Below are 56,038 nucleotides of genomic sequence, written 5' to 3'. Positions count from 1 at the left end.
CACCGCCGAACAGGCTGCGGCCGCCCGCGGACGCTACAAGCTGACGACGGAACTCTCCGCCGTCTCCCAGGCGGACCTCGTCGTCGAGGCCGTGTACGAGGACGTCACCCTCAAGAAGCGGCTGCTGGCCGAGATCGACGGCATGGTCGGCTCCCGCACGATGATCGCCTCCAACACCTCGACCATCCCGCTGGTCGTGCTGGCCGCCGCGACGGGCCGCCAGGAGCAGGTCGTGGGCCTGCACTTCTTCAACCCGGTGCCGGCCATGCGTCTGGTCGAGGTGATCCGGACGCCGGTCACCCAACAGGCCTCCATCGACGCCGTCAGCGCACTCGCGACCGCCCTCGGCAAGTCACCGGTGGTCGTCAACGACGTCCCCGGATTCGTCGGCAACCTCCTCATCGTGCCGTACCTGCTGGATGCGATCAGGGCGCTGGAGCGAGGCGTGGCGGACCTGGAGTCCATCGACGCCGTCATCGAACTCGGGTTCAACCACAAGATGGGTCCCTTCCAGCTCAGCGACCTGATCGGCCTGGACATCGTCCACGACATGGCGGCCTCAATGTACGAGGAGTACAAGGACCCGCGGTATGTCCCGCCCGTCATGCTCAAGCAGTACGTCCGCCTCGGTCGGCTGGGGCGGAAGACCGGACGAGGCTTCTACACCTATGACGACTGAGCCCCTCGACGGTGTCACCGGCCGCCCCGTCCGCGTCGTCGAGTCGTGGGACGAGGGCCTCCGTTCCACCGATCCGATCGGCTTCCCCAACTACCGGGCCCCGGAGCCCGGTGAGGAGTCCGTGCGCACCTCGCTGATCGAGCTCGGGGGGCGGGCCGTGGTGTGGATCGACTGCGACTTCCACCGGTGCGGCGGCACCATGGGCGTCGTCGCCGGGGAGCGGGTCGTACGCGCCTTCGACCGGGCACTGCGGCTCGGCGCACCGGTCGTCCAGACCGTCTCCACCGGCGGCGTGCGACTGCAGGAGGGCATGGCGGCGCTGCTGCAGATGCCGCGCACCACGGCGGCCGCCGTGCGCCACGCCGCGGCGGGGCTCCGGTCTGCGGCCTACCTCTCGTCACCGACGACCGGGGGCGTGTTCGCCTCCTTCGTCTCCCTCACCGACCTGCGCGCGGCCGAGCCCTCGGCGACGATCGGCTTCGGCGGCCCCAGGGTCGTCGCGGAGGTCACCGGTGAGTATCCGCCTCCCACCTCCCACACGGCGGAGTCGGCCCTGCGGCACGGGCTGATCGACGCGGTGGTGTCGCGCGCCGACTCCTGGGCTTGGCTGGCCGCGGCCGTGGGGGCGGGGCAGGCGCCGCCCCTGGCCCTCCCACCGGGACGGCCGGACCGGGTGGAGCCTTCCCACCCGGCCGGATCCCCTCACGAGCTCTTGCGGGCGGCGCGCCGGTCCTCCCGCCCGTCAGGGCTGGAGTGGGCCGCCTGGCTCACCGACTCCTGGACGGAGCTCGCCGGATGCGACCCCGCGCTGCGGGCGGGGCTGGCGACGGTCGGGGAGCGGCCGGTCCTCGTCCTGGCCATGGACCGTTTCGCCGGAGCCCATCGGCACGGTGCTCCGGGACCCGGGGCGTACCGGCTGGCACAGCGCGCCCTCGAATTGGCCGGCCGGCTGAAGCTGCCCGTCCTCTCGCTCGTCGACACACCGGGGGCGTTCCCCGGCCCGGCGTCCGAGGCCGGTGGGCTTGCCGGCGAAATCGCCCGGACGCTCGCCCGGTTCGAGACGCTTCCCACCGTCAGCATCACCCTGGTGGTCGGTGAGGGCGGCAGCGGCGGCGCGATGGCGCTGGCGCACACGGACCGGCTGCTGATGCTGGAGGGCGCCGCCTTCTGCGTCATAGGCCCCGAGCTCGGGGCGGCCATCCTGCACCGTGACGCCACCCGGGCTCCCGGCCTCGCGACGGCTTTCCGCATCACGCCGGCCGATCTGGTCGGGCTCGGCGTGGCCGATGCCGTGCTGCCCGAGAGCGTCACCGGGGTGCGGACCGCCGTGCTGCACGCGCTGAGGCGGGCAAGGGTGGGAGAGCGCCGGACACGGCCCGCCCTGGTGACGGCCGAGGCCCTGAGCGGCTGAGTCCCGGGCCGCGCACCCGTGGACGAGGGTGCGCCGCCTCCCCGCATGTCCTGAACCTACGAGCGGTGGGAGCCGCGATGAAGAAGCGAGTGCAGCAGACCGGAGACCACGGCATCGGCCAGATGGTGCACGTGGTCCACATGTCCGACGACGTCCAGCAGTTGCGCCGGTTCTACGAGGATGTCCTGGGCGGCTACGTCTACATGGGGGTGGACGAGCCCAACTATTTCGACCGCGAGGACCGTTACGCGACCCTGCTCATGGTCGGTGACCTGTGCGTGGAGACGATGGCACCCAGGATGCCGGCCGATCCCAAGCTGCCGGTCGGCAAGTTCTACAGGAAGTTCGGGCGCCATCTGCACTCGGTCGGCTACAAGGTGGAGGACCTCGCGGGACTCGCCGACCGGCTGCTGGCGCGCGGCGTCCGCATCGCCAAGCCCGGGGGCGGCAGTATCGAGGAACTCGCTCCCGACACGCACTACTTCTTCCCCAGCCCGCGGGACACTGCCGGGCTGATGGTGGAACTGTGCCGCACCGACATGCCCGGCGACCCCCGGGTCCAGGAGACCTGGTCCTCGCTGGAGGGCATGTGGCGCAACCACCCGCTGACCCTGGACCGGTTCTCTTACGTCACCCTGGGCGTACGCGACCTGGAGTCCGCGGTCAGCGTCTACGTTGACGTGATGCAGGCCGTGCCGGTCCAGACCGGCGTGGACGAGGACCTGGCAGCGCGGTACGCCACGCTCCAGCTCGGCGACTGCCTCCTCCAGCTCGCGGAGCCGTCGGGCGCCGACTCCTCCCTCGGACGGCATGTCGAGCGCTGGGGAAACATGATCTACAGCCTTCGGTTCCGGGTGCGCGACCTCGACTCGGCGGAGAGCTGGCTCAACAAGAACGCCGTGCGCACCACCCGGGTCCGCCCCGAGCTGTTCGTCACCGAGGTGGAGGACACGTTCGGGGCTCCGATGTTCTTCAGCACCGAGGACATCGAGGGAGATCCGTTCGCCTGACGTGTTTCGGGGTCCGCCCGGCTCGCTTGCGGCGTCCGCCGCGGAGCCGGGCGTCTTCGGTGCGGCCACCGGTCACACGCGGCGGCACGCCGGGGGGAAGGCGGCCCGCCGTCCAGTGTGGAGGCCGTTCCGCCGGGAGCCGGCCAGGGCCGACGGTGGTGTCACCCGCGGGGGCCGTTGAGGACGACGTCCGCCGTCCCCGTGACGAGCCGCTCCCCCGTCTGCCTGTCCGCCCAGATCTCCAGCCGCAGCGTCTCCGCACCGTCCTCAGCCCTCTCGCGGGCGAGGACGGTGCCCGCGCAGCTGATCTCGTCGCCCTTGAGCGCGGGAGCATGGAAGCGGCAGGACAGGCCGGCGAGGCGGCCCCGGCCGTCCAGCCAGGCCTCGAGCATCGCGTGGAACCAGGCGTGGATCAGGTTTCCCATCCCGATGGCCCCCGGATAGCCTGCGGCCCGCCCGGCCTCGTCGTCCATGTGGATGGCCACGAACTCGTCGTTCACCGCCGCGTACCGGTTCCAGGCCTCCAGTCCGGCCTCGCGGACGAAGGGCGGGACGGGGGAACCGGTCGTGAACTCGTCTTCCCGAGTGGGCTGTACTGCGTTGACCATGCGAGTGGGCCTCTCCGGCGTTCGGTGGCCGCGGGTGCGGGTGTGTGCCCGGCCCGCGGTGGCGATCGGGTCAGTAACGGATGAGCGTCATGCGGAGCGTCTTGACCAGCCGACCTTCCTGGTTGGTCCACGTGGTGGCCACCTCGGTCAGCAGCATGGTGCCGAGCCGGCCCTGCTTCTCCTCGTAGCCGGCGACGGCGGACTGCGCGGTGATGACGTGCCCGGGACGCATCCGAGCCGTGCCGTAGTCGACGCGAAGGCCGCCGTTCAGCGCCCGCCGCAGATTCGGCGGCGTGACCCCGAGCCGGTGCTCCATGGCGCCGGAGTTCTTGTACGCCTCATCGAGTTCCAGGGCCCCGGGATCCGGGATCTGCTCCGCGCAACCCCAGGCGAACGGGTTGAAGTCGTACGGGGCCAACAGGTCGCCGTCTTCCGCGGCGGGATCGGTGTACCGAACCGGGGCGGGCCGGGGGTGGTGCACCGCCCGGGCCCACTTTCGGATGTCCGAGGCGCTCACGGGGTACGAGATGCGGCGGGCGTAGGGACTGCCGATCAGGTCCCGCATGTCGTGGCGGATCAGGGTGTTCTCACTCATGCCGGCTCGCCTTCCCTATCCAGCGGACGGAATTGGTCCGGGCCGCCGAGACACTTCGATATATCGACATCCTTCACATCATCGCTTGACGCGGCGCGGCGGACAAGACCTCCGGGCCCGCAGACGGCCCACTGGCCCCTTGCTCGAACCCTCGGCGGCGAGGCGGGCCGTCGGAACGGCTGCACAGGCCTTGACAGCCCGGCGGACGCACCACAGCATCAGGACGTCGACCGAGTGTCGGCCAGGACAGGCGCTCCGGGTCATGCCGGGTGTGGGCGCCGACGTCCCCTCCTCTCCTTGCCTTTTCTGCCGTGTCCGTGCCCGTGTTCCGCCGGACGCCACAGCCGGAGAGTTCATCCCTCATGCCATGTGCAAAGTCGCGGAGGCCGTGAATGGCGGATCCCATCAGCTACAGTCAGCGAGTTTCCCAACTGGCGCGTGAGCGCCCGGACGAAGTGGCTGCTGTCTTCTGGCAGTTGGACGACTCGGATGCGACGTTCACGTGGAGCCGACTGCACCAGCGCTCCAGCCAGGTGGCCGGCGCACTGCGCGACCGCGGCCTGGGCTTGGGGGACCGGCTCGCCGTCGCGCTGCGCAACTCACCGGAGTTCGTGCTCAGCGTATTGGCAGCCTGGAAGCTGGGCGCCGTCCCCGTCCCGATGCGGTGGGACCTGCCGGAGTGGGAACTGGAGCGGGTGCGTGAGGTCATCGACCCCACGATGCACTTGGAAGAGTCCGACCTCCCCTGGCTGCGGGACACGGCTGACGACCCGGTGCCCGAACTCCCCGATGCCGTCTCCCCTCAGCGGTCAGGGATCTGCAGCAGTGGTTCCACCGGCACGCCGAAGGTCATCATGACCGAGCGGCCCGCCCTCTTCACGGGTGTCACCCCGCCCTTCGCGACGCTGTGGGGGCCCGTACCGACCCCGGAGACGATCCTCGTCCCCGCGCCGATGTACCACACCAACGGATTCGCTCCCCTCACCCAACTACTGGGCGGTGACAGGCTCATCGTCATGCAGAAGTTCTCGGCAGCGGCCGTCGTGGACCTCATCGAACGCCACCGCGTCTCGCACGTCACCGCCACGCCGACCATGCTGCAGCGCATCGCGGATCTGCCCGGCGTCGACCAGCGCGACCTGTCGAGCATCCAGTGGGTCCGGCAGGGCGCGGCGTCCATGCCGCCGAGCCTGGTGCGGCGCTGGATCGACCTCATCGGCGCGGAACGGCTCGTCATGGCGTACGGCATGACCGAGGGCTTCGGCCTCTGCGCCCTGCGCGGCGACGAGTGGCTGGAGCACGAGGGAAGCGTGGGACGGGGCGCCCGCGGCACCGAGGTGCGCATCCTCGACGAGAGCGGCGCCGAGCTGCCGCCCGGAGAGATCGGCACGGTGTACCTGCGGACTCCGGGGGGCGCAAGCTACAGCTACCGGGGCAAGGCGAAGCCCGCGAGCGCCACCGAGGACGGCTTCCACACCGGCGGAGACATCGGCTACCTCGACCGGGACGGCTACCTCTTCCTGAAGGACCGCGCCGTCGACATGATCGTTTCCGGCGGGGCCAACGTGTTCCCGGCCGAGGTGGAGGCCGCGCTGATCGACCACGCCCAGGTCGCCGACGTGGTCGTCATCGGCCTGCGGGATCCCGAGTGGGGGCGCCGCGTCCACGCCGTGGTCGAGCCGGTCGACCAGGCGGATCCGCCCACCGCGCAGGAGCTCATCGCCTACGCCAAGAGCCGTCTGGCCGCCTACAAGGTGCCCAAGACCGTGGAGTTGGTGGAGTCCATGCCGCGCAGCGCGGCGACGAAGGTCAACCGGGGCGCCATGGTGGCGTCCCGCGGCGGCTGAGTCGGCCGGTGGACACGTCAGAGGCCCGGCGGACATCCGAACGTCCGCCGGGCCTCCGGGCTGACCGCGCCATGACACAGCCCCCAGAACTTCCATCATGTTAAAACCATTGACGCATCGAGGGTGTCACTCGAAGGTGATTGCTGCAGGTTCGCCCATCACCTCGAGAGGCGGCTCCATGCCCCCGTACTCCGAAACACCCGTGAGTTCCGACGGGGTGCACGTCCGGACGAACGCCGTGGTCGCCGTCCTGGCCCTAGCCGGGATCGTGGTCTCGCTGATGCAGACTCTGATCATCCCCATCGTTTCGAAGCTTCCCGAACTGTTGGACGCTCCGGCGTCCGACACAGCCTGGGCCATCACCGCGACACTGCTCGCCGCCGCCGTCGCCACGCCCGTCGTCGGCCGGCTCGGCGACATGTTCGGCAAGCGGCGGACGCTGGTCGGCAGTCTCGGCATGCTGGTCATCGGCTCCTTGATCTGCGCGCTGAGCGACAGCCTGACGCCCGTGATCATCGGACGGGTCCTGCAGGGCCTCGCCAACGCCGTCATTCCGCTGGGACTCAGCCTCATGCGTGACGAGTTGTCCGCCGAGTGCCTGCCGGGCGCCATGGCCGTGCTGGTCTCCTCCCTGGGCATCGGCGGCGCGCTGGGGATGCCCGCCGCCGCGTGGATCGCCGACACGTTCGACTGGCACATGCTGTTCTGGGTCTCGGCCGTGCTGGGTGCCATGGTGCTGGTCCTGGTCCCCCTGTGCGTCCCCGAGTCGCCCCTGCGCGGCGACGGCCGGTTCGACATGCCCGGCGCGCTCGGCATGGCGGTCGGTCTGGTCTGCCTGCTGCTGGCGATCTCCAAGGGTGGCGACTGGGGCTGGGCGAGCGGCACCACGCTGGGCCTGCTCGCAGCGGGCGTGATCGTGCTGTTGCTGTGGGGCGTGTGGGAGCTGCGGACCCCGCAACCGCTGCTGGACCTGCGCACCTCGGCCCGTCGTCAGGTGCTGCTCACCAACCTCGCCTCGACCGCGGTCGGCTTCGCCATGCTGGCGTCCTCTCTGATCCTCCCCCAGCTCATCACCATGCCGAAGGCGACCGGTTACGGCCTCGGCGGCACGTTGTTCCTCGCCGGCCTTGTCATCGCGCCCTCCGGCGTGGTGATGATCGCCATCGCCCCGGTGTCCGCGGCCATCACCAAGTCGAAGGGGCCGAAGGTCACTCTGATGATGGGCGCGGCGATCATCGCCTGCGCCTACCTGCTCAACCTGATGCTGATGTCGGAAATCTGGCACCTGGTGCTCGTCTCCGCACTCACCGGCGCGGGCACCGGATTCGCCTACGGCTCCATGCCCGCCCTGATCATGGGGGCGGTCCCCGCGGGCGAGACCGGTGCGGCGAACGGCCTCAACACCCTGATGCGGTCCATCGGCACCTCCTGCGCCAGCGCGGTCTCCGGCGTGATCATCGCTCAGATGACCGTCGCACGCGGGGGTCGCGCCGTCCCTACCGAGGACGCCTTCCGCGTGGTCATGGTCAGCGCCGCCGTCGCTGCGTTGGCAGCCGTTTTCCTGGCCTTCTTCCTGCCCAGCCCGCGGCTCTCGGCCGCCCCGGCCACAGCGGCGGCGCCCGCCGTCGGCGACACCGCAGCGGCGGGTTGAGTCAGGTCGCCATGGACCTGCTCCCGGCCCCGTTCGCCCTGGCTACGTCGTCCTCGCTCGCGGCGGGGCGCCCGGTCCGGGGCGGTTTCCGGGTGCCCGGCCCGCCTGGTCGGATGTCCTCGTCAGACGTCGATGTCCGCACCGCTGTCCCTCTGGGCCTCCTCCTCCCAGCTCCGGCCCTCGCGCCGGGCGCCGGACATCGGCGGACGGATGCGGCCCTTACGGGGCCTTGCCGCAAGGGCGAGGCAGAGGGCGAGCACGACGAGGGCACAGGGCGCGGCACACAAGAAGATGTCAGCGATCCCCTGTCCGTAGGCCTCCTGTACGAGGGTCCGCAGGGAGGCGGGCAGCTCCGCGAGCGAGGGGATGGAGCCGGGCCCGTCCCCGCCCGCCTCGGTACCGCGCAGACGTCCCGCGACGCTGTGGGCCAGCACCGCTCCCAGGACGGCTGTGCCGAACGTACCGCCCAACGAGCGGAAGAAGTTCACCGACGAACTGGCGACTCCCAGGTCGGCGGGAGAGGCGTGGTTCTGCACCGTGAGCACGAGGTTCTGGGTCAGCATCCCGTTGCCCAGCCCAAGCAGGACCATGGAGCCGGCGACCAGTGCGTACGGCGTGTCGTACCCGATGTCGCCGAGCGCGACGAGGCCGGCGCTGGACAGCGACCCGCCGGACACCAGCCACATCTTCCAGCGCCCCGTCCTGCTGATGATCCGGCCGGAGGTGATGGATGCGCACGCCTGGGCCGCGATCATGGGAATGGTCATGACTCCGGCCATGATCGGGGACTGAGCGCGCGCGAGCTGGAAGTACTGGCTGAAGTAGATGGTCGCGGAGTAGAGGGGAACGCCCGCGAGCAGGGCGGCGCAGGAGGCGAGCACGATGGTGCGCTCACGGAACAGGCGGAGCGGGATGATGGGTTGTTCCGCCCTACTCTCCACGACGAGGAACATGATGAGGAGCACGGCCCCGCCGCCGACCATGAGCGCGGTCTGCACGGAGCCCCACGGGAAGACGTCGCCCGCGAACGTCACCCACACCAGCAGCAGGCAGGAGGCCGCCGTGATCAGGAAGGCGCCTCCCCAGTCCGGCTTCACCGGGCCGCCGCTGCCGGGCAGATGCAGGGTGCGCTGAAGAACCGCCAGGGAGAGCAGTGCGAAGGGGACGCCGATATAGAAGACCGCCCGCCAGCCCAGCCAGCCGGTGACAATGCCGCCGATCAGCGGCCCGGACACCATGGCCGTGGCGAAAGTCGCGCCGATGTAGCCGGTGTAGCGGCCCCGCCGCTCCTTCGGCACCATCGCCGCGACGACGATCTGCGCCAGCGACGTCATGCCTCCCATACCGATGCCCTGCACCGCACGGCAGGCGATCAGCATCGTGGAGTCGACCGACAGTCCCGCCACCACGGAGCCGGTGAGGAAGATGCTCAAAGCCGCCTGGACCAGCACCTTCTGCGAGAACAGGTCGGCGAGTTTTCCCCACAGCGGTACGGACGCCGTCATCGTCAGCAGAGAGGCCGTCACGACCCAGGTGTACGCCCCCTGGCCGCCGCCCAGGCTGCCGATGATGCGCGGCAGGGCGTTGGAGACGACGGTGGAGGACAGGGCGGCGACGTACAGCCCGAGCAGCAAGCCCACCAGCGCGCGCACGATCTGTGGGTGTGTCATCTCCGTCCCCTGGACGGCCGACGGGTTCTCGTGCTGCTCGGATGGTGGCATAACAATCCTCTCCTCGTGCCCAAGGACGCGGAAACCTCGCGCCGGACCTCGTCGCCCGGTGTGAGCCGGCCGTCGACCGCCGCCCAGTTGCCGCCCTCCCGAGGAGCCGGCGATGACGACGGACACGGCAACGGCTGCGGTGACGGGCCCGTCGATCTCCCATCGTCACCGTCCGGAGCAAGGAGCGGGGCCGGACTTACCGCTCGATGCGGAGTCAGTGAACCACGGAACAAATATTTGGTCTATGGTCTCAGGTGGCGATGGAGCTCCCCGCGGCCGGTGGACCTCCGACCCACGCCTCTCCCCCTCTGCCCTTCCCTTCTTCTTCCTCCCTCCGGGACGCGTTCCCGGCTCCACTCAAAACACGGAGCACCTACCGGTGACCGTGACCCGGCATATCGAAAGGATCACCTCGTGTCCCCCACCTTCACCACCGGGCTCCAGGACCGTTCCGTCATCGTCACGGGCGCCGGATCCGGCATCGGCCGCGCCGCAGCGCTGCTCTTCGCCTCCGAGGGCGCCAGGGTGCTGGCCGCGGACATCGACGCCGCCGGTGCGAAAGGCGTCACCCAGGAGATCAAGGAGCAGGGCGGCGACGCCACCGCCGTCATCGGAGACCTGAGCGACCCCCTGGTCATAGCGGACGTGGTGACCACCGCGGAACGGGAGTTCGGCAGAATCGACGTCCTGGTCAACAACGCCGGGATCATGGACCGCATGTCCGCCGCGGGAGAGACGGAGGACGCGGAGTGGGAACGCGTTCTGCGGATCAACCTGACCGCGCCGTTCCTTCTCACCCGGGCCGTCCTGCCCCACATGCTCGGTGCGGGCCGCGGGGTCATCGTCAACACGGCGTCCGAGGCGTCGCTGCGTGGCAGCGCGGCGGGCGCGGCCTACACCGCGTCGAAGCACGGGATGGCCGGCCTGACGAAGTCGGTCGCCGTGATGTACCGCGACAGAGGCATCCGGTGCAACGCCATCGCGCCCGGTGGCACCGCCACCGGCATCCGGCTCGACCTCGCCCCCGACGCGTCCGGCCCGAAGGTGCTCCGCTCCTACGCGCACAACATCGGCCGCAGTTCCCAGGCCAGCGAGCAGGCCTCGGCCATCGTGTTTCTTGCCTCCGACGCGGCGAGCAACATCAGCGGCGTCATCCTCCCTGTGGACAACGGTTGGGCGGCCGTCTGACGCGGGTCGGCCGCTGGCACCACCAGCAGGCAGGCCACGGCCGACGGGCCCGCGGAGAGGTTCTGCGGGCCCGTCGGACAGGTGAAGTTCTCTCAGGAGCCCTTGTGCTCCGGAACATGTGCGGCGGTCAACCGGAGCAGCCGCAGCTCCGGGGCCGGTTCCAGCTGGAGGGCCCCGCTCATGCGCAGGCCGCCCGAGCGGGCGGCCTCCTTCATGCGCTCGACCGCCTTCTCGAGGTCGGGCGCCTCCATGAAGTACAGGGCGACATAGGGTCCGTCCTCTCCCACCGGCGCGTAACGCCGCCCCTCGGTGAAGCCGGGCAGCGCGCAGACCTCCGGCAGGTGGACCTCGTCGTACCAGGCGTTGTACTCGTCCTCCACGTCGGCGGACGCGGGTCGGCTGGCGACGTAGAGAATGCCGCGGGGCATGCTGACTCCTTTGCGGAGAGTGTTGTTCGGTGCGGAGCCGTGGCTGTCAAGGGACGCCACGGATGCGATCGGGCTTCAGCCCGCCGCCTCGTCGCGTTCCCGGGCCGCCGTCGCCTGTGCGTACAGCCGCCCGGCTCGGTAGGAGGAGCGGACCAGGGGACCGGACAGGACGCCGGAGAACCCCAGTTCCTCCGCCTCCTCGCCCAGTTCGGTGAACTCCTCGGGCCTGAGCCACCGTTCCACGGGGTGATGGCGCGGAGTGGGCCGGAGGTACTGGGTGACGGTGAGCAGCTCGCAGCCCGCCTCCCGGAGGTCGCGCAGGGTCTGGCTGACCTCCTCGCGCCTCTCGCCGAGACCGAGGATCAGGTTCGACTTGGTCAGCAGGCCTGCCTCGGCGGCCCGGGTGAGGACCTTCAGGGAGCGGTCGTAGCGGAATGCCGGCCGCAGGCGCCGGAACAACCGGGGCACCGTCTCCAGGTTGTGGGCCAGGACCTCGGGGGCGGCGGCGAAGACCTCGTCGAGCTGCTCGGGACGGCCGCCGAAGTCCGGTACGAGGTTCTCCACAGTCGTGCCGGGGTTGAGTTCGTGAATGGCACGGACCGTCTCCGCGTACAGCCAAGCGCCGCCGTCGGGGAGGTCGTCGCGGGCGACGCCGGTGATCGTGGCGTGGCGCAGGGCCATCGCGCGCACCGACTCCGCGACGCGCCGGGGCTCACCGCGGTCCAGGGGCTGGGGCCGGCCTGTGTCGATCAGGCAGAAGTCGCAGCGCCGCGTGCACTGTTCTCCGCCGATGAGGAAGGTGGCCTCGCGGTCCTCCCAGCATTCGTAGATGTTGGGGCACCCCGCCTCCTGGCAGACCGTGTGCAGCTCCTTCTCCCCCACCAGCGTGTGCAGTTCACGATAGGCGGGGCCCTGGTGCGCCCGGTTGCGCATCCACGGTGGGACGGGACCGGAGGGCGCGGCGGCGTTCCGCACCTCGAGCCTCAGCAACCTGCGGTCACCGGGGGCGACGGACGGCGCAGGTGAGGGGGGCAAGGGCTCCGAGGACATGTGCTCCCCATCCGTTGAGGGCTCGTGGGGCCCCCGAACCGGAGCGGCGGATGACCGGGCCTGCTCTCCCGCGGGGCGAGGCCAGTGAAGCATGAAACAAAAGTTAGATCTAGATCTGGAACCACACTTCTCCCCGGGCAGCGCCGCCCGCGATCAAGGTCCATGCAAACGACCATAAACCTCTCGGAAGCACCGTCTTTGTCGAGCACGAACTGCCCGCCGGATGCGTTGACACCCGCCAGCCCCTTGACTACGTTTCCGGACCTAACAGATGCTCCGATCCGTCAGAGTCGACACTTAGGGAGTGGACGTGGCCACGAGCACAGGACAGAAGGGCCCGGCGACTCAGGAGCCGCTCCTCTTCACCACAGAGATGACGCCTGATCCGGCGACACAGTCGGTTCCGCACCGGATGACCGACGACGTGCACATCCCCGCGGAGCGCTACTACTCCGAGGACTTCGCGGCGCTGGAGGCCAACAAGCTGTGGCTGAGGACCTGGCAATGGGCCGCGCGCGTCGAGGACGTCCCACACGTCGGTGACTACATCGTCTACGACGTCGCCGACGAGACGGCCATGGTCGTGCGCACCGACGCGGACACCATCAAGGTGTTCCACAACGTCTGCCCGCACCGGGCCACCAAGCTGGCCGACGGCTGCGGCACCTTCCGCGGCGGCCAGATCGTCTGCCCGTTCCACGGCTGGCGCTGGAAGCTCAACGGCGAGATGAGCTACCTCTACGGCAGGCACGCCTTCGACCAGGAAGCCGTGGCGGACAGCGTGGTCGGTCTCAAGGAGATCCGCTCCGAGATCCGGTACGGGTTCGTCTGGATCACCTTCGACGACGACGCGGTGCCGTTCGACGAGTTCATCGCCCCCATCGACAAGAACATCGCGCCGCTCGCCATCGAGCGGATGCGGATGCGCTGGTGGAAGTACCAGATCGTGCCCGCCAACTGGAAGGTGGCGCTGGAGGCTTTCATGGAGGGCTACCACGTCATGCAGGCTCACCCCGAGATCGCCATGTTCCGCACCGGCGACGACTACAACCCGGACTCGTACAAGTTCCGTTACCTCGGCAACGGACACACCATGACCGCGAGCCATACGCCGCCCCCCGGCGAGAAGCGCAAGCCGGCGATGACCGGCATGGACTTCGGCGAGTGGTTCCTGGAGCACAACCGCGTCATGTTCGAGGGCACCGACTCCTACACCACGATCCGCGAGGAGATGGTCGCCGACCGGATCCGCCACCGGGACCTGGAGGACGACCAGATCGTTCCCAGCTTCGTCCAGGAGTTCCGCGCCTACTGCAAGGACGCGGGCATCGAACTGCCCCCACCCGACCCCGACGCCGCCGGCTTCGCCTACGTCTTCCCGAACATGGTCTTCCTCGGCACCAGCGGCAACCTCCTCTTCTACCGGGTGCGACCGCACGAGGGCGACCCGAACCAGTGCCGGTACGAGGTCTTCGCCCTGCAGATCCCGACCCCCGACAACGCCGACCTCCCGCCGGTGAGGCCGCAGGGCCCGCTGAAGACCTCGGACTGGCCCTTCGTCCTCCGCCAGGACATCGAGAACGTGGAGCGCCAGCAGGCCGGCTACCGCAGCCCGCGCTTCCAGCGGGCCACCATGTCCGTCAAGTACGAGACGATGATCTTCGGGATGCACAACGAGATCGACCGTTACCTGGCCGATGAACAGCCCTGAGCACCGGTGGCGGCGAGCCGCGCCGGGCACGGAACACCGGATGACGGTGGAACCCTCCGGTACCTGGGTCACCGTTCGCTCCGGCGAGACGCTGATCGACGCCGCGTGGCGCGAAGGGTACGAATGGCCCACGCTCTGCTACGGCCTCGGTCAGTGTGTCGCCTGCCGGTGCGAGGTCGTCGACGGCCTGGAGCACCTCTCGCCGCACACCGAGGCCGAGACGGCGATGCTCGGTGATCTCGGCCGACGGGTCCGGCGCGCCGACCCCCTGCGGGTCCGGTTGGCTTGTCAGGCCGAGATCTCGGGCGACGTCGTCATCCGCAAGCCCGGTGTCAGACCCGTAGCCAACGACACCGCCGACACCTCGTGACGGAGCCGGCCCCTTCCGTCGCCCATGAACAGAGAACGGACACCACCGTGACCACAGCACCCCCGGCTGCCACCGCCAAGGTGGCGCCCGAGATCCTCCGCGAGATCTACGCCGTCGCGGCCAAGGCCGCCAGGTACGACGACAGGTTCCGCTCCCTCAAGCAGAGCGGCAAGGCGGGCGGTATGTACTACTCCCCCCGAGGCCAGGAGATCATCCCGGCCTCCTTCGCCCCTCTGCTGCGGTCGGACGACCAGGTACTGACCATCTACCGCGGCGTCCACGACCAGATCGCCAAGGGCGTGCCACTGCGTGAACTCACCGCCGAGTTCCTCGGGCGCGCGACCGGCACCTGCAAGGGCAAGGGCGGCCCCATGCACGTGACGCACCCGGACTCCGGGCTCCTCGTGACGACCGGCGTGGTCGGCTCCGGGCTGCCCATCGGCGTCGGGGTCGCCCTGTCCGCCAAGATGCGCGGCACCGACCAGGTCACGGTGGTGAACTTCGGCGACGGCGCCTCCAATATCGGCGCGTTCCACGAGGCGCTCAACCTCGCCTCGGTGTGGAACCTTCCGGTCGTCTTCGTCTGCCAGAACAACCGATGGGCGGAGTACACCAGTTACGCCACAGGCACCTCCGTGGAGCGCATCGCCGACCGGGGCGCCGCCTACTCCATGCGCTCCCTCCACGTCGACGGCAACGATCCGGAGGCGATGTATCCGGCGGCCGAGGCCGCCGTGAACGCCGCCCGCGCCGGCGAGGGCCCCACGCTCATCGAGGCCACCACCTACCGCTTCTTCGGCCACTACTTCGGCGACTCCATGAAGTACATGCCGAAGGAGGAGCTCAAGCAGGCCAAGGACCGCGACCCGGTGGCCCTGCTGCGCAAGCGCCTCATCGACGAGGGGCACGCCGTCCCGGCCGAGGTGGAGGCCATCGAGAGGGAGATCGACGCGGAGATCGAGGACGCCTTCGCGTTCGCCCTCGACTCACCCCAGCCGGACCTCGCGGAACTGCACACGGACGTCTACCGAAATGAGGCTCACCGATGACCACGCAGAGCGCGCCCGCCGCCCGGGCGGCCGCGGCCGAGAATCAGCGAGTCCTCGGCATGTCCCAGGCCCTCGGCGAAGCCCTGGACATCGCGATGGCCCAGGACGAGACGGTCTTCGAACTCGGTGAGGACATCCATGACCCGACCGGCGGCGGGTTCGGCCTGCACCGGGGACTGTCGACGAAGTACGGACTGGAGCGGGTGCGCCCCACTCCGATCTCCGAACAGGCCATCATGGGCGCGGCCATCGGCGCCGCCATGACCGGGATGCGGCCGGTCGCCGAGATCATGCTGATGAACTTTTTGTCGGTCTGCGCCGACCAGCTGGTCAACCACGCCGCCAAGCTGCGCTACATGTCCGGCGGCCAGACCCACGTCCCTCTCGTGGTGCGCACCACCACCGGCGCCGGCGGCGGCTTCGGCGCCCAGCACTCCGACATGCTGGAGGGCCCCCTGGCCCATACTCCGGGCCTGAAGGTCGTCGTCCCGTCCACGGCCGCCGACGCCAAGGGCCTGCTGCTGTCGTCCATCTTCGACGACGACCCGGTGGTCTTCGTGGAGATGAGCCGGCTGTACTACACGGCCAAGGACCACGTCCCCGAGGGTGATCACCGGGTCCCCCTGGGCAAGGCCCGAACGGTGCGCGCCGGCCGCGACGTCACACTGGTCAGCTGGGGCCGGCAGGTCCATGACTGCGCCAAGGTCGCCGACCGGCTGGCGGGCCAGGGCATCGACGCCGAGGTTCTGGACCTGCGCACGCTCACGCCGCTGGACCGCGACGCGATCATGGAGTCCGTGGGCCGCACGAAGCGGGTGGTCATCGTCCACGAGGCGGTCCGGCGGGGCGGGTTCGGCGCGGAACTGGCCGCGGACATCGGCGAGGAGCTCTACGGCGAGCTCTCCGGACCGATCCGCCGGGTGGGTGCCCCGGAGACCCCCGTGCCCTACGCGAGCAACCTCGAAGCGGAGTACATGCCGCATGAGGGCCGGATCGAGGCGGCCGTCACGTCCCTCTTCTGACGCCCTGGCGGGACGACGCGACACGCAGAAGGACGAGTGCGGATGAGCGACGAGATGAGCACGACCGGGGCGGTACCCCCCGACGACACGGCCATGCTTGCGGCCTACGTGGCCTCGGCGGAACGGATCGTGGGGCTGGCCGGCACCCTGGGCGACCGGCTCAAGGAGGTACGCGTCGCTGCGTGCCCGGCCTGGAGCGGACACGATCTGCTGGCCCACGTCACCAGCGTGTGCCGGAGGGTCGCGAGCCCCCGCCCCATCGACGGTGGCGATCACCAGCAGTGGATCGACCGGGAGATCGCCCAGCGCGTGAGGCACTCGACGGCCGAGGTCGCCGAGGAGTTCGCCGACCTGGTGCCTGAACTCGAAGCGGTGATGAGCGGCCGGCCGGCGGGAGCGCTGGTGGTGGACCTGGTCACCCACGAGCACGACCTCCGGGCGGCGCTCGGCGGGACGTTCGTCGACCACTCCCTCGGCCTGCATCAGGCGCTGAGCGCGACCGTCGCCTGGGTCGGCGGCCTCAAGCTCGTGCAGAGCGGTTGTCTGACCTTGTCGGCGCCGTCGGCCAGGGCGGAGTTCGGCGATGCCGGGGCGCCCACCCGGGTGACCTTCCCCGACGACTGGGAGATGTGGCGCACGCTGGCCGTCCGCCGCTCCCGTGAGCAGTTGGAGGGCTATCCGCGCAGCGGAGACCTTCAGCCCTTGCTCGACGTGACCAGCCGCTATCCGCTGCCCGAGCAGCCCCTCTCCGACTGACGGACGAGGACACCCGTACCACCGGCTCGCCGCCCGACGCCTCGGGCGGCGAGCCATCACATCACAGAGACGAGGCAAGCAGGTCATGGCAGTTGAGGTCAGCGTTCCGCAGCTCGGAGTGACCATGGAGAGCGGCGTGCTGGTGGAGTGGCTCGTCGCCGACGGGGCGCAGGTCTCCGAGGGCGAGGTCATCTACCTCCTGGGCACCGACAAGACCGAGACGGAGATCGAGTCGCCGGCGGGCGGCACTATCACCCTGAAGGGCGCCGAGGGCGAGACCTACCCCGTCGGTACCGTCGTCGCCGAGATCGCCTAGAACGGGGGTGCGTTGACGATGAGCACGAGCACCCCCCGCGGCGGGATACGTCAGGCGCGTCCCCCGCAGCCCGGCTCCACCGTGCGTCTGTCCCGGGTGCGGAAGATCATCGCGGCGCGGATGACCGAGTCGCTGCAGGTCTCCGCCCAGTTGACCGCCGTACAGGAGGCCGACGTCACCGCGATCGCGACGCTTCGGAAGCGGGCCAAGGAGAGTTTCCGCGCCAAGGAGGGGGCGTCGCTGACATTCCTGCCCTTCTTCGCGCGGGCCCTGGTGGCGGCGGCCAGGGAGTTCCCCTCCTTCAACGCCTCCATCGACCCGTCGGGCGAGTCGGTGACCTACCACGAGAAGGTCCACCTCGGCGTGGCCGTGGACGGCCCCGGGGGGCTCATGGTGCCCGTGATACGGGACGCCGATGAGCTCACCGTGCCCGAACTCGCCGTCCGCATCGCCGATCTGGCCGCCCGTGTCCGGGACGGGTCCATCAGCATGGACGAATTGAGCGGATCCACCCTCACCCTGACCAACATCGGGAGCGCGGGATCGCTGACCGACACACCGATCCTCAACCAGCCGGAAGTGGCCATCCTGGGCACCGGAGCCGTGACCAGGCGTCCCCGTGTGGTCACCGACGAGGACGGTACGGAGAACCTGGCGATCCGCTCGGTGTGCTCGCTCCCCCTGACCTACGACCACCGGCTGATCGACGGAGCGGACGCGGGCCGTTTCCTCTCCGCGATCGTCCACCAGTTGCGGTCGGCACCCTTCGAGACCGAACTCGCCGGCCATCTCGGCACCGTGTGACAGGAAGCAGGACCCCCATGAGTGCAGTGGAACAGTTCGACGTCGTCGTGGTCGGCGCCGGCATAGCGGGAACGTGCGCCGCGATCGAGGCCGCCGACCACGGGGCGAAAGTACTCCTCCTCGACCTGGGCTGGGGCGGTGGCGCCTCCAGCCTCTCCGGCGGCGTCGTCTACGGCGGAGGGGGCACGGCCCAGCAGCGCGAGGCCGGAGTCGAGGACTCACCGGAGGAGATGTACAAGTACATCAGGCAGGAGGTGGACGGCCTGGTGTCGGACGACACCGTCCGCCGCTTCGCCGAGCAGAGCGCCGGCAACATCCGCTGGCTGGAGTCCAACGGCGCGCGGTTCAGAGGCACACTGTGCACCTACAAGACGTCGTACCCGACCGACGCCCACTACCTGTACTACTCGGGCAACGAGAAGGCGTGGCCGTACAACCAGCACGCCAAGCCCGCGCCCCGCGGACACCGGGTGGTGGCCACCGCGCTCAGCTCCGGCAAGGTCCTGATGGACACCCTGCTGAAGTCGGCCGCGAGCAAGCACGTCGACTTCAGGCCGCAGAGCAAGGTGGACGACCTCATCATCACGAACGGGGCGGTGACCGGTCTGCGCTACCGCACCGCCACCCGGGGCGCGCTCTCCCGCAAGCTGACCGTCTCGCTGTGGCGGCTGGGAGGCAAGCTCGGCAACTGGGCCCCGGCGATCGGCAAGCGGCTCAACGCCTACCTCACCGGACGGTGGGAGCGGAAGGCCCGTCCGGCCGAGGTCCACGCCGGCTCGGTCATCCTGGCGGCGGGCGGCTTCGTCTACAACAAGGAGATGAAGGACCGGTACGCCGTCGGCGCCTACGCCGACACCACTCCGCTCGGCACCATCGGTGACGACGGCACGGGCATCCGGCTCGGAGTGGACGCGGGTGGGACGACGGCGCACATGGAGAAGATGTCGGCCTGGCGCTTCATCTCCCCGCCCAGCGGCTTCATCGAGGGCATCGTGGTGGGCCCACGCGGCACCCGCGTCGCCAACGAGGACCTCTACGGCGCCACCCTGGCCCACCACATGATCACCGACCATGAGGGCAAGGGCTTCCTCATCCTCGACTCACGGCAGTTCGAGAAGGCCAAGTCGCAGGTGAGCACCCAGACCCAGCTCTTCCAGCGGGGGCAGATGACCTACTTCTTCCACAAGGGTGCGAAGAAGGCGTCGTCGGTGCGGGACCTCGCGAAGATGTTCGGTCTGCCCGAGTCCGCCGTGGCCGAGACTGTGGAGGCGTACAACAAGGGCCTCGCCGGTGACGGCGACCCGGCCCACAAGATGCCGGACGTCTCCTCCCCCATCGAGAAGGGGCCGTTCTACGGCATCGACGTGTCGGTGCAGGCGACGAACCCGCTGTACTCCACGCCGTGCCTGACCCTGGGCGGGTTGCGGGTGGACGAGCGCACCGGGCAGGTGCTGACCGAGACGGACTCCGGTGTGCCCGGGCTCTACGCCGCCGGCCGGACGGCCGTGGGCATCTGCACCAACAACTACGTCAGCGGTCTGTCCCTGGCAGACGGTGTCTTCTCCGGACGGCGTGCCGGAGCGGCTTGCGTCGGACGGGATGTAAGGGCCTGAGGTTCCCTCCCCTGCCGTACCGGCGCACGGGCGGGCGCAAAGGAGGCGGCCCCTGCACCGCACGTACCGACGCCCCGCCGTCGAAGGAGGCGTCGGTACGTGCGTCCGCGGAGCGGGTCCGGCGGCGGGAAGGGTGCGCCGCCGGGCCGCCGCGCCGGTCCGGGCACGCTCCTTCGCCTCAGACGGTGCCGTCCCGGGGGGCGCCGAACGCGTCAGGCGGTCCGAGCCACGGTGGCGCCTCGGACCGGGCGCGAGGGGGATGCGCACCCGGCGCCGGCCACGGGGAAGCTCAGCCCCACCGCGGCACGGAACCCCTCGTCCATCAGTCCGGCGAAGGCCTCCATCCCGTCTTCCGGTTCCCAGGCGAGGAACGCCTCCCGCACTACGGCGAGGGCGACGGAGCTGATGATGCGCGCTCGGTAGGGTTCCACGGCCTGTTCGGCCAGCCACTGCCTGATCGCGGTGCCGAAGTGGGTGTTGGCCATGTGGTGAGAGCGCTCCAGTGCGGGGTCTCTGCGGATGAGAAGGCGCCGGGCCCTGACCACCGGGCCCTGGGACAGCACGTAGTCCCGGACCGAGGTGGTCAGCACCGTCCACCCGTCGTCCGTCCGCGGAGCGGATCCGAGCAGCCGCGTCAGGCCCCGTCTCTCCTCGGGATCGGGGTCGAAGACCGCTGCCGCCTTGGAGTCGAAGTAGTTGAAGAAGGTACGCCGGGAGACTCCGGCCGCCTCGGCTATCTCGTCGACGGAGACCCCGGCGAACCCGTGGTCCTCGAACAGATCGAGTGCGGCCCGCCGGATCTCCCTCCAGCGGGCTGTCTTCACGGCGCCTGGTTCCGTCACGCCTTCAGCCTACGGGGAGTGTGCGGGCGGCGAGAACCGTCCCCGCCCCGTCCCCGATCGGGGGGCAAGGCGGGAACGGGGCGGGCGGTGCTCAGCGCTTGGGCATTCCGATGGCCTTCAGCTCCATGTACTCGCGGAAGCCCTCTTCCCCGTTGCGCCGCCCGTTGCCGCTCTGCCCGTAGCCGCCCAGCGGGGTGGAGACGCCGAAGTAGCCGCCGCCGTTGACGCCGACGTTGCCCGCCCGCAGGCGCCGTGCCACCGCGAGTGCCCGCTCGTCGGAGCCGGAGCTGACCTCGCCGGCGAGGCCGTACGGGGTGCCGTTGGCGATGGCGACGGCCTCGTCCTCGCTGTCGTAGGGCAGCACGCACAGGACGGGGCCGAAGACCTCCTCCTGGCCGATGCGCGAGCCGGGGTCGACGTCGGCCAGCACGGTCGGCTCGACGTAGTAGCCCGTACGGTCGATGCGCTTGCCGCCCGTCACGAGCCGGGCGCCGCTCGCGACACCCTCCTCGACCATGGTCAGCACCTTGGTCATCTGGGCCTCGTTGATCTGCGGGCCGTGCAGGGTCGCCGGGTCCCAGGCGTCGCCGACAGGGATCCGCTGGAAGACCTGCTCCAGAATGGCCAGCGACGCGTCGTAGCGGTTGCGCGGCACCAGCAGACGGGTGGAGAGGGTGCAGCCCTGGCCCGAGTGCGAGCACACCGCCGAGGTCCGGGGCAGCACCTTGGTGAGGTCGGCGTCGTCGAGGACGATGTGCGCCGACTTGCCGCCGAGCTCCATGAAGCACCGCTTCACGGTGGCCGCACTGGCGGCGAGCACCCTCTTGCCCGTGGCGGTGGAGCCGGTGAACGTGATCATGTCGACCCGCGGGTCAGTGGTGAGGAGCTCCGAAACGGCCACGGAACCCGTCGTGACGACGTTGAAGACGCCGGGCGGGATGTCCGTCCGCTCGGCGATGATCCGGCCGAGCTCCAGGCCGCTCCAGGGGGTGTCCGGAGCCGGCTTCAGCACCACCGAGTTGCCGGCGGCCAGGGCCGGGACGGACTCCGCCACGTCCAGGTAGAGCGGGTAGTTCCACGGGGTGATGGCACCCACCACGCCCACCGGCTCGTAGTGGACTCGGCGGCCGCTGGGCCTGCCGTTGGAGACGTGGTCGGACCACTCCTGCTCGTACGGGAAGTCCCGGGCCATCTCCGCCCAGTACCGGGCCTCGTCGATCGGCTGCTGGAGCTGTACACCGTCGGTGAGCCTGATCGGACTGCCGGCCTCGGTCACGACCACGCGTCGCAGCCGTTCCCGCTCGGCGGCAAGGGCCTCGTGCAGCTGCATCAGGCAGCGGTGGCGCAGCTGCGGGTCCCTGGCCCACACCCCCTCGTCGAAGGAGCGCCGCGCGGCGGCGACCGCCCGGTCCATGTCCTCGGCGGTGGCATCCGCCGCCTCGCCCGCGGGCCGTTCGGTACTCGGGTCGATCACCTCCATGAGGCCCTTGTCGGCGGCGTCGACCAGCTGACCGTCGATGTACAGCCGGCGGTCCCCGGCGAGCGGTCCGGTATGCGACGGTTCGATGGTGCTCATTCGTCCTCGTCCTTCCGGGTCGATTTCGTGGCGTCCGCGGAGGCCGGGCCCGGCGTGGGGCCGTCGTCCGCGAAGTCGGTGAGCGCACCCTGGACGGCCGCGCTCACCAGGGTCGCCTTGCCCCAGCCGACGTAGTAGGCCAACTGGAGCACCATCTCCTGGAGTTGGTCAGCGTCGAATTCACCGCGGCGCAGCCCTCCCAGGAGCTGTACGCGCAGCAGCTCCGGCCGGCCCAGCGCGGCCGTCGCGCCGACCACGAGCAACCTGCGGTCGCGTACCGACAGGCCGGGCCGTGACCAGACCTCGGCGAACAGGCGCTCCACGGTGGCTTCCAGGAACGGCGGTGCCGATGCGGCGTCCCCGTGGTGGGCGGAGAAGCCGTCGCCGTACACGACGTCCATCCACCGCAGCCCCTCCTGCCAGCGCTCCTCGTGCATGTTCCTCACCCCTGACCGGTCAGCTGTTGTCCTCGCGGATGTACTCAGCGGCACGCCAGGCCGCGGCCATGGCAGGCGCGTTGAGGTTCCCGGAGACCATGGCGGGGAAGACCGAGACGTCCACCACGCGCAGCCCCTCCACTCCGCGCACACGCAGCCGGGGGTCGACGGGGTACTCGTCCGTGGGCCCCATCCCCACGGAGCCGCTGGCGTGGTAGCCGGTACCGCCGTGGAAGAAGCCCGCCCTGAGAATCTCTTCGTCGTCCTCGACCATCCGGCCGGGGATGATCTCGGTGGAGACCAGGTCGGCGATGGGTGACTGCTCCACCAGGGCGCGCATCCTGCGGAACAGGGCGACGGAGGTGTCCCTGTCGTACGCGGTGCTGAAGTAATTGGGCACGATCCGGGGCGGCTTGCGCACGTCGGCGGAGCGGATGTGGACAGAGCCCTCGCTCGTCGGGCGCAGGGTAAAGCCGAGCAGGGAGAAGCCGGGCCGGTTCTCCACCCCATAGCCACCCGCGGCGACCCCCATGGTGTAGGGCGTCAACAGAAACTGCGCGTCGGGACGGTCCAGTTCAGGGCGGGTCTTGGTGAAGGCGAGCATGTCATAGGCGGGAGTGCCGACCGGGCCGCGGCCGGTAAGCATCCAGCGGGCACCACTCAGCCCCTGTCCGGCGCGTGAGGAGAGCAGCCGGTTGTAGCCGATGTTCTTGGCGAGCCGCACCTGGAGCGGGACGCAGCGGTGTTCCCGTACGCCCTCCCCCACGCGGGGGCTGGCGACCCGTACGTCCACCCCGGCGTCCTTGAGTACGTCGGGGGCCCCGATACCGGAAAGCTCCAGCAGCTGGGGGGTGGCGATGGAGCCGCTGCTGAGAATCACCTCTCGGCGTGCGGACACCGTGACGCGTGAGCCGTCGACCAGTGCCTCGACACCACAGGCGCGGTCCCCCTCGAACAGCACACGCGTGACCTGCACGCCGGTGCGCAGGGTGAGCTGCGGGCGCTTGCGGACCGGCCGCAGGAACGCGCGGGCGGCGCTCATCCGTCTACGGCGGTGGATGGTGGCCGGGGCATAACCGATGCGTTCCTCGTCCGAGGAGTTCAGGTCCAGGGTCCGCTCCATCCCGAGCCGGGCGGCCGACTCGATCAACAGTTCGTCGACCGCCTCGGTGTCGGTGCGCACACTCACCGACAGGGGACCGCCGGACCCCCGCAGGCCGGAGGAGCCCAGGGAGTGGTTCTCCATCGCGCGGTAGACACGCAGCATCTGGTCCCATCCCCAGCCCGGGTTGCCCTGGGCCTCCACGCCGTCGAAGTCGGCCCGTGAACCGCGGTTGTACACCATGCCGTTGACGGAGCTGGACCCGCCGACGACCTTGCCACGCAACCAGGTCTCGCTCTGGCCGTACGGTCCGAACGGCTCGGTCCGGTAGTACCAGGCGTAGTCGGGCTTGCCGAGGATGAAGGCCACCCCCTTCGGGATGGCTATGCAGGGGTGCGCATCGGTTCCGCCCGCTTCGAGGAGCAGCACCGAGGTGCCTGGGTCGGCGCTCAGCCGATTGGCCAGCACGCACCCGGACGAGCCCGCCCCTACGACGACGTAGTCGAACTGACGTGTAGCCATGGTCACTCACCGCTTCACGACGAGGGAGGATTGATTTGCACTGAGTGCAATTCCGGGCTGACCATACACGGAGGCGTCGACGCTGTCTGTCCCCTGCGCGCGGCCCGTTGATGACATCTCAGCGATCCGGGCGGGTGTGGGCGGAATAGGCGCACGTGAGGGCCACCCTCCGGCTCCTTTGAGTGGCCGGGGTGCTTGGTGAGGTTCTGCCCGAGGTGCCGATCACCAGGGCCCGATCTCGCCGATCTGTACCGGTGCCGACCCCTCACCGACGCGGGCGTGCCCCTGGGCGCTGCCCTCCGACGCCTCCTACGGGCCGCTCGACCCGTAGGCCGTCGGCGCGGCCGCCGTGCGCCGCACGACACCGCGCGGGCGCGTCCTCGGGCCGGAAGAGCGGATCAGCCCCGCCGCCGCCCTGGGCGCCCTTCTGGCGTCGCTCGACGATCCCGGCGGAGCGCCCCGACGGGCCCGGGTCGGCGCCGTCGCCGATCTGGTGCTGCCGCACACCGGTCGGGCCGACGTCCTCTCCGACCCGACGGCCGAGGCGGTCCGGGCGACGCTCCTGGGCGTCGCGGCGGCTGCGGCCGGCTGACGGGACGCTCAGGGCAGCTCGCGCCGGATCGCGTCGACGACGGCTTCGTCGACGAGCACGGCGGTGGCGGCGGGCCCTCGGCGCGGTGCGTCGGGGGCATCGAGGTGTCGGCTACGCGCAGGCCACGGACTCCGTGGACGCGGCCGAACTGGTCCCCAGCGGCGTGCCGGGGGTCGTACGCAGGCTCCCTCGGGACGGTTCGGCAGGTTGGTGGGCCGTGCCGAGGTTCGACCTGTCGTCGAGTGACGCGTCGGCACCGAAGACGTCGGGGCCCGGGTCCGCCGGTCCCGAAGTCGGTGCGGTGAGCGGCGGGTGGCGGCGGTGCGCGTCGCCCGGAAGCCGGACGGCGTCGAGCACGCCGGCCGTCGGTACTCCCGCCTCACCGCCGATGGTGCCGTCGCCGCGCTGATCCAGACCGGGGCGCTGCTGGCCCGGCACTGGTGGCCGGTCACGGCCGTCGGCTGCCTCGTCCCGCGCCAAGTACGCCGGGCGGCCGCCGTCGCGGCGGTCGCGGACGTGGCTCTGGAGTACCGCGGCGCGAACGCCGGGATGGACCCGGTCCGCTACGGTCCGGCCGCCTGCACGATCTTGCCTACGGCGCCGGGATGTGGTTCTCCGCGGCCAAGGAGCGTTCGGTGACGGCGTTGAGCCCTCGGCTGCCGACAAGGAACGCGAACGGCTCCCCCAGGGCCCGGTCAGAGTGACGGTGCGGGCGGGCCAGGTCGGCGTCGTAGGCGAAGACCACCGCCTGCACCAGGTCGCGTGCGCCGAGGAACCTGCCCGTGAAGCCGGGGTAGGTCACCGCTTCGCCGACGGCGAGGACCCGTACCGCGTGGTGTTGACGCCGAACTGGGGCGACGGGCCAGGCAGCCGCCACGCCTCGTCGAGGAGGTCGGTGGCGGCGCCGAGCCCGACGGCGGCCTCGATCGCGTCGCCGGTGTCGCCGGGGTTGGCGAAGGACCACTCCCCCGTGACCCTGCTCCCCGCCGTACCGTTCCCGCAGGGCCTCGCTGTGGGCGAAGCCGCCGGCCGCCACGACCACGCCCCTGCGGGCCGCGACGAGCAGCCGCTTCCCGTCCTTCACCACCTCGCCCCCGGTGACCCACCCGTCCTCGACGACGAACCCGGCGAAGGCCGCGCCGGTCCACATCGGCACACCCCGGTCGACGCCGGCCTTGACCAACTGGGCGACCAGAGCGGTGCCGTTGGTGAGCAGCTTGCGTCCGGTGACCTTCGCGAGGATGGTGCGCGCCTGCACCCGGGCGGCGATGAGGAACGAGCGCACCGAGCGGTTGAAGATCCGCACGACCAGGCCGATCCCCGCCGCCATGCCGGGCTGCACCTTGGCCGTCCACGGCCACAGCGCGCGGCCGTCGTACGGCGGCGGCTCCATCGAGCGGCCGGCCTCGTTGCCGCCGGGGCGGTCCGAGTAGTAGTCGGCGTGCCCCGGGCAGCGCACCAGCCGTACGCCGAGCCGGAGCAGGAGGCGGGTCATCGCGGAGTCCTCGGAGATGAACGCCCTGCGCCGCTCCACGGTCGAGGCCGGGCCGACGTCACCGACCGTGGACTCGAAGTAGCGCAGGCCCTCCTCCTCGGCGTCCGCCAGTCGTCCCGCTGCATGAGGGGGTGTTCGGGATCCAGACGGCTCCGCCGGACATCGCGGTCGAACCGCCGGGCAGTTCGCGCTTCTCCAGGACCAGGGCGTCGCCGCCGGCGTCCCGCGCGGCGAGCGCCGCCCCCAGGCGGCCATCGCCGCTGCCGACGGAGACGACATCGTAGGAACGATCCCAGCGTGTGCTCATGTCTCTATGCAGCCGATCTCGGTTCCCACCGGGTAGGTCTCGTTCGGCTCGACGTCACCGTGCCTGAGCACGCCCGAGGCGACGGCTTCGACGTCGACGTCCGTCTTGTCGATCCCCACCGTGTAGATCGTCTCGCCCTCCTGCACGCCGGCGCCGTCGGCGGCCAGCCACTCGATGAAGACGGCTTCCTCGGCGCTCATCGCGACCTTGGGGATCGTCACCGGCACTCGATCAGACACGCACTGCTCCCATGGTTTTGCGGGCCGCTGCGACAATGTCTTCGGTGCTGAGCGTCACGGCGGCCTCGGACGCTCGGGAGGGGATGGGGGTGAATTTGCCACCGACCCGCTGGACGGGTTCGGCCAGTTCTCGGAAGAGCTTCTGCGAGATCTGCGCGGCGACCTCGGCGCCCGGCCCCGCCACCGTGACAGCGGTGTGGGCGACGACGGCGCGCCGGGTCCTGGCGACCGAGGCGAGGACCGTCTCCATGTCGAGCGGCAACAGCGTCCGCAGGTCCACGACCTCGGCGTCGACGCCCTCCTTCGCGAGGATGTCCGCCGCGGCCAGCGTCTGTCCGGTCGCCAGCCCGTAGGTGACGATTGTGACGTCCTTGCCCGGCCGTTTGACGTCGGCCTTGCCGATCGGGACGCGGAACCCGTCGCCCGCCGGCACCGGGCCCTTGGTTCCGTACAGGCGTGACGCCTCCATGAACAGGACGGGGTCCGGGTCGAAGATCGACGACAGCAGCAGGCCCTTGGCGTCGGCCGGGGTGCTCGGGTAGACGACCTTCAGTCCCGGCACGTGCATGAACCACGCCTCCAGGGACTGGGAGTGCGTGCCGCCCGACCCGGTGCCGGCGAAGACCGAGGTGCGGACGGTGATCGGGCAGGTGGTGCGGCCGCCGGACATGTAGCGCAGCTTGGCGGCGTGGTTCACGATCTGGTCCATCGCGATGCCGATGAAGTCCATGATCATGATCTCGGCCACCGGCAGGTGGCCCTCCATGGCGGCGCCGACCGCCGCGCCGATGATCGCGGCCTCGGAGATCGGGGTGTTCATGACCCGGTCGGTGCCGTGGGCGGTGGCGAGTCCGCGGGTGACCGCGTTGACGCCGGCCGCCGGGTCGGCGAGGTCCTCGCCGAGCAGGAACACCCCGGGGTCGGTGCGCAGGGCCTCGTCGAGCGCCTGGTTGACGGCCTCGCGGATGCTCAGGTTCTGATCAGTCATGGGTGACCACCAATCCGTCGGCATAGACGTCCAGTTGGATCTCGTCGCGGTCCGGCGGCGGTGCGGCCACGACCGTGCGTACGGCCTCGTCGACCGCCCGCTCGGCCGCCGCCTTGATCTCGTCGAGCTCGGCCTGGTCGAAGCCGTGCTCCAGCAGGGTGCGCGGGAAGGTGACCATCGGGTCGTGCGCGCGCATCCGCGCCATCTGTTCCTTGGGGATGTACTTGCTCGCGTCGCCCGCGTAGTGGCCTTCGAACCGGAAGGTGACGGCCTCGACGAGGGTCGGTCCGCCGCCGGCGCGGGCCCGGTCGACCGCTTCCGCGATCGCCCGGTAGGTCGCGACGGGGTCGTTGCCGTCCACTGTCACGCCGGGCATGCCGACGCCCTTCGCACGGTCGGCGACGTGCGGGACGGCCATGGTCTCCTCGACCGGCGTCATCTCCGCGTACAGGTTGTTCTGGCAGAGGAAGACCACGGGCAGCTGCCAGGTCGCGGCGAGGTTCACGCCCTCGTGGAAGGAGCCGGTGTTCGTGGCGCCGTCGCCGAACGTCACCACGGTGACGCGGTCGGAGCCCTGCTTCTTCGCGGCGAGCGCCAGTCCGACGGCGACCGGCACTCCGGAGCCCACGATGCCGGTCGTCATCATCACGCCGTGCGCGGGGGCGGAGATGTGCATGGTTCCGCCCTTGCCCTTGGAGGCACCGACGGAGGTGCCCAGCACCTCGCCGATGATCTCGGTCAGCGGCACGCCCTTGGCCACGTGGTCGTGCAGGCCCCGGTAGGTGGTGATGAGGCGGTCGTCGGTGCGCAGGGCCAGGCCCAGCGCGGCGGGGATGGCCTCCTGCCCGCGCGAGGGCCAGATCACGGTGGCGAACTCGCCGCGTTTGATGCCGTTGAGCAGGCGCGTGTCGAGTGCCGCCGCCGTGCACATCGTCTCGTAGAGGGTGGTGAGACGGCGCTTGGTCAGCTCGGCCGCTCCGGTCTCGGTCACTGTCATGTCACTCTTCCTGGGTCGACCGGGGCGTCGAATGCCCCGGGCTCGGCGGGAGGCGGTCCGTCGGAGGCGGCCGCGGCGGGGCGGAATCCCGCCTTCTCCAGGACGAGGCCATCGCCCTTGCAGCGGAGCCGGCAGGCCAGCCGCACCAAGGGGTTGGTGCGCAGCCTCGGGCTCATCCGCTGCCGGGTGGCGTCCAGCTCGTCCTGTTCGGCCGGCAACGCGCACAGCTCACCGCCGACGATCTTGGTGAAGCAGGTCATGCAGTCGGCCTGACCCCAGCACTGCGTCGGCCAGACGTGGCCCTGGCGCCACGCTGCCTCGGCCACCGCCTCGCTTTCGCCGACCTCCAGCTCGGTGTCCGAGGGCAGGATCTTGACCCGGGGCATGGAGCGTCTCCCTTTCGTCGGGCAGGCCGGTTCAGGAGCCGGCCGCGAGCCTGCGGTCCAGTTCCTGATGCATGTTGGCGATGGTGACCTCCCACTTCTCGGAGAGGCGGATCTCGGTGAGCGACCGGTTCCTGATGCCGCGCTGCATCCGCTCCAGGTTGGCGAAGTCCTGCCGCGGGATGAGCCCCCAGTGGTCGGCGTCGTCCTTGTCGAAGCGGCCGGACAGCTCCAGTCGCCCCCGGTCCTCGCCCTCGGGGTAGGTGGTCAGCGACCACACCTCGAACCGGCACCAGTCGGGGTCGTCGTTGTGGGGCCGTACCCGGTAGCACAGGGCGTTGGCGTACATCGGCAGCATCAGGTAGTTGGGGAACAGATGGATGTCGCCGCCCCACAGCTTCAGGACCTCCGGGGTGCGTTCCGGGGCGGGGATACCCGCTCCCGCCCAGAACTCGTAGAGCGCGTCGATCGCCTTGGCCACGTAGGCCGGGTCGGAGGTGTCCATGCCGCCCGCGACGCTCTCGAAGACGGTGATGTCGCGCTCCAGCGTCATCGCGTCCTGGCCGGACCAGTTGAGCTTGGCGGCCTGGAGGAAGTCGGGCTTGCCGCCGTAGCCCTCCTTGGCGTCGCCGCTCTGGAACCTGCCGTGGCCGTTGACGAAGGGGGTGTAGACGGTGTTCTGGCGGTTGACCTCGCTGTCGGCGGCGTCCTTGTAGGTGTAGAGCTGCGGGTGGGTCTGCTTGACGTGCCACCCCTCGAAGAACGCCTCCTGCGCGAGCTTCCAGTTGCAGTTGAGGACGGTCTCCTTCCACCACTTGGCCCGCATCCGCTGGACGCCGCCGCGCTGGAGGATGTGGGCGGCGGGGAACAGGGCTTCGAGCAGCGGTGGGGCGTCGGCGTCCATGTTGATCCAGACGTGGCCGCCCCAGGTCTCGCACCTGGCCTCGCGCAGCGCGATGTCCTCGGGGCGCACGGTCTCCTCGTCGAAGCCCTCACGGCCGAAGACATGGGAGATCGAGCCGTCGATCTTCCACCGCCAGCCGTGGAACGGGCACACGATCTGGCCGCCGGGGAAGCGTCCGCAGCCTCGGCCCAGCTCGGTCGCCCGATGGCGGCAGGCGTTGTGCAGCGCCTTCACCGAGCCGTCCTGCTGCCGGACGATCAGCAGTGACTGGCCGACGATCTCGTACTCGACGAAGTCGCCGGGGTGGGGGATCTCCTCCTCCCGCGCGGCCATCTGCCAGACGCGCGGCCAGAGCTTCTCCTTCTCCAGGTCGAAGAACTCGCGGGAGTAGTACCGCTCGGCCGGCACCCGAAGCCAGCCGTCCATGGGGAAGGGGACCTTGGAGTTGACGTCGGCGCCGTTCGGGCCCGGTGCCAGGGCCGCCTCGATGTCGACGGCCTGCCGGGGATCGGTCAGAGTCATCGCCGATCACTCTCCTTTCGTTCGGGGGGGACCGCCTCCAGGGGCGGGCGTGCTCACTCGCCCAGCCGGACCTGATCCGGCGTGCGCTCGCCCAGGGCGGTCGCGAGGCGCGTGGACCACTCCTGCCGCGCTAGCGGCCCTTCGAGGGCTATGAGGCGCTGCTCCAACTCGGCGACGATCTCCAGGAGGCCGAACACCGCTTTGCGGAGGACCAGTTCGTCGGTGGAGTGGATCCTGCGGGCATCGATGTCCGCCAGCTTTTTCGCCAGCGCCGCGGCGAGGGGCGCGTCCTGGTGGAGGTGCAGGCCCCTGATGGTGTCGACGGTGAACATGGGCGTCCTCGGTCTCCGGGACAAGTGGGAGGGACGGGCGGACCGCCTGGGCAATGGGACCTAATATTTGCTCCCATCGTTGGGGCTCAAGCTAGCCCCTGATCTTGTTATGGGACAAGAGTGCTGCGCGCATTACGGCAGCCGTCACGGCCGTCCTCGGCTCCGCCCAGGGCGGGGCCTGCCGCAGGTGCGGAGCGTGCCGCGCGGGCGACGCCTGGCCCTCCGCCCGCCTGCAGCGGGACGAGCTCCTCCAGGTCGACGATCGCGTGGGCGGGGCAGTCGAACAGCGCCCGCCGGACCGCCGGTTCGTCCCCGGGGGCGATCTCGCCGCCTCCGACGAGCGAGGGGTAGCCCCAGTCGTCCATCGAGAAGATGTCCGGGGCGTGCAACGCGCAGATGCCGGATGCGGTCGGTGGTGTTCTCCGCGTGGGAGCGGCGGGTGCTGTTGCCCCACACCGCGCAGTGCGGCGGGTCGACGGTGAGCTTGTCGCCGGTCATGACGGTGCGGTAGCGGAACAGCAGGCGGACCGCGCTCTGGGCGACTTCGCGGCTGGCCTCGCTCGGCAGCACAGTGTGCAGGTGGGTCGCGACGTCGGCGCCGCAGACGTAACCGTCCCATCAGCGGTCGGCCGTCGCGCTGGCCGTCAGCTTCGCATCCGCCGGCGGTGTCGTGGCGGTGGACTCCCTGAACCCGAACACCTGCCCCCACAACCACACGCCCGCGAGTAAGCCTGCAATCATCCAACCGCTCATCCGCTTGGCGCTCCTGGGCTTCGGATTGCGACGAATGTGCCCGCGCACCCAATGGAACCCGGCTGGCACCTTCGACATGTTTCCCCCCGTCGGTGGGCTGCGAAGCGCGGCTCATCCCAACAAAAGGATGTAACAGTGGGCACTGACAGCAGCTGATGGGCCATCACGGCGCTACGCCCCGGTCGAGTCGCCATCAGGCCAGGAGGGCCCACACCGCCAGGCCAATCACGGGGCAGCGAGCCTAAGGCAGCTCAGCTGGGCGAACACCCTTCTCGGCTCCCAAGCGGTTCACCATGGCCCTCTCCGCCAGCCCTCACGCGGCGCGTGACTGTCCGTCTATCACCTGCGGAAACGGCCCCCGGCGACGCCAAGCCGAGCTCTGCCGACGAATGGCGAAAAGCAGCGGAAGCGCACTCACAGCCATAGTGCGCCGGAGCCGCCCCTTCGAACCACGGTTCTGCGAGCATGACCCGGGGGGCACGGGCTCGGGAGGCACTGATCAACCCACCGCCGCGATGACTCGGCCAACCGAGCCCCATGGAACGAATTCTCAGCGCGGTGCCGCCCAGGTCGATCAGGGACAGCGCCACGGTTGTAGCGCCGCACCGAGGAAACCGCCGCTGGTCCCCACCGGCGCCGAATCAGCCTTGGTGCAGCCCGGTCAGGACAGTCTTTTGCGGCCCGTCGTCGCCTCTCGAAGCAGTGCCGAGGCCGTCATCGTCGGACAAGCGCAACATGCGAGCAGCGCTCATCACCACGAACCTTGGAACCAAGATCCGGACCATACCCGGACCAGCCGTCCACAGCTCGTCGCGATCGGAGCTATTTTAGCTGGTCAAACTGCATCTGAGCCGTGTACCACCAGCAGACGAAGAACCTGCTGGGCGCTCCGCTCATGTGGCTGAGTATGACTGCTTGGCACCACGAAATTCCCAGCACCCCTGCCTCACGGCCTTAGAGGTCCTAACAGAAGTTGTTGATCAAGTGACCGTCGGCTTGTCGGCTCGTTGGTCGGGGCGTGGGGAAGCGTCAGTCGCGGCCGTGGATCGTGTCGGACGAACTGTGGTCGCTCATCGAGCCGTTGCTCCCGGAGCCGGCGCCGAAGCTGGTCTCGGGCCGTCCGCGTGTGCCGGATCGTCAGGCGTTGTGCGGGATCCTGTTCGTGCTGCACACCGGGATCCAGTGGGAGTACCTGCCCCAGGAACTGGGCTTCGGCTCGGGCATGACCTGCTGGCGCCGCCTGGCGGAGTGGAACGCGGCTGGCGTGTGGGACCAGTTACATATGGTGCTGCTGAAGAAGCTGCGGTCGGCGAAGAAGCTCGACTGGTCGAGGGCGGTGATCGACTCCTCCCACGTCAGGGCGGCCCGACGGGGCCCAAAAGCGGTCCCAGCCCGGTCGACCGAGCGCGTCCGGGCAGCAAGCACCACGTCCTCACCGATGGACAGGGCATCCCGCTCGCGGTGTCGCTGACCGGCGGCAACCGCAACGATGTCACCCAGCTGCTGCCGCTGCTGGACAAGGTTCCGGCTGTCGGCGGCCTCGTCGGCCGACCACGGCGGCGGCCGGACATGCTGTTCGCGGACCGCGGCTACGACCACGACAAGTACCGGCGGCTGCTCCGGCAGCGCGGCATCCGTCCCGCGATCGCCGCACGTGGCCAGCCTCACGGTTCTGGCCTGGGCATCTTCCGTTGGGTGGTCGAGAGGACGATCGCCTGGCTGCACGGCTTCCGTCGCCTACGCATCCGCTGGGAACGACGCGACGACATCCACGAAGCTTTCCTCGGTCTCGCCACCTGCCTGATCACCTACCGCCACGTCCAACGCCTTTGTTAGGACCTCTAAGCCATCAGACCGCCCGAGCAACGACGCAACACACCTGACACCTCATCAGAACGAGCGTCAAATGAGCGTCATGATACCGCCCGTAACGCCCACACCGCACATAATGCGCACGCACAAAACCGCAGATCAGGAGCCCTTCGCGGCCGGTTCGAGGATCGCGACGCACTCCACATGATGCGTCATCGGAAAAACGTCAACGCGAGTTCCGGATTCCACCTGCATGGACGGCGAACAGAGCAGTGGTGCCCATGACGGACCGCGGCCAGTCGAACGGTTGGACCACCGCACGCATGCAGCCGTCCTTCTTGTTCTTGAACGCTGTACCGGCCTTTGCAGCACGCACAAATGGCCTGCCGTACGGCGGCGGGACGGTCGGCCCGGTGCCGAAGTTAGCGTGACCTGGCTGTTGAAATGGGCAGGGCCCGGGCAGCGAGCGCACCCTCCGCACCATACTGGCCGAGTATGGGCCGTTCGGCCGTCCTGAGCAAGGCCGTCGCTCCGATCGACGGGACCACCGAGCCCCTCTACGGATCTCCGGACTGGGCGGTCAGCACGCCCGAGACCGAGACCAACAGCAGCCAGCCGCTCGCCAGCGTCGTCAACCAGCCCCTGGACCGCCAACCGAAGCCCGGTCCGGCACCTGCGCTCTCGCGAACGGTACGCCACCCGTTCCCAGGACCGGCCATGCCCTCTCCCGCGCCCAGCGGAGGCGGTACAACGGTTCTTGGTTCAACGCAGCGTAGTCAGCACCAAGTCAGCACGGGACGGGTGAAGACGGGTGCTGACATGAGCTTTCAGTCAGCACCGAACCAGCACGGGAGTCAGCACCGCAACGTCAAATCACCCTCAACTACGCGCACCGGACAGCCCGGTCTCGACCACTCCCGAGCCCCTGAATCCCCCCTCCCCCGACCCGGCATGGTGGCCGCACGCATACCCGTCCCCCGAACTATGGTGTCCCACCATATGTGCCCCTGACCTGCGGCTTCCTACCGTGTGCCGACACGTACCCGCCCCACCGCACACGAGGAAGTGGCGCACATGGCCTCCGGAACCACCGCTCCCCCAGCCCCCGCCGGTCTCCCCAGGATCGTCGCCGCCAGTCTCATCGGGACCACCATCGAGTGGTACGACTACTTCCTGTACGGTTCGGCCGCCGCGCTGGTCTTCGGTCGTGTGTTCTTTCCCGAGACGGATCCGCTGACCGGCACCCTGCTGTCGTTCCTCACCTATGCCATCGGCTTCGCCGCCCGGCCGATCGGCGCCGTGGTCTTCGGGCACTACGGCGACCGCCTCGGGCGCAAGAAGCTCCTGGTCATCAGCCTGCTGATGATGGGACTTTCGACCGCCCTGATCGGCTGTGTCCCCGGGTACGGCACGATCGGTGTCGCGGCTCCCCTGCTGCTGACCACCCTGCGCCTGATCCAGGGCTTCGCCCTCGGCGGCGAGTGGGGCGGTGCCGTGCTGCTGGTCTCCGAGCACGGTGACGCGAAGAGGCGCGGTTTCTGGGCCTCCTGGCCGCAGGGCGGCGCACCGGCCGGCAACCTGATCGCCGTCGGAGTGCTCTCCTTGATGACCACCGTGCTCAGCGACGACGCGTTCAACTCCTGGGGCTGGCGGGTGCCGTTCCTGCTCTCCGCCGTGCTGGTCATGGTCGGACTGTGGATCCGGCTGTCGGTCGACGAGTCCCCGCTGTTCAAGCAGGCGCTGGCCCAGGCCGAGCGGCGCAAGGCGGAACAGCGGGCCGAGCGGCCGCCGTTCGTCGCGGTCCTGCGCGACCACTGGCGGGACATCCTGGTCGCGATGGGCGCGCGGATGGCCGAGAACATCTCCTACTACGTGATCACCGCCTTCGTCCTCACCTACTGCGTCGAGCACCTCAAGATCGACAAGCAGACCTCGCTGAACGCGGTGCTGATCGGCTCCGCCGTGCAGTTCTGTCTGATCCCGCTGTTCGGCGCGCTGTCCGACCGCGTCGGGCGCAAGCCCGTGTACTTGGTGGGCGCGGTCGGTGTGGGTCTGTGGTCGTGGGCCTTCTTCGCGCTGCTCGACACCCGGTCGTTCCCCGCGCTGGTCCTCGCCGTCACCGTCGGACTGGTCTTCCACAGCGCCATGTACGCGCCCCAGGCGGCGTTCTTCTCCGAGTTGTTCGCGACCCGGATGCGCTACACTGGCGCGTCCATCGGGGCCCAGCTGTCCTCGGTGGCGGCCGGCGCCCCGGCTCCGCTGATCGCCACCGCGCTGCTGAGCTCCTACGGCAACTCCACCCCGATCTCGCTGTACGTCGCCCTGGCCGCCCTGATCACCGTGATCGCCGTCGTCGCCGCACGTGAGACGCGCGGCCGGGACCTGGCCGCCATCGAACCGGGCGGCGCGGCGGCCGAGCCCGCCGCGGACCAGCAGGCGGCCGCGTCCGCCTGACGGTCCGGCACCGCTCCCGGCCGAGGAGGGTCAGGGTCCGCCCCCGCCGGGGCGGGGCCTGACGTTCCTCGGCCGTCCCCGATCCCCGTCCCGCCGAGTCCGCAACGGTTGTCCGCCCATGCCGCACAGACCCGTCTCCGTCGCCCCCCATCTGCGCCGGCTGCTCGAACTCCTCGCCGCGGGCGCCCCCGCCGAAGACCTCGGCGCCGTCGCCGTCGAGGCCCGGCGCAGCGGTGCCGGCGCCCAGGACCTCGCGGAGGTCGAGCAGGCCGCCGAAGCGGCGCTGCGCGTGCAGAGCACGCTCCGGCAGCACCGGCGCCGGGAGGCCGAGCTGACCGCGCTCTTCGACACCGCGGGCGACCTGGCGTCCCTGCGCGACCTCGACGCCGTGCTGCGCTCCATCGTCCGGCGGGCCCGGATGCTCCTCGGCACCGACACGGCCTACCTCACGCTGCCCGACGAGGAAGCCGGGGACACCTACATGCGGGTCACCGACGGCTCGGTGTCCGAGCTGTTCCAGAACCTGCGGCTGCAACTGGGCGAGGGCCTCGGCGGTCTGGTCGCGCAGACCGCCCGTCCGTACGCCTCGCCGGACTACCGCACGGACGAACGCTTCCTGCACACCGGGAGCATCGACGCCGGGGTCCTCGACGAGGGGCTGGTCGCGATCCTCGGGGTGCCGCTGCTGCTGGGGTCGGGGAGCGGCGGCCAGGTCATCGGCGCGCTCTTCGCCGCGGACCGCACGCCCCGCACCTTCGCTCCGGACGAGGTCGCCCTGCTGTGCTCGCTGGCCGACCACGCCGCCATCGCCATCGACACGGCCAAGTCCATGGCGGACGCGCGGGTCGCGCTGGCCGAACTGGCCGAGGCGAACGCCGTGATCCGGGAGCACTCGGCGGCCATGCAGCGTGCCGCGGAGTCCCATGACCGGCTCACCGACCTGGTGCTGCGGGGCAAGGACGTGTCGGACGTGGCCGCCGCCGTGGCCGGTCTGCTGAAGGGGGACGTCGCGGTCCACGACGGCTCGGGACGGCCGCTCACCGCGGTCGGCGAGCACGGCGGCGCCTTCACCGGGGGCGCGCGGGACACCGGCACCCCCGAGGACGCGGCGGCGCTGGTCGCCGCGGCGGAAAGCTCACGCGCCGCCGCCCACGCGGTCTTCCGGGACGGGCGCTGGGTCTGTGCCGTGCTGGCCGGGCACGAACTGCTGGGCTGTCTGGTCCTGTACGGGCGGCCGCGGCTCGACGACCCCGAGCGGCGGCTGTTCGAGCGGAGCAGCGTCGTCACCTCCCTGCTGCTCCTGCTGCGGCGCTCGGTCGCGGAGACCGAGAACCGCGTGCGCGGCGACCTGATCACCGATCTGCTCACCGCGCCCGACCGCGACCCGGCCGGTCTGGTGGCCCGCGGCCGCCGTCTGGGCATCGACCTCGACCGGCCCCACACCCTGCTCGTCGCCCGGACCGGTGACGTGGCCCGCAACCGGCTCGCCGACGCCGCCGTGCAGTACCTGTTCGGGTGCGGCGGCGTGAGCGCCGAGCACGAGGACGCCGTGGTGCTGCTGGTCCCGTGCGACGGCACCGGTCCGGGCGAGGCGGCGCGCGCCGCCGCCGGGCAGCTCGGCCAGCTCACCGGCGCCCCGGTCACGGTGGCGGGCGCGGGACCGGCGGCCGGACCACGGGCCGTCGCCGACGCGCACGCCGAGGGTCTGCGCTGCCTGCGGGCCCTGCATGTGCTCGGCCGCGCCGGGCAGGGGGCGAGCGTCGCCGAACTCGGCTTCCTCGGCGTGCTGTTGGGCGACAACCACGATGTGGGCGGCTTCGTCGCCGTCGCCCTGGGACCGCTGCTGGAGTACGACGCGCAACGCGGCACCCAACTGGTGCGCACGCTGCGCGCCTACTTCGACTGCGGCGGCAGCCTGACCCGGGCCAAGGAAGAGCTGCACGTCCATGTGAACACGGTGGTGCAGCGCCTGGACCGCGTCCAGGCGCTGCTCGGCCCCGACTGGAACACCCCCGAGCGGGCCCTCGAACTCCAACTCGCCCTGCGGCTGCACCTTTTGTCGGAAGCCTGACGCCGAGCGGGCGCGCGCGAGGAACGGCCGCGCCGCCCGCCCGGCCCCGCGAACCACCTTCGGGAGCCGACGGGTTCACCGTGGCGGCAGGGCGCCCGGACCGGCGGGTTCCGGCACGTCGGCGGCGGCCAGCAGGTGCCGTGCCACCGCACGGGCGCCCTGGTCGCCGATGACGATCGTGTAGTGGTTGGTGCCGGGCACAAGCCGCGGGCGGACCAGGTGGGGGTCGAGGCCCGCGGAGGCGAGCCGCCGCTCGTCGTACAGGCCCTGCGGCTGGTCCAGCAGGCCGCGTTCCGCCCACAGCAGCACGGCCGGACCGGGCAGCCGGCGCACCGCGCCGGACACTTCCTCGCCGAGTTGGTCCACGCCGTCGGTGCGGACCGCGTCGAGGGCGCAGGAGGAGCGCAGTCGGGGCACCTCCCCCACGAGGTCGCGCTGGATGTAGGCGTCCACCCACGGCGACCAGGAGTCGGCGAAGGCCAGATGCCGCCGCCAGAACGCGCGGTAGGCGTCCCGGTCCGGGAACGTCATCGACAGCCGGTCCATGGCCGGGCCGATCACGGACGTGACCAGCGCGTCGGGATCCAGGCCGGGCGGCACGGGGAAGCCCACGCCGCCGTCCACCAGCAGCAGGGCCGTTGGCAGGTGCGGGTGGCGCACCGCGGTCAGGGCCGCGGTGAAGGCTCCCATGGAGTGGCCGGCCAGCACCACCCGGCCCACGCCCAGCGCGTCCGCCACGGCGGCCGTGTCGTCGGCGTGGGCCGCGATGCCGTACGGGCCGGGCAGCCGTCCGCTGCCGCCCCGGCCGCGCAGGTCCGGCGCGACCAGGGTGACCCGTCCGGCCAGGTGGTGGGCGACGCGGGCCCACATCAGGCCGTTGGCGGTGATGCCGTGCAGCGCGATCACCACCGGGGCGGACGGATCGCGGGCGGGCCAGCGCAGCACCGCCAATTCACCGCCGTGCACCGGGACTTGGAACTCCTCGGGTGTGAGGGTCATGCGGGGAGGACCTCCTCGTGGTCGGCGGCGGCGGGTGAGGGGCGGGTGCCGCGCAGCCGGGCCGGCAGCCGCGCCACTCCGCCGGGCAGGACGTAGATCACCGCGACGAACAGCGCGCCGAGCAGGAACAGCGGCTGCGAGAGCGGGACACGCACCACGGAGGGCAGGGAGGCCACCGCGTGCGAGCCGGCCAGGTCGCCGAGCCGCTGGTCGGCCCAGGTGTAGAGGATGCCGCCGGCCAGGGGACCCCATCGGGTGCCCGAACCGCCCAGCACCACCATCACCAGCAGCGACAGGGTGAAGTCGGAGGTGGTCGTCCGCGGGGTGGCGCCGCCGGTCAGCAGCAGGTACACGATGCCGCCGAGCGCGGCCAGGGTGCCGGCCAGGACGAAGGCGACCAGTTTGAAGCCGTACGGGCGCAGGCCCAGCACCTCCACCCGGCGTTCGTTCTCCTTGACGCCCTCCCAGACCCGGCCGGTGGGCGAGCGGACCGCCCACCACACGACGGCCAGCACCACGACGAGGTAGGCCAGGGCGATCCAGTACAGGTTGGCGGTGTGCTCGATGCCGACCAGCGAGGCGGGCAGCCGGTCCGCGGGCGCGGCTCTGCCCTCCTCGCCGCCGGTGACGCCTCCGGGGTCGCGCTGCACCAGGATCGAGGCGGCCTGCGCGAAGGCCAGGGTCACCATGGAGAACCCGATGCCGCCGACCCGCAGGCTGACGGCGCCCAGCAGGGCGGACAGCGCCACCCCCGCGAGCAGGCCGAGCAGTGCGGACACGGCGAACGGCAGGCCCGCTTCGAGCATCACGATGTCGGTGACGTAGGTGCCCGCGGCGAAGTAGAGCGCGTGCCCGAAGGACAGCAGTCCGGTACGGCCGAGCAGCAGGTCGTAGCCGGTGGCCAGGCCGCCGAACACCAGGCACAGGGCGAGGAGTTGGAGGTTGCCTGGGCTGCCGATGGGGCCGTCGAGCAGGCCCGGCAGCGGCAGCGCGCTGTAGGGCACGATGAACAGGACCAGCAGCATCGGGGCCGGCCACCAGCGGACGGCTCGCCGCACCCGCTCGAAGCGGTCGCCGACGGGGTGGTCCGCGGTGCGGGCCCGGCCGCGCGGCTGGGTGGCGGTGGTCATGCGAGCCTCCCGGTGAGCCCTCGCGGCCGGATGAGCAGCAGGGCGGCGAGCAGGACGACGACGGCGACGTCGCCGAGTCCCGCGGTGGTGTAGTAGTTGGCGAACTGCTGGACGAGGCCCACGGCCACCGAGGCCAGCGCGGCGCCGGTGAGCGAGCCCGTGCCGCCCGCCACGACGACCACGAAGGCGAAGATGAGCAGGGAGGTGCCCTGTCCGGGGTCGACGGAGCCGAAGTAGAGGCCGCCGAGGGCGCCGCCGAGCGCGGCCGCCGCGCCGCCGATGGCGAAGACCAGGGTGAAGGCCCTGCGGACGTCGATGCCGAGCGCGGTGACCATCGCCCGGTCCTCCACGCCCGCGCGGACGACCAGTCCGTGCCGGGTGCGGCCGAGGAACAGCTTGAGCACGGCGAGGACGACCAGGGCCGCGCCGATCAGCACCGGGCGGTTGAGCGGCACTTCGGCGCCCAGCAGGCCGAACGTGCCGGACAGTGCCTTCGGTCCGGGGAAGGGCCGGGCGTCGGCCCCCCAGATCGCGGACAGCAGGGCCGGCACGGCCAGGCCGACGCCCACCGTGGCGAGGATCTGTTCGCGGGGACGGGTGTAGAGCGGCCGGATGACGGCGACTTCGAGAGTTACGGCGGCGACGGTGCCGACCGCGGTGCCGAAGACGACGGCGAGCGCGAACCCGGCCCCCGCGTATCCGGCGCCGGGGAGGTGCCCGGAGGCGGCCCACCAGGTGCCGTAGGCGCCGACGGACAGCAGGGCGCCGTGGGCGAAGTTGAGGACGTCCATCAGGCCGAAGATCAGGGACAGGCCGGAGGCGATCAGGAAGTACAGGGCGCCCAGGCCGAGTCCGGTGAAGGTGAGCAGCACGACGGTGGCCATCAGGTGTCCGCCTCCGTGGTCCGGGCGGCGGGACGCGCCGCGGTGCGAACGGGCGGGCCGGCCGGCGTCCTCGCCGGGCCGGCGTGGCCGGCGACGCCGAGCAGCCGGCGGGCCGCCTCGGCGTCGGCGAGCAGGTCGTCGGCCGGGCCCTGGTGTGCGGTGCGGCCGTCGGCGAGTACGACGCAGTGGCGAGCGAGCCGGCGCACCAGGGCGAGATTCTGCTCCACGAGCAGGACCGGCACCGTCTCGGCGGCGCGCTCCAGTACCCGGGCCACCTCGGTGACCACCTTGGGTGCCAGGCCCTTGGTGGGTTCGTCGGCGATGATCAGCCGGTTGCCGTTGAGCAGGGTCCGGGCGATGGCGACCATCTGCTGCTGGCCGCCGGACAGGGTGCCGGCGGGCTGCCGGGCGCGTCGTCTCAGCTCGGGGAACAGCTCGTAGACCAGGTCGTAGGCCGGTTCACCGGCCCCGGCCCGCTCGGCGAGGCGCAGGTTCTCGGCCACGCTGAGGGCGGCGAAGACGCCGCGGTCCTCGGGGGCGTAGCCGATGCCCCGGCGCACCAGGACGTGGGTGGCCAGGCGCACCGTCTCCTCGCCGGCCAGCAGCACGCTGCCGGAGCGCGGCACCAGGCCGAGGACGCCGCGTACGGTGGTCGTCTTGCCGGCTCCGTTGCGGCCCAGCAGGGCGGTGGTGCCGGAGGCGGCCACGTCCAGGTCGACGCCGTGCAGGATGTGTCTGCCCCCGATGACGACCCGCAGGTCGCGCACGGTCAGCAGGGGCGCCGGGGCGGACGTCACAGTTCCTCCCCGAGGTAGGCCTGCTGCACGGTGGTGTCGGCCATCACGGCACGGGGGGTGTCCAGCGCCAGCAGCGTGCCGTGGTGCATCACGGCCACCCGGTCGGCCAGGCCCAGCAGCACGTCCATGTGGTGCTCGACCATCATGACGGTGCGCCCCTCCTCCTTGTGCAGCGAGCGGATCAGCTCGGTCAGCGCGGGCACCTCCTCGGCGCTCACGCCCGCCATCGGCTCGTCCAGCAGCATCAGCCGGGGTTCGCCGACGAGCAGCACCGCCAGTTCGAGTTTGCGTTTCTCGCCGTGCGAGAGGGCGTCGGCGCAGGTGTCGGCGCGGTGCGCGAGCTGGGTGCGCGCGAGCACCCGGTCGACCAGTTCGGGATAGGGGTCGGCGCGGCGCCAGATCCGGTACGAGCCGCCGCCCGCGGCCTGGGCCGCGAGTCCCACGTGGTCGGCGACCGTCATGCCCGGCCAGAGGCTGGAGGTCTGGAAGGTGCGCCCGAGGCCGCGCCTGGCCCTGGCATAGGCGGCCTCCGCGGTGATGTCGCGGCCGTCCAGTTCGATGGTGCCCCGGGAGACCGGGCTGACCCCGCTGACCAGGTTGAACAGGGAGGTCTTGCCCGCGCCGTTGGGGCCGATGAAGGCGAGGAACTCGCCTTCGCGGACGTCGAGGGAGACGGAGTCGACGATGGTCGCGCCGCCGGCCGTCCAGCCGAGGTCGCGCAGCCGGAGCACCGGCGCGGGGCGGGTGCGGGCCGCCCGGTCGCCCGGCGCCCCCGAGGCGTCCGGCGCCGTCGTGTTCGAGGAGGGCATCCGCTCAGCCCGCCGTCCGCGCGACCGGCGGCGCGACCGCTGTCATCGGGATGCTGTCGATCAGCTCGGGCCTGGCTGCGCTGCCGCTGCCCTTGAGCCGGGCGGTGAACATCGGCTGGAGCAGGGCGTGGTCCTGCGGGCGGATCCGCTCCTTGCCCTTGGGCCCGTCGAAGCTCCAGCCCTCCAGCGCCTTGGCCATGGCCGCGGTGTCGGTGGCGCTTCCGGACTCGATCGCGTGCACGATCATCTGGGCGGCGGTGAAGCCGTCGGGGCTGAACAGGTCGGGGGTGCCGCCGGCCTTGGTGATGCCGTCGAGCATGGCCTTCTCCACCGGGTTGCCGCCGCCGGCGCCCGGGAAGTAGTGCGCGAGGAAGGCGGCCTTGGAGCCGGCCGGGCCGAAGACCGGGTACGAGGCGGTGCCCGCGAGTCCGGTGACGACCTTGCTCGCGTCCAGCACGCCCTGCTGGTTCAGCGCGGTCCACAGGGCGGGGGCGGTGGCGCCCGCCCAGGCGACGAACACCAGGTCGGGCTTGCCGGCCCTGGTCTGGCGGGCGAAGGGGGTGAGGTCGGTGGCGCTCGGCGGGGCCAGCACGGAGCCGACGTGCGCGCCCTTGCCGCCGAGCACCGATTTCACCGCGGCCACGTTGGCCTGCCCGAACGCGGAGTTCTGGGCGAGCACGGTGACCTTCTTGCCCTTGGCGTCGCCGAGCAGGGTGCCGGCGGCGAGGATGTCCTGGTACGACTGCCGGCCGGAGCGGAAGGTGTAGGCGTTGGCGCCGGTGACCGCGTCGACGGCGGCCGGACCGCTGACGTACAGCACCTTGTTCTGCGCGGCCAGTGGCGCCATCTGCAGTGCCACACCGGAGTCGGTGGTGCCGGCGAGGACCTTGTAGCCCTTGCCGACCAGGGACTTGGCCGCGGCGACGGCCTTCGCCGGGTCGCCCGCGTCGTCCTGTTCGGTGACCTCGATGGGGTGGCCGCCGGCCTTGTTCGTCCCGTGCGTGGCGTAGGCCAGTCCCGCCTTGAAGCCTTCCTCGTACTGCTTTCCGTAGGCGGCCAGGAGTCCGCTGCGCGAGTAGACCAGCCCCACCTTCACGGGGGCGGACTTGCCGCCGGAGCCGGCGGACGCGGTGCCGGCGGTGCCGGCCGAGGAACAGCCCGCGACCAGGGCGCCGACGGCGACGAGGGTGAGTGCGCGAAGAGATCTGCTGGTGAAGGTGTCCGTGCGGCTGGGACGCATGACGATCGGCTCCTGACGGTGTGTCGCCCGCCCGCCGCCGGGTCCCGCCGGGACGGCGGCCCCGTTCGCGAGGACGGGAGCGCGGTGCGTTGGTTCCCGGAACCCTAGGAGCGCCGTCGGGCGGGCGGCATGTGGCCGGTCACCGCTCTTCGGGGCCCGGTCATGGCACGGGCACACATGGCCGGTGACCGCCGGCACCGGCGAAGGTGAGGAGCACCCGGTCCCGGTCGCGACGTGGCGGGCGGGCCCGGGCACGGTGAACGGAACGACCCCGGCGGGGAAGGAAACGGCATGGACAAAGTGATGGCCGCGGCGGCGCGGGCGGTGGCGGACATCCCCGACGGTGCGACACTCGCGGTCGGCGGGTTCGGCCTGTGCGGCATCCCGTCGACGCTGATCGCCGCGCTGGCCGAAACGGACGTGTGCGGTCTGCGGGTCGTGTCCAACAACTGCGGGGTGGACGACTGGGGGCTGGGGCTGTTGCTGCGGGCCGGCCGGATCGCCCGGATGACCTCTTCCTACGTCGGTGAGAACAAGGAGTTCGCCCGCCAGTACCTGGCCGGTGAGCTGGAGGTGGAGCTGACGCCGCAGGGCACGCTCGCCGAGCGGCTGCGGGCCGGTGGCACCGGCATCCCCGCGTTCTACACCCCCGCGGGGGTGGGCACCCAGGTGGAGGAGGGCGGCCTCCCCTGGCGGCACACCCGCGACGGCGGCGTCGCGGTGGCCTCCCCGCCCAAGGAGACGCGGGAGTTCGGCGGTCGCCGCTATCTGCTGGAGGAGGCCATCACCGCCGACTTCGCCCTGGTGCGGGCCGCGGTCGCCGACCGGCACGGCAACTGCGTCTTCCACGCGGCGGCGCGCAACTTCAACCCGCTGTGCGCGATGGCGGGGCGGGTGACCGTCGTGGAGGCCGAACGCATCGTCGAGGCCGGCGAACTGCCGCCGGACGCCGTCCATCTGCCGGGCGTGTACGTGGACCGCGTGGTCGCCGCCGACGCGGCGCTGGACAAGCGCATCGAGCGCCGCACCGTGCGCCGGGTGCGCATCGGCGCCGTAACAGCCGTCTCGCACACCGAATCCGAGGAGAAGTGACCATGCCGCTCGACCGCGACCGGCTCGCCGCCCGCGCCGCCAGGGAACTGCGCGACGGCCAGTACGTCAACCTGGGCATCGGCCTGCCCACCCTGATCCCCGGCCATCTGCCGGCCGGGGTGCACGTGGTGCTGCACTCCGAGAACGGCGTGCTGGGCGTGGGCCCCTACCCGTACGACGGCGAGGAGCACCCCGATCTGATCAACGCCGGGAAGGAGACGGTGACCACCATCGCCGGTTCCGCCTACTTCGACTCGGCCCTCTCCTTCGGCATGATCCGGGCCGGCCGGATCGATGTCTCCGTGCTCGGCGCCATGCAGGTGTCGGCCCGGGGCGACCTGGCCAACTGGATGATCCCCGGCAAGATGGTCAAGGGCATGGGCGGGGCGATGGACCTGGTCCACGGCGCCGGGCGGCTGGTGGTCGTGATGGAGCACACGGCCAAGGACGGCAGCCCGAAGATCGTGGAGGAGCTGAGCCTGCCCGCCACGGGGCGCCGGGTGGTGAACCGGATCATCACCGATCTGGCGGTCGTCGACGTCACCCCCGAGGGTCTCCGGCTGGTCGAGACGGCTCCCGGTGTCACCGTGCCGGAGGTCCTGGCCGCGACCGGTGCCCGGCTCCTCGTCCACGAGGGCGTGGCTGCGCTCGCGCCGAGCTGATGCCGCGAGACGGCCCCGGCCGGGCCGCGGCGGTGCCACGATGGTCCTCTTCGTCCAGATATCGGGAGGGACTGTGAGTGCTGACATCCGCCGAAGGCTGGCCGGACTCGGGCTGCGGCTGCCGGAGGTGAGCGCGCCCAAGGGGGCGTACGTGCCGGCCGTGCGCAGCGGCGCGTACGTCTTCGTCTCCGGTCAGATCCCCTTGACCGGCGGGGAGATGACCGCGACCGGGAAGGTCGGGGCGGAGGTGTCGCCGCAGCGGGCCCGGGAGCTGAGCAGACAGTGCGCGCTGGCGGCGCTCGCCGCCGCCGACTCGGTGGCCCCGCTGGAGACGGTGGTGCAGGTGGTGAAGGTCGTGGGGTACGTGTCCTCCGCGCCCGGGTTCATCCGGCAGGCCGAGGTGGTGGACGGGGCGAGCGAGCTGCTGGTCGAGGTGTTCGGCCGCTCGGGCCGGCACGCGCGCAGCGCCGTCGGCATGAACATCCTGCCGCTCGACGCGCCGGTGGAGATCGAGGTCGTCCTCCAGGTGTCCGGGGAGGACGACCGGTAGCCGGGGCCCGTCAGGTGAGGGGGACCGCCGTGCCCGTCACCTCGATGCCGCTCGACGCATCCGCCGGGATCGCCACCGTCAGCAGGCTCGGGCGCCCCATGTCGACGCCCTGGTGGAGGGTCAGCACCGTGGGCGGCGTGACGAGCCCGTTGCCGCGCAGGTATCCGCCGAGGGCCGCGGCCGCCGCCCCGGTGGCCGGGTCCTCGACGACGCCGCCCGGCGGGAAGGGGTTGCGGACGTGGAAGACGGTGTCGGACTCGCGGTGCACGAGGGCGATGGTCGTCCAGTCCCGGCGCGCCATGAGGGCGGCCAGCGCCGGCATGTCGTAGTCGAGGTCGGCCAGGCGCGCCCGGTCGGCGGCGGCGATGACCGGATGCCACGCGCCGGCGTAGGCGACCTGGGGCGGCAGGGCCGGGTCGAGGTCGGCCGCGGACCAGCGCAGGGCGGCGAGGAGTTCGGCGAGGTCGGTGCCGGCGAGGTCCGTCGTGCGGGGCTCGACGCTGACCAGGGTGGCCGTGACGGAACCGTCCGGGGCGGTGGAGGTGGTCACGGGGACCGTCCCCGCCTGGGTGTGCAGCACCAGACGGCCGACACCGTGCCGCGAGGCGTGCGCGACGGCCGTCGCGATGGTGGCGTGGCCGCAGAACGGGACCTCGGCCCGCGGGCTGAAGTAGCGGATGTCGAGCGACCCGTCGGGGCGGGCGACGGCGAACGCCGTTTCCGAGTAGCCGACTTCGGCCGCGGTGGCGGCCATCGTCGCCTCGTCGATGCCGGCGGCGTCCAGCACCACACCCGCCGGGTTCCCGCCGAGGGGGTCGCTGCTGAACGCCACGTAGCGCAGGATGTCCATCGCCCGAACGTAGTCGCTCCGTCACCGCGCAGTCAAAAGTGCTGCTGGCCAGCACAGTTGGCGTACTGACGGGGTCGGTCGCGGGCCTGCGGTCCCGTCAGGCCCAGGTGACCAGTTGCCCGGAGGAGGCGAGTCCCACCGCGAACCCCAGCGCCACGCGGCGGGCACCCCGGCTGGGGCGTACCGCGTGGAAGAAGCGGGGGTCGATCAGCAGCGCCTCACCGACGCGAGGGGTGATCTCCAGCGACTCGGCACCGCGCACGACCGCCTCGTCGTACCCGTAGGAGGCGGGCAGCCGGTACGCCTCGTCCTCCGGCTGCCACCGGTGCCGCCACAGCACCGTCTCACCGCCCGAAGGGGGCACGCTGAGATAGAGGTTGAAGGCGAACTGGCCGATCAGCGGGACGTCGAGCAGGTCCTCCGTGTATTCGCGCGACGCGTCGTCGAAGTGGACGAGGAAGCCCTGGTTGGGTTCCCGGGCCACCCCGTCGCCGAGTTCGCGGCCGCCCCGGCGGCCGACCGCCACGCCGCCGGGCCAGTGCGCGCCCAGCGCCTGCCGGCAGGCGGCGAAGGGGTCGAAGGAGAGACCGAGGTCCCGCCATGCCCGGCGGTGCCCTTCGAGTGCCGCCCAGTAGCCGTCGGCGACGCCGCCCTGGGCCATGTGGTCGCTGATCCCCACGCCGAACCGCATGACCGGCGGCTGGACGCGCGCCTTTCCGTACGAGTCGAAGGTCCGGTGTTCCAGGGCGGTGAGGATCTCCTCGCAGCGCTCGGGAGACAGCAGGCCGGGCACCCGGACGGCCGCGTACCGCCCGGCGGCGAGGCCGGCCAGGAGCGGGTGGGTGAAGGCGGGGACGGAGGCGACGCGGAAGAACGGATCGTGCGGCGCGACCTGCGGCATGTCCCGAGCGGATGTCCCTGTTGTCATTCGTGGGTCCCCCCGACGCTCTGCAAGACAGCGGAAAGAGATGGCGCCCCCGCACCCCTACCCGGGAGGCGCTCCGGTGGTCGCGCGGAACGCGGTCTTCGCGTCGAGTTCGAGTGCCTGACGCCCGGCCTCCAGCGCTTCCATCGCGATGCGCCGGCCCGCCTCCGCCTGCAGCTCCTCCAGCTCGCTCCCCGGGGCGCCCCACGTCAGGGAATGATCGTCGTAGGCGTCGGTGGGGAGAGCAGCCATGGGTGGACCTCCGCGCGTCGGGTAAGGGCCGCGTCACACAGGGTGAAGCACTATCAGGCTACGCGCAAGGGCGGAAAAGGCCGTGCGTTTTGGCCAACCTCCTGGGAAAGGAAAGGGTTTCAGGTCGGCATTTCCCGCAGCGTCTTCTCCAGGAGGGCCCTGGCCTGGACGGACAGCGGATGCCTGGAACTGACCACCCGGTCGAGGTCGTGCACAAGAGTACGAAGTTCACTCACCGCTTCGGAGGTGCGCCCGCGTATTCCCAGCAGGACGAGGACGAAGGTGTAGCGCAGTCGCATCACGAGGTTGGAGTCGGCGGGCTGGGAGGCGTCCCGCAGCGCCTCGCGGATCACCTGTTCCGCCTCCTCCGCGCGGTCCTGGCTGAGCAGGGAGTGCGACAGGGTCTCCCGGACCCGCAGGACCTCGGGGGTGGCCGGCGGCCAGTGGTTGCGGCGGCTGATGTCGAGGATCTGGCGGGTCTCCGCCTCGGCCTCGCGGTGGGCGCCGAGGGCGTGCATGGTCCGGGCCAGGGTGTGGCGCACGACGAGGGTGTCGTAGTGCTCGTGGCCGCGCACCTGCTTCTCCGCTTCGACGATGGAGCGCAGCATGGCTTCGGCCTCGGTCTCCCGCCCCGCCTGTTCGTGGATCGCGCGGGCCAGCTTGTGCCGGCTGGCGAGTGTGTCCGCGTGGTCCTCGCCGAGGATCCGGGACCGGGCGCGCACCACGAGGCCCAGCACCCGCTCGGCCTCGGACAGCTGCTCCCGGTCGAGGTGGATGCGGCCCTGTTCGTGGCGCAGGCCGAGGATCTCGCGGTCGTCCGGGTCGAACCCGAAGGCGGCGCAGCCTTCGACCAGCGGCACGACGAGGTCGTACGCGGGTGCCAGCAGACCGGTGGCGATGAGGTAGCGGGCGGTCAGCCGGGCCAGCTCCAGGGCCTCGGTGCGCACCGTGCGGTCGGACAGCCGCAGCTCGCCGAGCAGGCACGCCTTGGACACCTCCAGCGCGTGCGGGGCGAGTACGGCCCACAGGGGCCAGTTGGCGGGATGGTCGGGATTGCGGTGGTCGGTGGCCGCCAGGAGCATGCGCAGCGCGACCCCGTAGAAGTCGGCGGGCCGGCTCCGTACCTCCTCGTCCTCGCGCAGGACGCCGTGCACCACGGGATGCAGGGTCAGCATCCCGGCCAGTTCGCGGTGGGACACGTCCGCGCGCTCGTAGGCGTCCACGAGTCCGAGTTCCTCCAGGCCGGCGAGGGCGGCGTTGGTCCGCTCGGGGGTGGCGCCGGGGAAGAGCGGGGACCGGGCGAGCACGGGCCCGGAAAGCAGGCAGCGGTAGGGGATCGGGGCGATGCTCAGGCAGGTGAAGACCTTCAGCAGGGTCGGGGCCTGGGGCAGCTCGTGCTGGGTGAGCAGGTCCATGCCGATGCCGCAGACCTTCTCCACGATCTCCCGGCCCAGAAGCTCGCTGAGGTGCGGTCCGTCCTGGCCCGCGGAGGTGTTCACGGTACGGCGGAAGGTCTCGAAGTTCCGGATGTCGCTGTCCAGAGAGATCTGGCTCTCGTTGACCGCCTTGATCACGTCGGCGGCGTGGCGCAGGGCGAGCGGCAGGCCGCCCAGCTCCCGCGAGAGCGCGCGGGCGTCCTCGTTGGTGCCGCCGAGGCCGCCGGTCCGCTCCAGGAGCATGGAGGCGCCGTCGTTCTCGTCCAGCGGCAGCACCTGGTGGATGCGGCTGGCCTCGCCCCAGGCGTGCCTGCGGCGCACCCGGCTGGTGACGAGCACGGTGCCCTTGGGATTGCGCGGCCGGCGCAGCCAGCCGGTTCCGTCGGAGACCGCGCCGTCGGGGGGTCCGAGCCGTTCAGGCTCGTCGGCGTTGTCGAAGACCAGCAGCCAGGGGTCGGGGCACGCATCGAGGAAGGTCCAGACGAGGTCCATGGCCTGGCCGACGAGCCAGGCCCGCTCCACGTTGATGGACGGTGCGCCCAGGTCGCGCGCGATCATCCGCATGCGGAGGCTGAGTTCGGGCATGGACACCCACCACACGCGGTGGCCGGCGCGCCAGGCGCGTTCGGCGGTCTCCAGCGCGATCCGGCTCTTTCCCGAGCCGCCGAGGCCCGCCACGATGTGCACCTGCCGGCGGGCCTGTTCGGACAGCAGGTAGGCCACGAGTTCCTGCCGGTCCTTGCCTTTGAGCTGGCCGTCGTTCAACTGGCCGTAGGGCGGCGGCGGGTAGGGGGCGAGGTCCGGGGCGTCGGACGCGGGCGAGGGGACGGCGCCGGCCGCGGTGTCCGCCGTGGTCGCGGCGGGGTACGGGGCGTCGGCGCCCTCGTCCGGCACGGCCGGGGGGAGGGTGCCGCGTGCCGCGGGCGCGAGCGGGGCGGCCGGGTCGGTCCGCGCCTCCTCGGCGGCCTCCAGCACCGCCGCGCGTACGGCCAGGTAGGAGGCGGCGCCGCGGTCCGCGGGCTGGATGATGGAGAAGTGGTCGGCGGTGACCACGCCGCCCTTGGGGAAGAGGCCCCGGGCGACGATGGGGGGCACGATGTCGTCGGTGGAACCGCCGTAGGCACGCACCGGTATGGGGCATTCCGTGTCGCTGTACGCACGGGCGTGCACCACCGAGCCCAGGACGGTGCGCTGGGCCTCGGTCACCGCCCGGTCGAAGGGCCTCAGTTGCTTCTCCTGCGGGTTGTTCCAGAGTTTCAGGAACTTGCGCACGGTGAGGAAGAAGCCGGAGCCTGTGTTGGGGCAGGCGAACATCGTGAAGTGCCTGATCCGGGCCAGGTCGGCGCCTTCGCCGTTCCACAGCTTGCGGGCGAGGAAGCGCTGCACGACCAGGCCGCCCTGGCTGTGGGTGACGAGCACGATCCGTTCGGCGTCGGCGAGTTCGGTCTCCAGGAAGGTGCCGAGCTGGTCGGCGATGTCGTCGGTCTCGGCGACCCGGCGGTCGGGCCGGAGCCGGCCGAGCGGGGAGTCGTACTCGAAGGGATGCACGCTGACCCGGTCGGTCAGTTCGGGGTCGCCGGCGATGAGTGTCTCGAACGCCTTCCAGACCTTGGCCGAGGAGAACAGCCCATGCACCAGCACGAGATGGACGCGCGTCGACGCCATCGCGGACCTCCGCAGTCAGAAGGGGGGTGAGGTCGAAGGGATTCGATCGCAGATGAAGTGGCAGTCAGGTCAATGATGCATGAGGGGCGGTCGTGGAGCCATGACGAGACGGGCGGGAAGCGGCATCGCCGCCCGCCTGCGTGAAGTGTCCGTAGATCTATGCGAGTTGGCCGGTGGCTCCCGGCCGGGTCAACGGGCCCGGGGTGAGTGGTCGTAGGCGGCGAGGACGGCGTCGAGCAGGCCCGGGAAACGCTCGTCGAGTTCGGCGCCGCGCAGCGCGGTGAGGCGTCGGTTGGCCTCTTCGCGCTGGTGGATGAGGCCGGCCTCGCGGAGCACCTTGAAGTGGTGGCTGAGGGTGGAGGGCGCGACGTCCACGGGGAAGGTGCCGCAGGGACGTTCGGGCTCGGTGCGGAGCGTGTGCACGATGGTCATCCGGGTCGGGTCGGCGAGTGCGTGCAGCACGTCGAACAGGTCGATCTCTTCGGGCCTGGGATGCGCGAGGGCCGCTCGGCGCCGGCTGGTGGGGGACATGGGGGGCTCCATGTTCGACAATCATCGAATAAGTGTGGTGTCATGTACGCCGTTCGTATTTCGACGTTCGTAGAACATCGTACCGAGGGGGAACTCGACATGCGCGCACTGGTCATGACCGCACCGGGTGGGTCGGAGAACTCGGAGGTGCGGGAGATCGAGGAGCCCCGGCCCGGTGCCGGGCAGGTGGCCGTGGAGGTGGCCTACGCGGGGCTCAACTTCGTGGACGTGATGGCCCGTCGGGGCGACGCCGGCTATGTCCCGGCGTGGCCGTACCTGCCCGGCAAGGAGGTGGCGGGCACGGTCCGCGAGGTCGGCGAGGGGGTCACCGGTCTGGCGGTCGGTGACCGGGTGGTGGCCGCCCCCGTGGGCGGGGGCCTGGCGCAGGTGGTCGTCGCCGAGGCGGCCCTCACCGTGCCGGTCCCGCCCCAGGTCGCCCTGCGGCAGGCCGGCGCCGTCCCCTTGGGCCTCGCCACGGCCATGCTGCTGCTCACCGACGCGGGCCGCTTCACCGCGGGGGACACCGTGCTCGTGCACTCGGCCGGCGGCGGGATCGGCAACGCGATCGCCCAGTTGGTGCCCGTGCTGGGCGGCGGTCGGCTGCTCGGCACCGTGGGCCGCCCCACGAAGGCGGCTCAGGCCGTGAAGGCCGGTTACGACGCCGTCTTCCCCCGGGACGAGGGGCTGCGCGAGGCGGTCCTGGAGGCCACGGAAGGCAAGGGCGTCGACCTGGTCCTCGACCCGCTGGGCACCGAGGCCCTGGAGCTCGACCTCCAGGTGGCCGCGCCCGGCGGGCGGATCGTGCTCTTCGGCAACGCGGGCGGCGGCGCGGTCGACGCCCTCCCTCCGGCGGGCCGGCTGCTCGCCGGGAACCTCACCCTCACCGGTTTCAGCCACAAGGGCCTGGCGGCGACCGCTCCGGCCAAGGTCGCGCGGGCGATCAGCCGGGTGCTGTACCTGCTCGCCGCGGGCCGCCTCGACCTGCCGGTCACCGAACTCGCCGGTCTCGCCGGGGTACCGGCCGCGCACGACCTCATGGCGACGGGCGCGGGGGTCGGCAAGTACGTCACCCGGGTGGCGTGAGCCGGGCCGCCCGGTTCCGGCCGACCAGGCCACCGCACGCGTGGTGCTCAGCCGAGGGCGTCGTCCCCGGCGCCGTCGTCCTCGTCGTAGGGGAACTCGGCGATGCGCTGCTCCGCGCGGGCCGCGAGGGCCGCCCAGCGGGTTGCCGACTCGTCGTCCGCGCAGGCCGCGGCGGCGGCGTGGGCGGTGCGCAGGAGGGCCGGGGGCAGGGGGCGGGCGAGCGCGGCGAGGAGGTCGGAGGCCGTGGTGAGGGACCGGCGGGCGAGGGGCAGCGTTGCGGACTCGGCGGCTGTCCGGGCGAGCCGGAAGTGCTCTTCGGTGAGGTCGAGTCCGATGGCCCGGTCCGCCCAGCGCGGTGGCTCGTCGGCGGTGGCCGGCTCGACCTCGAAGAGGGGCTGCCGGCCGGCGGTGTACGGCTCGGGGGACGGCGCCGGGACGCCGAGTGCGGTGCGGGCGGTCCGCAGGGAGGTCCACGCGCCGTCGAGGTCGCCGTACCGCCGTTCCAGTGCGGCGAGCCGGGTGTACGCGGTGCCACGGCTGTGGCCAAAGTCCTGGAGCCGGGCGTACAGGCGCTGGGCGCGGACGGCTTGGCGGAGGTCGCCGATCGCGGTGAACTCGTCCCGTATCCAGGGTAGTTCGGCGGTGTCGGCGGGGCCGATATCGTCCAGGGCGCGGATCAGGGCGGCGCGGGCGAGTTCGGTGCGCCCCTGACGGCGGGCGAGCGTCACCCAGGTCGCGTCCGGCTCGTGGCCGGGGTCGTCGCCGAACCACTCGGGCACGTCGAGGGCCGCGACCCAGCCTCGCAGCGCCTCGGGCTCCCAACTCGGCCGCGCCCCGGATGCGTTGCCCGGCAGCCCGAGCGGCAGGTCGGACAGCGCGCACCAGGTGTCGAAGTTGGCGGCGCGGGCGGCGTACAGGCGCGGCAGGTCCTCCTCCTGGTGGTGGCGGGCCACGAGGAAGACGGCGAGGTGGAGTTCCCCGCCCATGCCGCCGAAGGGGGCCTGGCGCCGGCCGCGGGTCTCCTGGTCGAGGAGGTGGCGCAGGAGCGGGAGGTCGGCGGGCCGGCGGTCGTACCGCGCCGCGTGCAGCGCGCAGGCCCGCGCGGCGAAGTGGGCGTCGTGCTCCGGGTCCTCGGCGTCGGTCACCGGGGCGAAGGCGACCTCGTGCCAGGTGGCCGGGTCGGCCCTGAGCCGGTCCAGTCCGGCGCGGCAGCCGGCGAGCACCGTCCGGGCCAGCGGGGGCCGGGGGTGGGGGTCCAGCGGCTCGTAGGCGGTGCCCTCCTCGGTGAGCAGCAGCACGTGATCGGGTTCGGTGTGGCGCAGGGCGCGGTGCATCGTGGCGAAGAGTTCGGCGGGCGGGCGCGGGAACAGACCGAGGCCGGTGAGGAGTTCGGCGCGGAGGGCGTCGAGTCCGGGTGCGTAGGAGGCGCGCAGGTCGGCCTCGTGCGCGCGGGCCGCCGCCGTCACCTCCGCGTCGCCGGTTCCGGGCGGGAGTGCCAGGTGGTCGCGCCAGCCGGGGAGGCCCGTCACGAGTTCCAGTACGTCGGCGACGCTGCGCCCGATCAGTCCGGCGCGGCCGTCCGAGTCGGCGTAGAGGACGCCACCGTCGGGGCAGAGGAAGTAGGTGCCGCCGGTGTCGTCGCCCGCGATACCCGTCAGCGGGGCGCCCGAGGCCAGCTCCACCTCCTCGCCGTGTTCCGCGCGCTCCAGGTCGAAGTCGAAGGGGAAGGCGGCCAGTCGGGCCAGGCGGGGGTCGCGCCGGAGCAGATCGAGGACGTGGTGCGTACCGGAGCCGGACATGCGGCCGACCCTACAGCTCGTCCTGGCTGGTCGGACGGGTGCCCCGGGCCGGACCGGCACCCTAAGATCGACCGCACACCGGCCGGCACGGCCGACGGTGCCCGCGGCGGGGTCCGCGCGCGTTCGCCGACCCGCTCGGGCAGGCGGAATCCGTGCGCGAGGGACGGGGCCGGGGAGGGGGGAAGAGGACCATGGAGGAAATCCGGCCGCACACGGCCGCGCGCGTGGGGCCGTACGTGGTGGAACGGGTGCTGGGCGAGGGCGGCATGGGCGTCGTCCACCTGGCCAGGTCCCGGGACGGTCGGCAGGTCGCGGTGCAGGTGGCGCGCGCCGAGCTGGCGCGTGACCCCGGCTTCCGCGAGCGGTTCCGCGTCGAGGCGGAGTCGGCGCGGCGGGTCGGCGGCTTCCGTACGGCGCCGGTCGTGGACGCCGACGCGAACGCGGACGCGCCCTGGCTGGCCACCGCCCATGTCCCGGGCCCCACTCTCGCCGAACTGCTCGCGGTGCAGGGCCCCTTGGACGAGGCGCGGCTGCGCGATCTGGGCGCCGCCCTCGCCGAGGCCCTGCGGGACATCCACGCCTGCGGCCTGGTGCACCGGGACCTGAAGCCGGGCAACGTGGTCATGGCCGCCGACGGCCCGCGCGTCCTCGGCGTCGGCATCGCCCGCGCCGTCGAGAACTCCCGTCTGACGATGACCGGCGCGGGCCTGGGGACGCCGGGCTTCCTCGCCCCCGAGCAGGTGGAGGGACTCGATGTCACCGGCGCCGCCGACGTGTTCGCGCTGGGCGCCGTGCTCGTCGCCGCGGCGGGCGGCACGGCGTTCGGCGACGGCACCGCCATGGCGCTGATGTACCGGTCGGTCCACCAGGACGCCGACGTCAGCGCGGTCCCGGTGAGCCTGCGGCCGGTCGTCGGGTCGTGCCTCGCCCGGGAACCCCGGCAGCGCCCCGCTCCCGAGACGCTCCGCGAGGCGTTCGCCGCCGGCCCGCCGCCGGCTCCCACGCCCGCTCCCCCGTCCGCTCCCCCGCCCGGGTACGCTCCCGTCGCCGTGCCCCCGCCACCGCCGTACACCCCGCCGGCGCCGGGGGGCCTCCCCCCCGGGCCGGCGCCCCGCGCGGGGGTGCCCCCGTTGCGGGCGGTGGTCCGCAATAACGCCGGGCGGGGGGGCGCGCGGGG

At 71.5% G+C, this 56,038-nt stretch carries 53 protein-coding genes and 1 pseudogene (1 of these 54 running past the window's edge); 23 read left to right on the top strand and 31 right to left on the bottom strand.

The genetic code is table 11. The annotated features are described in order from the left end of the window. The 3 genes from AB0927_RS20160 to AB0927_RS20150 all read left to right on the top strand — a co-directional run. Nucleotides 1–679, top strand: the 3' portion of a protein-coding gene (locus AB0927_RS20160; RefSeq protein WP_366668994.1) for a 3-hydroxyacyl-CoA dehydrogenase family protein. 176 nt of this gene lie to the left of the window's left edge; 679 of the gene's 855 nt are visible here — the last part of the coding sequence; its start codon lies off the left edge, out of view; its stop codon occupies nt 677–679. After that, nucleotides 669–2,090 carry a carboxyl transferase domain-containing protein gene (locus AB0927_RS20155; protein WP_366668993.1) on the top strand — a complete coding sequence of 474 codons (1,422 nt, stop codon included), beginning with the start codon at nt 669–671 and terminating at the stop codon, nt 2,088–2,090. The genes AB0927_RS20160 and AB0927_RS20155 overlap by 11 nt, the downstream gene beginning before the upstream one ends. 77 nt (nt 2,091–2,167) lie before the next feature. Further along, the gene (locus AB0927_RS20150; protein WP_366668992.1) at nt 2,168–3,100 is read left to right on the top strand and encodes a VOC family protein; all 933 of its coding nucleotides are present in this window, start codon (nt 2,168–2,170) and stop codon (nt 3,098–3,100) included. Between the two features lie 161 nt (nt 3,101–3,261). Here AB0927_RS20150 and AB0927_RS20145 read toward each other — a convergent pair whose 3' ends face one another. Together AB0927_RS20145 and AB0927_RS20140 are read right to left on the bottom strand one after the other, a co-directional pair. Beyond that, nucleotides 3,262–3,708 (bottom strand): MaoC/PaaZ C-terminal domain-containing protein, encoded by a 447-nt coding sequence (locus AB0927_RS20145; protein ID WP_366668991.1) that lies wholly within the window; start codon nt 3,706–3,708, stop codon nt 3,262–3,264. Between the two features lie 70 nt (nt 3,709–3,778). Further along, nucleotides 3,779–4,303 (bottom strand): MaoC family dehydratase N-terminal domain-containing protein, encoded by a 525-nt coding sequence (locus AB0927_RS20140; protein WP_366668990.1) that lies wholly within the window; start codon nt 4,301–4,303, stop codon nt 3,779–3,781. Nucleotides 4,304–4,695: 392 nt separating this feature from the next. Here AB0927_RS20140 and AB0927_RS20135 point away from each other — a divergent pair, with 392 nt between their 5' ends. Then, a complete protein-coding gene (locus AB0927_RS20135) occupies nt 4,696–6,150 on the top strand; it encodes an AMP-binding protein (RefSeq protein ID WP_366668989.1) in 1,455 nt (484 codons plus the stop codon). A gap of 202 nt (nt 6,151–6,352) precedes the next feature. Further along, a complete protein-coding gene (locus AB0927_RS20130) occupies nt 6,353–7,801 on the top strand; it encodes an MFS transporter (RefSeq protein ID WP_366668988.1) in 1,449 nt (482 codons plus the stop codon). A 260-nt stretch (nt 7,802–8,061) separates the two neighbouring features. Here AB0927_RS20130 and AB0927_RS20125 read toward each other — a convergent pair. After that, nucleotides 8,062–9,471 (bottom strand): annotated as a pseudogene (locus AB0927_RS20125) (MDR family MFS transporter); the annotation flags it as partial. 465 nt (nt 9,472–9,936) lie between these two features. Here AB0927_RS20125 and AB0927_RS20120 point away from each other — a divergent pair. Continuing rightward, entirely contained in the window at nt 9,937–10,710 is a 774-nt protein-coding gene (locus AB0927_RS20120; RefSeq protein WP_366668987.1) for an SDR family NAD(P)-dependent oxidoreductase, read from the top strand. A gap of 92 nt (nt 10,711–10,802) precedes the next feature. Here AB0927_RS20120 and AB0927_RS20115 read toward each other — a convergent pair whose 3' ends face one another. Together AB0927_RS20115 and lipA are read right to left on the bottom strand one after the other, a co-directional pair. Then, entirely contained in the window at nt 10,803–11,138 is a 336-nt protein-coding gene (locus tag AB0927_RS20115; RefSeq protein WP_366668986.1) for a hypothetical protein, read from the bottom strand. A 75-nt stretch (nt 11,139–11,213) separates the two neighbouring features. Beyond that, nucleotides 11,214–12,188, bottom strand: coding sequence for a lipoyl synthase (gene lipA / locus AB0927_RS20110; RefSeq protein ID WP_366668985.1), 975 nt, complete (start codon nt 12,186–12,188; stop codon nt 11,214–11,216). 310 nt (nt 12,189–12,498) lie between these two features. Between lipA and AB0927_RS20105 the strand changes: the two genes are divergently transcribed. The 8 genes from AB0927_RS20105 (at nt 12,499) to AB0927_RS20070 (ending at nt 19,829) form a co-directional block, all read left to right on the top strand. After that, nucleotides 12,499–13,899 (top strand): aromatic ring-hydroxylating dioxygenase subunit alpha, encoded by a 1,401-nt coding sequence (locus AB0927_RS20105; RefSeq protein WP_366668984.1) that lies wholly within the window; start codon nt 12,499–12,501, stop codon nt 13,897–13,899. 40 nt (nt 13,900–13,939) lie between these two features. Beyond that, nucleotides 13,940–14,269 (top strand): 2Fe-2S iron-sulfur cluster-binding protein, encoded by a 330-nt coding sequence (locus tag AB0927_RS20100; protein ID WP_366668983.1) that lies wholly within the window; start codon nt 13,940–13,942, stop codon nt 14,267–14,269. 47 nt (nt 14,270–14,316) lie between these two features. Next, nucleotides 14,317–15,318, top strand: a complete 1,002-nt coding sequence (locus AB0927_RS20095; RefSeq protein ID WP_366668982.1) for a thiamine pyrophosphate-dependent dehydrogenase E1 component subunit alpha — start codon at nt 14,317–14,319, stop codon at nt 15,316–15,318. Next, a complete protein-coding gene (locus AB0927_RS20090; RefSeq protein WP_366668981.1) occupies nt 15,315–16,340 on the top strand; it encodes a transketolase C-terminal domain-containing protein in 1,026 nt (341 codons plus the stop codon). The genes AB0927_RS20095 and AB0927_RS20090 overlap by 4 nt, the downstream gene beginning before the upstream one ends. Before the next feature lie 42 nt (nt 16,341–16,382). Then, entirely contained in the window at nt 16,383–17,096 is a 714-nt protein-coding gene (locus tag AB0927_RS20085) for a hypothetical protein (protein ID WP_366668980.1), read from the top strand. Between the two features lie 85 nt (nt 17,097–17,181). Then, entirely contained in the window at nt 17,182–17,412 is a 231-nt protein-coding gene (locus AB0927_RS20080) for a biotin/lipoyl-containing protein (RefSeq protein ID WP_366668979.1), read from the top strand. Nucleotides 17,413–17,430: 18 nt separating this feature from the next. After that, nucleotides 17,431–18,216 carry a 2-oxo acid dehydrogenase subunit E2 gene (locus AB0927_RS20075; RefSeq protein WP_366668978.1) on the top strand — a complete coding sequence of 262 codons (786 nt, stop codon included), beginning with the start codon at nt 17,431–17,433 and terminating at the stop codon, nt 18,214–18,216. A gap of 17 nt (nt 18,217–18,233) precedes the next feature. After that, on the top strand, nt 18,234–19,829 hold the full coding sequence (locus AB0927_RS20070) for an FAD-binding protein (protein ID WP_366668977.1): 1,596 nt from the start codon (nt 18,234–18,236) through the stop codon (nt 19,827–19,829). Between the two features lie 212 nt (nt 19,830–20,041). Here AB0927_RS20070 and AB0927_RS20065 read toward each other — a convergent pair whose 3' ends face one another. The 4 genes from AB0927_RS20065 to AB0927_RS20050 all read right to left on the bottom strand — a co-directional run bounded on the left by AB0927_RS20065 (nt 20,042) and on the right by AB0927_RS20050 (nt 24,308). Next, nucleotides 20,042–20,671, bottom strand: coding sequence for a helix-turn-helix domain-containing protein (locus AB0927_RS20065; protein ID WP_366668976.1), 630 nt, complete (start codon nt 20,669–20,671; stop codon nt 20,042–20,044). A 91-nt stretch (nt 20,672–20,762) separates the two neighbouring features. Continuing rightward, entirely contained in the window at nt 20,763–22,247 is a 1,485-nt protein-coding gene (locus tag AB0927_RS20060) for an aldehyde dehydrogenase family protein (RefSeq protein WP_366668975.1), read from the bottom strand. Beyond that, on the bottom strand, nt 22,244–22,684 hold the full coding sequence (locus tag AB0927_RS20055) for a carboxymuconolactone decarboxylase family protein (protein WP_366668974.1): 441 nt from the start codon (nt 22,682–22,684) through the stop codon (nt 22,244–22,246). Before AB0927_RS20055 ends, AB0927_RS20060 begins: the two co-directional genes overlap by 4 nt. Before the next feature lie 19 nt (nt 22,685–22,703). Then, nucleotides 22,704–24,308, bottom strand: coding sequence for a GMC family oxidoreductase N-terminal domain-containing protein (locus AB0927_RS20050; protein WP_366668973.1), 1,605 nt, complete (start codon nt 24,306–24,308; stop codon nt 22,704–22,706). Nucleotides 24,309–24,657: 349 nt separating this feature from the next. On the opposite strand from AB0927_RS20050, the gene AB0927_RS20045 reads away from it, so the two are divergent. Next, a complete protein-coding gene (locus AB0927_RS20045; protein ID WP_366668972.1) occupies nt 24,658–24,900 on the top strand; it encodes a hypothetical protein in 243 nt (80 codons plus the stop codon). A 111-nt stretch (nt 24,901–25,011) separates the two neighbouring features. Here AB0927_RS20045 and AB0927_RS20040 read toward each other — a convergent pair whose 3' ends face one another. The 10 genes from AB0927_RS20040 to AB0927_RS19995 form a co-directional block, all read right to left on the bottom strand. Further along, nucleotides 25,012–25,338, bottom strand: coding sequence for a hypothetical protein (locus AB0927_RS20040; RefSeq protein ID WP_366668971.1), 327 nt, complete (start codon nt 25,336–25,338; stop codon nt 25,012–25,014). A gap of 154 nt (nt 25,339–25,492) precedes the next feature. Next, nucleotides 25,493–26,482 (bottom strand): FAD-binding protein, encoded by a 990-nt coding sequence (locus tag AB0927_RS20035; RefSeq protein WP_366669019.1) that lies wholly within the window; start codon nt 26,480–26,482, stop codon nt 25,493–25,495. Continuing rightward, nucleotides 26,454–26,702, bottom strand: a complete 249-nt coding sequence (locus AB0927_RS20030; protein WP_366668970.1) for an FAD-binding protein — start codon at nt 26,700–26,702, stop codon at nt 26,454–26,456. The genes AB0927_RS20035 and AB0927_RS20030 overlap by 29 nt, the downstream gene beginning before the upstream one ends. Further along, nucleotides 26,699–26,941: a lipoyl domain-containing protein gene (locus AB0927_RS20025; RefSeq protein ID WP_366668969.1), complete on the bottom strand. Its 243-nt coding sequence runs from the start codon at nt 26,939–26,941 to the stop codon at nt 26,699–26,701. Before AB0927_RS20025 ends, AB0927_RS20030 begins: the two co-directional genes overlap by 4 nt. Further along, entirely contained in the window at nt 26,934–27,929 is a 996-nt protein-coding gene (locus AB0927_RS20020) for an alpha-ketoacid dehydrogenase subunit beta (RefSeq protein WP_366668967.1), read from the bottom strand. The genes AB0927_RS20025 and AB0927_RS20020 overlap by 8 nt, the downstream gene beginning before the upstream one ends. Next, nucleotides 27,922–28,926, bottom strand: a complete 1,005-nt coding sequence (locus AB0927_RS20015; protein ID WP_366668966.1) for a thiamine pyrophosphate-dependent dehydrogenase E1 component subunit alpha — start codon at nt 28,924–28,926, stop codon at nt 27,922–27,924. Before AB0927_RS20015 ends, AB0927_RS20020 begins: the two co-directional genes overlap by 8 nt. After that, complete coding sequence (locus AB0927_RS20010) at nt 28,923–29,312, bottom strand: 2Fe-2S iron-sulfur cluster-binding protein (RefSeq protein ID WP_366668965.1); 390 nt, start codon at nt 29,310–29,312, stop codon at nt 28,923–28,925. The genes AB0927_RS20015 and AB0927_RS20010 overlap by 4 nt, the downstream gene beginning before the upstream one ends. A 31-nt stretch (nt 29,313–29,343) precedes the next feature. Continuing rightward, nucleotides 29,344–30,735 (bottom strand): aromatic ring-hydroxylating dioxygenase subunit alpha, encoded by a 1,392-nt coding sequence (locus AB0927_RS20005; protein WP_366668964.1) that lies wholly within the window; start codon nt 30,733–30,735, stop codon nt 29,344–29,346. Between the two features lie 53 nt (nt 30,736–30,788). Beyond that, nucleotides 30,789–31,067 (bottom strand): hypothetical protein, encoded by a 279-nt coding sequence (locus AB0927_RS20000; RefSeq protein ID WP_366668963.1) that lies wholly within the window; start codon nt 31,065–31,067, stop codon nt 30,789–30,791. Between the two features lie 107 nt (nt 31,068–31,174). After that, entirely contained in the window at nt 31,175–31,465 is a 291-nt protein-coding gene (locus tag AB0927_RS19995) for a ferredoxin (RefSeq protein WP_366669018.1), read from the bottom strand. A gap of 1,373 nt (nt 31,466–32,838) precedes the next feature. On the opposite strand from AB0927_RS19995, the gene AB0927_RS19990 reads away from it, so the two are divergent. From AB0927_RS19990 to AB0927_RS19980, 3 genes are all read left to right on the top strand, one after another. Beyond that, nucleotides 32,839–33,656, top strand: a protein-coding gene (locus AB0927_RS19990) for an IS5 family transposase (RefSeq protein WP_366668962.1) whose coding sequence is annotated in 2 segments (ribosomal slippage) — nt 32,839–33,190 and nt 33,190–33,656 — 819 coding nt in all. Because the reading frame shifts where the segments join, the coding sequence is not laid out codon by codon here. A 1,050-nt stretch (nt 33,657–34,706) separates the two neighbouring features. Beyond that, the gene (locus AB0927_RS19985) at nt 34,707–36,086 is read left to right on the top strand and encodes an MFS transporter (RefSeq protein ID WP_366668961.1); all 1,380 of its coding nucleotides are present in this window, start codon (nt 34,707–34,709) and stop codon (nt 36,084–36,086) included. Nucleotides 36,087–36,204: 118 nt separating this feature from the next. Then, the gene (locus AB0927_RS19980) at nt 36,205–38,157 is read left to right on the top strand and encodes a GAF domain-containing protein (RefSeq protein ID WP_366668960.1); all 1,953 of its coding nucleotides are present in this window, start codon (nt 36,205–36,207) and stop codon (nt 38,155–38,157) included. Between the two features lie 75 nt (nt 38,158–38,232). On the opposite strand, the gene AB0927_RS19975 is transcribed toward AB0927_RS19980, so the two are convergent. Genes AB0927_RS19975 through AB0927_RS19950 form a run of 6 tightly spaced genes read right to left on the bottom strand, consistent with a single transcriptional unit; the run spans nt 38,233 to nt 44,016 of the window. After that, complete coding sequence (locus AB0927_RS19975; protein ID WP_366668959.1) at nt 38,233–39,156, bottom strand: alpha/beta hydrolase; 924 nt, start codon at nt 39,154–39,156, stop codon at nt 38,233–38,235. After that, nucleotides 39,153–40,286, bottom strand: a complete 1,134-nt coding sequence (locus tag AB0927_RS19970; protein ID WP_366668958.1) for a branched-chain amino acid ABC transporter permease — start codon at nt 40,284–40,286, stop codon at nt 39,153–39,155. The genes AB0927_RS19975 and AB0927_RS19970 overlap by 4 nt, the downstream gene beginning before the upstream one ends. Beyond that, nucleotides 40,283–41,170 (bottom strand): branched-chain amino acid ABC transporter permease, encoded by an 888-nt coding sequence (locus AB0927_RS19965; protein ID WP_366668957.1) that lies wholly within the window; start codon nt 41,168–41,170, stop codon nt 40,283–40,285. The genes AB0927_RS19970 and AB0927_RS19965 overlap by 4 nt, the downstream gene beginning before the upstream one ends. Next, the gene (locus tag AB0927_RS19960; RefSeq protein WP_366668956.1) at nt 41,170–41,967 is read right to left on the bottom strand and encodes an ABC transporter ATP-binding protein; all 798 of its coding nucleotides are present in this window, start codon (nt 41,965–41,967) and stop codon (nt 41,170–41,172) included. The genes AB0927_RS19965 and AB0927_RS19960 overlap by 1 nt, the downstream gene beginning before the upstream one ends. After that, nucleotides 41,964–42,776, bottom strand: a complete 813-nt coding sequence (locus AB0927_RS19955; protein ID WP_366668955.1) for an ABC transporter ATP-binding protein — start codon at nt 42,774–42,776, stop codon at nt 41,964–41,966. Before AB0927_RS19955 ends, AB0927_RS19960 begins: the two co-directional genes overlap by 4 nt. A gap of 4 nt (nt 42,777–42,780) precedes the next feature. Further along, nucleotides 42,781–44,016, bottom strand: coding sequence for a substrate-binding domain-containing protein (locus AB0927_RS19950; RefSeq protein WP_366668954.1), 1,236 nt, complete (start codon nt 44,014–44,016; stop codon nt 42,781–42,783). Between the two features lie 291 nt (nt 44,017–44,307). Here AB0927_RS19950 and AB0927_RS19945 point away from each other — a divergent pair, with 291 nt between their 5' ends. The 3 genes from AB0927_RS19945 (at nt 44,308) to AB0927_RS19935 (ending at nt 46,320) form a co-directional block, all read left to right on the top strand. Beyond that, the gene (locus AB0927_RS19945; RefSeq protein WP_366668953.1) at nt 44,308–45,108 is read left to right on the top strand and encodes a CoA transferase subunit A; all 801 of its coding nucleotides are present in this window, start codon (nt 44,308–44,310) and stop codon (nt 45,106–45,108) included. 2 nt (nt 45,109–45,110) lie between these two features. Continuing rightward, a complete protein-coding gene (locus tag AB0927_RS19940) occupies nt 45,111–45,770 on the top strand; it encodes a 3-oxoacid CoA-transferase subunit B (protein WP_366668952.1) in 660 nt (219 codons plus the stop codon). Nucleotides 45,771–45,843: 73 nt separating this feature from the next. Further along, on the top strand, nt 45,844–46,320 hold the full coding sequence (locus AB0927_RS19935; RefSeq protein WP_366668951.1) for a RidA family protein: 477 nt from the start codon (nt 45,844–45,846) through the stop codon (nt 46,318–46,320). A gap of 10 nt (nt 46,321–46,330) precedes the next feature. On the opposite strand, the gene AB0927_RS19930 is transcribed toward AB0927_RS19935, so the two are convergent. The 5 genes from AB0927_RS19930 to AB0927_RS19910 form a co-directional block, all read right to left on the bottom strand. Beyond that, a complete protein-coding gene (locus AB0927_RS19930; protein ID WP_366668950.1) occupies nt 46,331–47,170 on the bottom strand; it encodes a PhzF family phenazine biosynthesis isomerase in 840 nt (279 codons plus the stop codon). Between the two features lie 97 nt (nt 47,171–47,267). Beyond that, nucleotides 47,268–48,071, bottom strand: coding sequence for a proline hydroxylase (locus tag AB0927_RS19925; protein WP_366668949.1), 804 nt, complete (start codon nt 48,069–48,071; stop codon nt 47,268–47,270). 84 nt (nt 48,072–48,155) lie between these two features. Continuing rightward, nucleotides 48,156–48,347 carry a hypothetical protein gene (locus AB0927_RS19920; protein ID WP_366668948.1) on the bottom strand — a complete coding sequence of 64 codons (192 nt, stop codon included), beginning with the start codon at nt 48,345–48,347 and terminating at the stop codon, nt 48,156–48,158. Nucleotides 48,348–48,466: 119 nt separating this feature from the next. After that, the gene (locus tag AB0927_RS19915) at nt 48,467–51,448 is read right to left on the bottom strand and encodes an alpha/beta fold hydrolase (protein ID WP_366668947.1); all 2,982 of its coding nucleotides are present in this window, start codon (nt 51,446–51,448) and stop codon (nt 48,467–48,469) included. A gap of 189 nt (nt 51,449–51,637) precedes the next feature. Beyond that, complete coding sequence (locus AB0927_RS19910; protein ID WP_366668946.1) at nt 51,638–51,979, bottom strand: helix-turn-helix domain-containing protein; 342 nt, start codon at nt 51,977–51,979, stop codon at nt 51,638–51,640. Between the two features lie 99 nt (nt 51,980–52,078). On the opposite strand from AB0927_RS19910, the gene AB0927_RS19905 reads away from it, so the two are divergent. Further along, nucleotides 52,079–53,062: a zinc-binding dehydrogenase gene (locus AB0927_RS19905; protein WP_366668945.1), complete on the top strand. Its 984-nt coding sequence runs from the start codon at nt 52,079–52,081 to the stop codon at nt 53,060–53,062. 47 nt (nt 53,063–53,109) lie between these two features. Here AB0927_RS19905 and AB0927_RS19900 read toward each other — a convergent pair whose 3' ends face one another. Next, nucleotides 53,110–54,861, bottom strand: coding sequence for a hypothetical protein (locus tag AB0927_RS19900; protein WP_366668944.1), 1,752 nt, complete (start codon nt 54,859–54,861; stop codon nt 53,110–53,112). A 191-nt stretch (nt 54,862–55,052) separates the two neighbouring features. Here AB0927_RS19900 and AB0927_RS19895 point away from each other — a divergent pair. After that, nucleotides 55,053–56,038: serine/threonine-protein kinase (locus tag AB0927_RS19895; protein WP_366668943.1), on the top strand; the 986-nt coding region annotated here is incomplete at its 3' end.

This window comes from Streptomyces sp. NPDC048106 (assembly GCF_040706415.1).
Taxonomy (GTDB): Bacteria; Actinomycetota; Actinomycetes; order Streptomycetales; family Streptomycetaceae; genus Streptomyces.
The sequence above is the reverse complement of the archived record's forward strand: the minus strand, read 5'-3'. Positions and strand labels throughout refer to the sequence as shown.

Bases quoted from the DNA above. Each gene is read 5' to 3' on its own strand.
- AB0927_RS20155 (WP_366668993.1), top strand. From the start codon at position 669: ATGACGACTGAGCCCCTCGACGGTGTCACCGGCCGCCCCGTCCGCGTC.
- AB0927_RS20145 (WP_366668991.1), bottom strand. From the start codon at position 3,708: ATGGTCAACGCAGTACAGCCCACTCGGGAAGACGAGTTCACGACCGGT.
- AB0927_RS20000 (WP_366668963.1), bottom strand. From the start codon at position 31,067: ATGTTCACCGTCGACACCATCAGGGGCCTGCACCTCCACCAGGACGCG.
- AB0927_RS20085 (WP_366668980.1), top strand. From the start codon at position 16,383: ATGAGCGACGAGATGAGCACGACCGGGGCGGTACCCCCCGACGACACG.
- AB0927_RS19950 (WP_366668954.1), bottom strand. From the start codon at position 44,016: ATGCGTCCCAGCCGCACGGACACCTTCACCAGCAGATCTCTTCGCGCA.
- AB0927_RS19975 (WP_366668959.1), bottom strand. From the start codon at position 39,156: ATGACCCTCACACCCGAGGAGTTCCAAGTCCCGGTGCACGGCGGTGAA.
- AB0927_RS20015 (WP_366668966.1), bottom strand. From the start codon at position 28,926: ATGACAGTGACCGAGACCGGAGCGGCCGAGCTGACCAAGCGCCGTCTC.
- AB0927_RS19965 (WP_366668957.1), bottom strand. From the start codon at position 41,170: ATGGCCACCGTCGTGCTGCTCACCTTCACCGGACTCGGCCTGGGCGCC.
- AB0927_RS20090 (WP_366668981.1), top strand. From the start codon at position 15,315: ATGACCACGCAGAGCGCGCCCGCCGCCCGGGCGGCCGCGGCCGAGAAT.
- AB0927_RS19910 (WP_366668946.1), bottom strand. From the start codon at position 51,979: ATGTCCCCCACCAGCCGGCGCCGAGCGGCCCTCGCGCATCCCAGGCCC.
- AB0927_RS20100 (WP_366668983.1), top strand. From the start codon at position 13,940: ATGACGGTGGAACCCTCCGGTACCTGGGTCACCGTTCGCTCCGGCGAG.
- AB0927_RS19970 (WP_366668958.1), bottom strand. From the start codon at position 40,286: ATGACCACCGCCACCCAGCCGCGCGGCCGGGCCCGCACCGCGGACCAC.
- AB0927_RS20050 (WP_366668973.1), bottom strand. From the start codon at position 24,308: ATGGCTACACGTCAGTTCGACTACGTCGTCGTAGGGGCGGGCTCGTCC.
- AB0927_RS20020 (WP_366668967.1), bottom strand. From the start codon at position 27,929: ATGACTGATCAGAACCTGAGCATCCGCGAGGCCGTCAACCAGGCGCTC.
- AB0927_RS19925 (WP_366668949.1), bottom strand. From the start codon at position 48,071: ATGCCGCAGGTCGCGCCGCACGATCCGTTCTTCCGCGTCGCCTCCGTC.
- AB0927_RS19980 (WP_366668960.1), top strand. From the start codon at position 36,205: ATGCCGCACAGACCCGTCTCCGTCGCCCCCCATCTGCGCCGGCTGCTC.
- AB0927_RS20115 (WP_366668986.1), bottom strand. From the start codon at position 11,138: ATGCCCCGCGGCATTCTCTACGTCGCCAGCCGACCCGCGTCCGCCGAC.
- AB0927_RS19905 (WP_366668945.1), top strand. From the start codon at position 52,079: ATGCGCGCACTGGTCATGACCGCACCGGGTGGGTCGGAGAACTCGGAG.
- AB0927_RS19985 (WP_366668961.1), top strand. From the start codon at position 34,707: ATGGCCTCCGGAACCACCGCTCCCCCAGCCCCCGCCGGTCTCCCCAGG.
- AB0927_RS19930 (WP_366668950.1), bottom strand. From the start codon at position 47,170: ATGGACATCCTGCGCTACGTGGCGTTCAGCAGCGACCCCCTCGGCGGG.
- AB0927_RS20075 (WP_366668978.1), top strand. From the start codon at position 17,431: ATGAGCACGAGCACCCCCCGCGGCGGGATACGTCAGGCGCGTCCCCCG.
- AB0927_RS20055 (WP_366668974.1), bottom strand. From the start codon at position 22,684: ATGCACGAGGAGCGCTGGCAGGAGGGGCTGCGGTGGATGGACGTCGTG.
- AB0927_RS20135 (WP_366668989.1), top strand. From the start codon at position 4,696: ATGGCGGATCCCATCAGCTACAGTCAGCGAGTTTCCCAACTGGCGCGT.
- AB0927_RS20010 (WP_366668965.1), bottom strand. From the start codon at position 29,312: ATGCCCCGGGTCAAGATCCTGCCCTCGGACACCGAGCTGGAGGTCGGC.
- AB0927_RS20030 (WP_366668970.1), bottom strand. From the start codon at position 26,702: ATGAGCACACGCTGGGATCGTTCCTACGATGTCGTCTCCGTCGGCAGC.
- AB0927_RS19900 (WP_366668944.1), bottom strand. From the start codon at position 54,861: ATGTCCGGCTCCGGTACGCACCACGTCCTCGATCTGCTCCGGCGCGAC.
- AB0927_RS19920 (WP_366668948.1), bottom strand. From the start codon at position 48,347: ATGGCTGCTCTCCCCACCGACGCCTACGACGATCATTCCCTGACGTGG.
- AB0927_RS20060 (WP_366668975.1), bottom strand. From the start codon at position 22,247: ATGAGCACCATCGAACCGTCGCATACCGGACCGCTCGCCGGGGACCGC.
- AB0927_RS20080 (WP_366668979.1), top strand. From the start codon at position 17,182: ATGGCAGTTGAGGTCAGCGTTCCGCAGCTCGGAGTGACCATGGAGAGC.
- AB0927_RS20150 (WP_366668992.1), top strand. From the start codon at position 2,168: ATGAAGAAGCGAGTGCAGCAGACCGGAGACCACGGCATCGGCCAGATG.
- AB0927_RS19945 (WP_366668953.1), top strand. From the start codon at position 44,308: ATGGACAAAGTGATGGCCGCGGCGGCGCGGGCGGTGGCGGACATCCCC.
- lipA (WP_366668985.1), bottom strand. From the start codon at position 12,188: ATGTCCTCGGAGCCCTTGCCCCCCTCACCTGCGCCGTCCGTCGCCCCC.
- AB0927_RS19940 (WP_366668952.1), top strand. From the start codon at position 45,111: ATGCCGCTCGACCGCGACCGGCTCGCCGCCCGCGCCGCCAGGGAACTG.
- AB0927_RS20005 (WP_366668964.1), bottom strand. From the start codon at position 30,735: ATGACTCTGACCGATCCCCGGCAGGCCGTCGACATCGAGGCGGCCCTG.
- AB0927_RS19955 (WP_366668955.1), bottom strand. From the start codon at position 42,776: ATGCCCTCCTCGAACACGACGGCGCCGGACGCCTCGGGGGCGCCGGGC.
- AB0927_RS19915 (WP_366668947.1), bottom strand. From the start codon at position 51,448: ATGGCGTCGACGCGCGTCCATCTCGTGCTGGTGCATGGGCTGTTCTCC.
- AB0927_RS20140 (WP_366668990.1), bottom strand. From the start codon at position 4,303: ATGAGTGAGAACACCCTGATCCGCCACGACATGCGGGACCTGATCGGC.
- AB0927_RS20070 (WP_366668977.1), top strand. From the start codon at position 18,234: ATGAGTGCAGTGGAACAGTTCGACGTCGTCGTGGTCGGCGCCGGCATA.